Origin of the sequence: Nocardia sp. NPDC088792, from assembly GCF_044750615.1 — a bacterium.
Taxonomy (GTDB): Bacteria; Actinomycetota; Actinomycetes; order Mycobacteriales; family Mycobacteriaceae; genus Nocardia.
The window spans coordinates 1,881,946-1,927,676 of the sequence record NZ_JBIVKC010000001.1 but is presented as its reverse complement, the minus strand read 5'-3'; the positions used below and the strand labels follow the sequence as shown (position 1 = coordinate 1,927,676).

The following is a 45,731-nucleotide window of genomic DNA, read 5'->3' as shown; positions in this document are numbered from 1 at the left end:
GTCCGGTAACGGATGTAGGTGACTGGTACTAATAGGCCGAGGACTTACCAACAAAGAAGCTACGCGTCCACTGTGCAGTATCTGAAACAACACACGACATGTGTTGCGGAGGACCCCGGTCAGGGGTTCTTGTCGCACCGCGTGGATAGTTTCATAGAGTTACGGCGGCTATAGCGGTGGGGAAACGCCCGGTCCCATTCCGAACCCGGAAGCTAAGGCCACCTGCGCCGATGGTACTGCACTCGACAGGGTGTGGGAGAGTAGGACACCGCCGGAACATCCTTCCCGAAGGCCCCCAGCTCACGCTGGGGGCCTTCGCTGTATTCAGGGCAATTCATGGGTTGAATGCTCACAGAAAGCTCTCAGTCGAGAACCAGTTTCGACTGGGGCAGAAGGGTAATGATCGAAGGCATGGTCCTCGATACCCGTGCGCCGGCTGTGCCGGCGGTCGTCACCCGCCGCCATCGGCTGCGGGCGTTCTGGCTGCCCGCCACGTACAGCTATGTGGGCCTGGTGGTCACGGTGGGCATCGTCCTCACCGTGGTGAGCACGAGCCGTGCGACGCGAATCGTGTTGCATGCCAGCACGAACCTGCACAATCTGCTGCGCGGCCATTTCGGCACGCTGTTCGCGAGCGCCTTCGTCATCGGCAGCGGCGCCGCCACCGTCTGGATCATCGTCCCGCTGCTGGCGTGCCTGCTGGCCCTGGCCGAGCACCGGCTGGGTGCGATGCGGATGGTCCGTACCTTCGTGCTCGGGCATATCGGCGCGACCGCGCTGGTGGCCGCGGGGCTGTGGGTGGCGGTCGAATCGCAGCTGGTGCCGAACAGCATTACGACGGTGGAGGATACGGGCGTCAGCTACGGCGCGATGGCCGTGGTCGGTGCGTTGATCGCGGTGCTGCCCGCGCATCGCCGCCTGGTGTGGGCCGGCAGCTGGCTGGCGCTGGCGCTGGGTGGCGTGGTGTTGTGGCATACGTTCACGAATGTCGGTCATTTCCTGGCGCTGTGCCTCGGACTCGGTATCGGGCGGTTGATGATTCACCGGCACGCCGATCCGGTGCGGCCGCTGAGCCGGATCGAGGCGGGGTTGCTGGCTGCGGGTTCGCTTTTCGCGTGCCTGATGCTTCTGGGTTGATTCCCGGCCACTAGACTCGACCGGTGCGCCTTGTGATTGCTCGATGCCAGGTCGATTACGTTGGCCGTCTGACCGCCCATCTGCCTATGGCTCGTCGTCTGCTGATGATGAAAGCGGACGGTTCGATGCTGGTCCATTCCGATGGTGGTTCGTACAAACCACTCAATTGGATGAGTCCGCCGTGCTGGCTGGAAGAACGTGAATCCGATTCCGGGACCGGCAAATTGTGGGTTGTCACCAATAAGGCCGGTGAGGAACTGCGGATCACGGTCGAGGACATCGAGCTGGATTCGCATCACGAACTGGGTGTGGATCCAGGCTTGGTGAAAGATGGTGTCGAGGCGCATCTGCAGGAGTTGCTGGCCGAGCACATCGAAACTCTCGGCGCGGGTTATTCGCTCATCCGCCGCGAATACATGACCGCGATCGGCCCGGTCGACATCCTCTGCCGTGATGCCGACGGCTCGACGGTGGCGGTGGAGATCAAGCGCCGCGGTGAGATCGACGGCGTCGAACAGCTCACCCGCTACCTGGAACTGCTGAACCGTGACCCGCTGCTGGCCCCCGTGACCGGCGTCTTCGCCGCCCAGCAGATCAAGCCGCAGGCGAAGACCCTCGCGACCGACCGTGGAATCCGATGCCTGACATTGGATTACAACGCCCTCCGTGGCACCGAGAGCGACGAATTCCGCTTGTTCTAACCTCGATACCATGCCCCGCCGGAAACCCCGCCCCAACGCCCCCGGCGCGCGGTCCCAGCAGGACCCGCGCCCCCTCGGCGACGTCTTCGGCCGCACCGAGTCCGGACCGGGCGATGAGATGTTCATCGTGCGTACCGTCCCGGGTACCCGGGCCACCAAGACGTACCGCTGTCCCGGCTGTGATCACGAGATTCCGCCGGGGGTGGCGCACATAGTCGCGTGGGCGGCCTACGGCGGCGAGGACGACCGCCGGCATTGGCATACCGGCTGCTGGAAGGGCCGCAGTACCCGCACCATCACCCGCCGATGGTCTTGATATCGGTGCTGAAAGGGGCTGGGGCATAAGGAAGGCCGCTTCCGGCTGGAAGCGGCCTTCGGGTGGTGGGTTGTCGCCCGTCGGGGGGATTAGCCTGAGATGTCGGCGTTTTCGCGTTCGTCGACGATCTCGTCGTCATCACGGGCGTCGGAGATGGCCTTGCGGCCGCCTTTGCCGAGGGAGCGCTGCTCGGGGGCACCGTCGAGGAGTTCGCTTTCGCGATTGACGGCGGCGAGCATGGCCGGCACGGAGTCGAGCTGACCGCGGATACCGAGCAGCTGGGCCAGGACGCGGCCGCGGAGGACGCGCATTTCCTCGGCGAGTTCCTTGGCGTGCGCGATCTTTCGATCGGCGGTCTGGGTCGCCGAGGTGATGAGGCGGTTGGCCTCGTCGGTGGCGTCCTTGATGCGCTGGGCGGCCTCGGCGCGCGAGGTGGCCTCCAGCTCTTCCATGGCGCGGGTGAGCTTGGTGCGGCGCTCGGCCATGGTGACCTCGAAGTCCTGCTGCGTGGCCTTGCGCTTGGCCTCGGACTCCTTGGTGAGGCGGTCGGCCTCGGCGTTGGCGGCGTCGACGATCTTGGCCGACTCGGAACGCGCATTGGCGAGGGTCTGCTCGAATTCGATTTCGAGGGCCTCGCGCTTCTCCTTGGTTTCGGAGAGCAGCGATTCGTACTTGCCACGCATTTCGGTCGCCTGCTGCTCGGCGATCGAAATCATCTCCGCCGCTTCGGCCTGAGCCTGGGCACGCACTTCGGACGCCTCGTCGGAGGCCAGGCGCAGCATGCGGGAGATGCGATCGGACATGCCCTCGGCCGTGGTGGGCGGCACGGACAGCCGGTCGACCTCCTTGCGGAGCTCGTCGATCTCGTCTCGCGCGTCCTCGAGCTGGGCTGCCAGGTTGCGGGCCTGGGCAGCGGCGGCATCGCGATCGGTTGCGGTGACCCTTAGCTCGGCATCGAAACGGTCGAAGTAGTTACGCACCTCATCACGGTCATACCCCTTCCGCACGACGGTAAAGGGCAGAGCAACGAAGCGATTACGATCGGGCTCAGTGGACGACATGCCCCACAAACTACAGCCTGCCGACCACTGATGGTGACCCGACCGCGAATGTTGTTACAGCCTCTTTAGGTGCGCGGAAGCCGGTACTAGTGAGTAGATTTCGCCGCCGGTTCGACCAGTTCGACCAGCACACCGCCAGCATCCTTGGGGTGGATGAAATTGATGCGGGAACCAGCCGTTCCGGGGCGGGGCGCCTCGTACAGCAAACGCAAGCCCCGTTCACGCAGATGTGCGGAGACGGCTTCCACATCGGTGACCCGGTAGGCAAGCTGCTGCAGGCCAGGCCCGTTTCGGTCGATGAACTTGGCGATCGTGGACGCTTCGGTCAACGGAGCCAGCAACTGCAGGGCAACAGAGCCCTCCGGCGCGGCCGCATACGACAGCATGGCCTCGTGAACGCCCTGCGCGTCGTTGATCTCGCGATGCGTCTCGATCATCCCGAGATTGTCTCGGTACCAGGCCACCGCGGAATCGAGATCCGGCACGGCGATACCCACATGATCGATAGCCGTGACGTATTCCGCGGGGATGAATTCGGTGTTCTCGGTGGTGCTCACACCAACGAAGGTAGCGAACACCCACATAGTGGGCACGGGTACACGCGGGTTACCGTTGGGTAAGGGCTCCGAAGGTTGGCGGAGCAGCACATTACGACGTAAGCGAGGCCTCATCGTGACAACCACCGTCATCGTCTCCGGCGCGCGCACCCCGGTGGGCCGGCTGCTCGGATCGCTGAAGGATTTCAGCGGCTCCGATCTGGGCGGCGTCGCCATCAAGGCGGCCCTGGAGAAGGGCGGGGTCCGCCCCGATCAGGTCGACTACGTGATCATGGGTCAGGTGCTCACCGCGGGCGCGGGGCAGATCCCGGCCCGGCAGGCCGCGGCGGCCGCGGGGATTCCGATGGATGTCCCGGCGCTCACCCTGAACAAGGTGTGTTTGTCCGGTATCAATGCAATCGCGTTGGCGGATCAGCTGATTCGCGCCGGTGAGTACGAGATCGTGGTGGCCGGTGGTCAGGAGTCCATGACCCGCGCGCCGCACATGCTGGAGAAGTCCCGCGAGGGCTTCAAGTACGGCGATGTCACCCTGCGCGACCATATGGCTTACGACGGCCTGCACGACATCTTCACCGACCAGGCCATGGGCGCCCTCACCGAGCAGCGCAACGACACCGATCACATCAGCCGCGCGGATCAGGACGCCTTCGCGGCCGCCTCGCACCAGAAGGCCGCGGCCGCCTGGAAGAACGGCGTCTTCGAGGACGAGGTGACCCCCGTCGCCATCCCGCAGCGCAAGGGTGACCCGATTCTCTTCACGGCGGACGAGGGCATTCGCGCCGACACCACCGCGGAGTCGCTGGGCAAGCTACGCCCGGCCTTCCGCAAGGACGGCACCATCACCGCCGGTTCGGCCTCGCAGATCTCCGACGGCGCGGCCGCGGTCGTGGTCATGTCCAAGACCAAGGCCGAGGAACTGGGCCTCACCTGGATCGCCGAGATCGGCGCCGCGGGCGTCGTCGCCGGCCCCGACTCCACGCTGCAGGACCAGCCCGCCAACGCCATCCTGAAAGCCTGTGCGAAGGAAGGCATTTCGCCCGCAGACCTCGACCTGGTCGAAATCAACGAGGCCTTCGCGGCCGTGGGCATCGCCTCCACCCGCAAACTCGGCATCGACCCGGAGAAGGTCAATGTCAACGGCGGCGCCATCGCCATCGGCCACCCCCTCGGCATGTCCGGCGCCCGCATCCTCCTCCACCTCGCCCTCGAACTGAAGCGGCGCGGCGGCGGCATCGGCGCGGCCGCCCTCTGCGGTGGCGGCGGCCAGGGCGACGCCCTGATCATCCGCGTCAGCTGACCGAAAGGCGCGCGGCCGCATCGAGAGATGCGCCCGCGCGCCATTCGAACCTGGTCCGGTGTTGCCAGGGGAAGGGGCGCGGGCCCAATTGTGGGCGGAGGACTGCCTTCAGATAGGCCGGGGAGCTGCTTCCGGACGGGTTGGCGAGCTGTCTCCGGACCAGCCGGGGCTGCCTCCAGGCAAAGGGGTCCGGGGCTTGCCCCGGTAAGGGGGCTCGGGGGCTTAGCCCCCGCCCCACCATTCTTCGGGGTTCGGGGCTTGCCCCCGGGCCTGCTTCGCGCTGAGTCAAGCGCGTGTGACCAGGTCCACTACAAGGTGTCGTAGGTATTACGGCAGAATGGTCGCCATGGGTGACCTCTTCGACCTGTCCACGGTCGGCAAGCGCGTTCGATTCTTCGGCATTGCGGAAGTTCCCTCGTGGGTGCTGCTGTTCATCGGGTCGGCGCTGAAGCGTGCGGATGCGCTCGGCATCGCCGATCAGCCGATCAAATGGCCGGTCATGGTTTTCGGCATGCTGCACGGCCTGATCTTCCTGGCGTATGCGATCAGCTGCCTGCTGGCGTCGCGTGAGTACGAGTGGCCGGGCAGGACCACCGGGCTGGCGCTGCTGTCGTCGGTGGTTCCGTTCTCCTCGGTGTTCTTCGAGCGCTGGGCGATCCGCACCGGACAGCTCGGCGAGCTGAGCCAAGGCGCTACCCCGGCCGCCGCCGCTTCGTGACAGACTGGATGTCGTGACTCGACCTGCACGACGCCCTTCCGCCGCCGCAGCTGCCGCCATGTCCGGCGCGGTGGACCTGTCCGCCCTGAAGCAGCCGGCCGCCGCAGATGTGCCCGGTGGATATACCGTCACCGAGGCCGATTTCGAGACCAAGGTGCTGCGCCGTTCGACCCAGGTGCCCGTGGTGGTGGCGCTGTATTCGCAGCGCAGCCCGGGCAGTGTCGAACTGGTGCGGTTGCTGGAGAAGCTCGTCGGCGAATCCGGCGGTGACTGGGAGCTGGCCGCCATCGAGGCCGAGGCGAACATGCGCATCGCGCAGGCGTTCGGCGTCCAGGGCATTCCGACCGTGATCGCTGTCGCCGCGGGTCAGCCGCTGGCGGACTTCACCGGCAATCAGCCGGAGGAGCAGGTGCGGCAGTGGGTCGCCGCCGTGGTGGACGCGGTGCGCGGCAAGCTCCCCGGTGTGGGCGGCGCGGCGGAGGACGCCGAGCCGGAGACGCCGGAGGATCCGCGTTTCGTGGCTGCCGAAGAAGCTTTGGAGCGAGGCGATTTCGACACCGCCGAGGCCGCGTACAAGGCGATCCTGAATGCCGAGCCCGGCAATGTGGAGGCCAAGGCGGCGCTGCGGCAGGTGCAGTTCATCGGCCGCGTACAGGAGTTGGATCCGGCGTTGCAGGCCAAGGCCGATGCCGATCCGTCGGATCTGGATGCCGCGCTGGCGGCCGCCGATCTGGAGATGTTCAATCAGCAGCCGGAGGCCGCGTTCGATCGTCTCATCGCGCAGGTCAAGCGCACCGCGGGCGATGATCGCACCCGGGTCCGCACCCATCTGCTGGAACTGTTCGAGCTGTTCGATCCGGCCGAGCCGATCGTGGTGGCCGCCCGCCGCAAGCTGGCGGCGGCGCTCTACTGACGATTCTCGTTGTGCCGTAGCGGTTTCCGTAACCGCGAAAGGGTCCCACTTCCCCGCGAGTGGGACCCTCGGTTTTACTTCGGGTCTTACTTGGTGGTGGTGCCGCTACCGGAGGACAGCGACTTCACCAGGTTGGTGAGGATGTCCGAGGAGCCGGTGGACGGGCCCGCGGGGTTCGGTTCGCCGGGGGCGACGACCGGCTGCGCGCCGGTGACGACGTCAGCGGAGGCAGCACCGGCGCCCGCGCCGATGACAGCGGTCGCGGCGGCGGCGACGAGCGCGAAGGTACCCAGCTTCTTCATGCAGATTCAGTCCCATCAGTGATAGTTCCATTCGGTTGCGACGCCGCTGGTTTAGTTCCTATCACGGTGGGTATAGGGCCGGGTGACCATAGTTTCCCGGCCACCGATCCTGGGGGCAGGTCAGCCGAACCGGGGCAGGCCGGCCAGCGCGCTGTCGATACGCTCTTGCGGCAGTTCGAAATCGGGGATCTCACCGGCGAGATATCGCTCGTAGGCGGTCATGTCGAAGTGTCCGTGCCCGCAGAGTGCGGTCAGCAGTACTTTCTCCTCGCCGGATTCCCTGCAGCGCTTCGCTTCTTCGATGACGGCGGCGAGGGCATGCGAGGGTTCGGGGGCGGGCAGGATGCCTTCGGCGCGCGCGAAGGTGACCGCGGCGGCGAAGCATTCGCGTTGTTGTTTGGCCACGGCTTCGAACAGCCCGAGTTCGTAGATGTGCGAGAGCAGCGGTGACATGCCGTGATAGCGCAGTCCGCCGGCGTGCACCGGGTCGGGGATGAAATCGTGCCCGAGCGTGTGCATCTTGAGCAGCGGCGTGAAACCGGCGGTATCGCCGAAGTCGTAGGCGTAGATGCCGCGGGTGAACGACGGGCAGGCGGCGGGTTCGACGGCGCGGATGACGGGATTCGCCCGGCCCGCGAGCTTTTCGCGCAGGAACGGCAGGAACAGGCCCGCGAAGTTGGAGCCGCCGCCGGTACAGCCGACGATCAGATCGGGCATCCGTTCGCCCGCGGCCGCGAACTGGTTCAGCGCTTCCTCGCCGATGACGGTCTGGTGCAGCAGCACATGATTGAGCACGCTGCCCAGGGCGTAACGGGTATCCGCGTGCGCGGCGGCGATTTCCACGGCTTCACTGATGGCAATGCCCAGGCTGCCGGGTGAATCCGGGTGGTCGGCAAGGATTTTCGCGCCGGCGGCGGTCAGGGTCGAGGGGCTCGGGTGCACGCTGGCGCCCCAGGTCTGCATGAGGGTGCGCCGGTGTGGTTTCTGGTCGTAGGAGGCGCGCACCATCCACACTTCGCAGTCGATCCCGTATTGCGCGCAGGCGAAGGCGAGCGCGGAACCCCATTGCCCGGCCCCGGTTTCGGTGGTGAGCCGCCGGGTGCCCTCGGCGGCATTGTAGAAGGCTTGCGGCACAGCGGTATTCGGCTTGTGCGACCCGGCGGGTGAGCCGCCTTCGTACTTGTAATAGATGTGCGCGGGTGTGCCGAGCGCCTTTTCCAGCCGTCGCGCCCGGTACAGCGGCGTGGGCCGCCACAGCCGGTAGACGTCGATGATCTCGTCGGGGATGTCGAGGTACCGGTCCGCGCTGACTTCCTGCCGGATGAGCTCCATCGGGAACAGTGGGGCGAGATCCTCCGGCCCGACCGGCTGCCCGGTGCCGGGATGCAGTGGTGGTGGTGGCGGCTCCGGCAGGTCCGGCACCACGTTGTACCAGCGACGCGGTATGGCCGATTCGTCCAGTGTGATCTTGGTTTGCGCGCTCATCGCGCCTCCCCACCTAGCGGTCCGGTCTCCGCACCATACGCCCGCGACTACTCGTGGCGTGCCTGTTTCCGCAGTTGCTCCAGGGCCGCCGCAGCGGGGCTGCCGGGCTCGGGTGCGTAGGTGACGAGCAGGACGGCGTCGGGGCCGGCGAGATGGAAGGTCTCGTAGCGCAGTGCGATCTCACCGACGACCGGGTGGTGGAAGCGTTTCGGGCCGTGGCTCTTCTCGTGCACGTACCGGGTCGCCCAGAGCCGGCCGAATTCGCTGCTGCCGACCGTCAATTCGCCGATCAGGCGCAGCAGGCGAGGGTCGCCGGGCGTGCGGCCGACGGCCATGCGGAGCATGCCGACGGTACTGCGCGCCGCTTCGTCCCAGTCGGGGTGGATGGTGCGGGCCTCGGGGGCGAGGAAGATCCGGCGCGCCATATTCCGTTCGCGCGGTGGCAGATTCGGGAAGTCCGCGATGACTGCGGCGGCCAGCGGGTTCCAGGCCAGCACGTCATTGTGGTCGTTCATGATCATGGCCGGGATGTCCCGGATGTGGGAGAAGCTGTGCAGCAGGGCGGTTCGCAGGGGCTCCGGGCCGCCGGTCTGCTCGGGTCCGGGGCGTTCGCTGCGGGCCAGATCGCGCAGGTGGGTCCGCTCGGCCGGGCCCAGCAGGAATACCCGTGCGATGGCGTCCAGGACCTCGGCCGAGGGATTGCGGGCGCGGCCCTGTTCCAGCCGGACGTAGTAGTCGGTGCTGAGGCCGACGAGTTCGGCGACTTCCTCCCGCCGGAGGCCGCGGACCTTGCGCCGCTGGATCCGCGGGAGACCGACGTCCTCGGGCGCGACCTGCGCACGCCGGGCGCGCAGGTAGTCACCGAGCTCGTTGCGGGAACCGGCTCACGGTCTTCGCGATCGCCGTGGCCAGTGTCATGCTGCCGTTCTCCGTCACCGGTGGCGCGATCACCCTTCCGCAGCTGACCCAGAATCTGCACGCCTCGCCGGACAGCGGGCAGTGGATGCTGAACACCTTCAATATCGCCTTCGCCGCACTGCCGCTCGCGGCCGGCGCACCGGCCGATCGGGTCGGCCGCCGTCGGGTGCTGCTCATCGGCATCCTCGTGGTGGGCGCCGCGGCGGGCCTGGTGTGCGTCGCACCGTCGATGCTCGTGGTGAATGTGGCGCGTGCCGCGCAGGGCTGCGGTGCAGCCTTTCGCCGTCACACTCGGTTTCGTCGTTCTGCTGGTCTACCTGCCGGATTATCTGCAGGGCGCGGCCGGCCGGACGGTGACCGCGAGCGGTATTCTGCTGGCTCCCATGACGATTCCCGTCCTGGTGCTGCCCTTGCTGACCTCGGCGCTCGCCGCCCGCGTCTCCTTGCGGGTGGTGCTGACGGCGGCCTCGCTGCTGATTGCGCTGGGGTCGGTGCTGCTGGTGGCGCTCGCGCCGGGCGCTTCATGGCTGCTGCTGGGACTTCCGTTGCTGCCCTTCGGAATCGGCGTCGGCCTGGCGCTCGCCGTGCTGTCGCTGCTCGGCGCCGCCCTCACCTGGTGGGCGCTGGCTCCGGATCGACCCTAGTTAATAAGCTAGAGCTTATGATAAGCTCGAGCGTATGACATATACATCTTATGACGAATTGCTGGCATCGGGACAGGAACTCATCGTGCTGGACGCGCAGGCGGTCCGGACGAGCATCGAGATCGTCGAGCAGCTCACCCCGGCGGACCTCGACCGGCCGACCCCCTGTGAGGGCTGGACGCTGCGAGATCTGCTGGAGCACAACATCGCTCAGCATTACGGCTTCGCGGCCGCCTCGCGCGGCGAGGGCGATATCGCGGTGTGGAAGACGAAGCCCCTCGGCGCCGATCCGATCGCCGAGTACCGGGCCGCGGCCGTGCACGTGCTGACCGCGTTCGCCGAGTCCGGCGTGCTCGAGCGCAGCTTCCCGGTGCCGGAAATCATGCCCGACCTGGTGATTCCCGCGAATCTGGGCATCAGCTTCCACTTCGTCGACTACGTCGTGCACTCGTGGGATATGGCGGCGAGCCTGGGCGTGAAGCTCGGCTTCGATGAGGAACTGCTGTCGGCGGCGCTGCTGATCGCGCAGGCGGTGCCGGGTGGCGATATGCGCACGCAGCCCGGCGCGTCCTTCGCACCCATCATCGAGGTGACGGACGGATCGACCCTCGATCAGATCCTGGGGCTGCTGGGCCGTTCGCCCGACTGGAAGGCCTGAGCCAGCCAGACCGCGCCGTGCGGCGGAAGCGTCAGGCGCAGGGAGACCGGGCGGCCGTGCCATGGAACGGCTTCCACGGGAATCTCGCCCTGAGTGCCGATCCCATTGCCGCCGTACGTGATCGCGTCCGAGCTGAGCAGTTCCCGCCAGGCGGTGGCGCCGGATTCGGGGAGTCCGATGCGGTAGTCGTCGAGCCGACGGCCGGAGAAGTTGTACACGCACGCCAGCACGGAATCGCCTGCGCCGTAACGCAGGAACGACAGCACATTATTGTTCCGGTCGTCGGCGTCGATCCAGGAGTACCCGCCGGGCGAGGTGTCCTGACTCCACAGTGCGGGAGTGGCCCGGTAGAGCAGGTTCAGGTCGGTGACGAATCGCCCGATGCCGCGATGCAGCGGATTGTCCAGCTCGTGCCAGTCCAGCCCGAGATCGTGGTTCCACTCCCGGAATTGACCGAATTCCTGCCCCATGAACAGCAATTGCTTACCGGGATGCGCCCACATGTAGGCGAGCAGTGCGCGTACCCCGCTCGCCTTGGCGAAATCGTCGCCGGGCATGCGGGTCCACAGTGTGCCTTTGCCGTACACCACTTCGTCGTGACTGATGGGCAGTACGTAGTTCTCGCTCCACGCGTAGGTGAGGGAGAAGGTGACCTCGTTGTGGTGCCAGGCGCGGTGTACCGGATCGTGGCTCAGATACCCGAGGGTGTCGTGCATCCAGCCCATATTCCATTTCATGGTGAAGCCGAGCCCGCCGACCTCGGTGGATCGGGTGACGCCCGGCCAGGTGGTGGATTCCTCGGCGACGGTCACCACGCCCGGGTGATGCTTGTGCACGGTGGCGTTCATCTCCTGGAGGAAGGCCACCGCCTCGAGATTCTCGCGGCCGCCGTGGATATTCGGCTCCCAATCGGGTCGTGAATAGTCGAGGTAGAGCATGGAGGCGACGGCGTCCACGCGCAGGCCGTCGATATGGAATTCCTCGATCCAGAACAGGGCATTGGCGACCAGGAAGTTCCGTACCTCGGGCCGGCCGAAGTCGAAAACGTAGGTGCCCCAGTCGAGTTGCTCACCGCGACGCGGGTCCGGATGCTCGTAGAGGGGTGTGCCGTCGAAGCGTGCGAGAGCCCATTCGTCGCGCGGGAAATGCGCGGGCACCCAGTCCAGGAGTACGCCGATCCCCGCCCGGTGCAGCCGGTCCACGAAGGCCCGGAAATCGTCGGGGGAGCCGAAGCGGGCGGTGGGCGCGAAGTACGAGGTGACCTGATATCCCCATGATCCGCCGAAGGGATGCTCGGCCACCGGCAGCAGTTCGATATGTGTGAATCCCTGGGCGCCAACGTATTCCGCGAGCTGATCGGCGAGCTCGCGGTAGCCGAGGCCCGGCCGCCACGACCCCAGATGCACCTCGTAGATGCTCATGGGCGAACGGGTCGGATCCCGGCGCTCGCGTTCCCGGACCCACTCCCCGTCACCCCACTCGAAACCGCTCTCCGCCACGACAGATGCGGTGGCGGGCGGGATTTCGGTCGCGAAGGCGAGCGGATCCGCATGGTCGACGATGCGGCCGTCGGCCCCGTGCACCCGGTACTTGTACTTCGCGCCCGGCCCGAGCCCCGGCAGGAACAGCTCCCACACCCCGGACCCGCCGAGCCGCCGCATGGGCGCGGTATTGCCGGTCCACCCGTCGAAATCGCCGATCACCGCCACACCGCGCGCATTCGGGGCCCACACCGCGAACGAGGTGCCCGCCACCTCCCCGTCGAGGGTGCGATACCGCCGCGGATGCGCGCCGAGCACATCCCACAATCGTTCGTGCCGTCCCTCGCCGAGCAGGTGCAGATCGAATTCGCCGAGTGTGGGCAGGAAACGGTAGCCGTCGGCGTCCACCGTGGTGCGCCCGCCCGGATACGAGGTGACGATGCGGTAGTCCCACAGTTCCGGGAACGGCAGCACGCCCTCGAACACGCCGTGATCGAGATGGGTGAGCGGATGATCCGTCTCGCCGATGCGCGCGTGCACCGTCTCCGCGTGCGGGCGCAGCACCCGGATCACCGTCCCGCCGCGATGCGGATGCGAGCCCAGCACGGTGTGCGGGTCCGGATGGGTGCCGGCCGCGAGCAGCATGAGGTCGCGTCTGTCCATCAGTGGAACGACCGGCGGAAGGCGAGCTCGGTGCGGGCGGTGGCCGGCACCGGGGGCAGTACGAGAATGTGGGCGGCCGCGTGCGCCGGGTCGAGGCGCACGTAATTGCTTCGGCCCCAGTGGTATTCCTCGCCGGAGATCTCGTCGTACACCACCGGCCGGTCGTGCCATTCCCGGCCGATGGCGGGCAGATCCAGTGCCACCATGCCCTGTTCCGCGCCGAAGGGGTTGAGGTTCACCACGACCAGGACGGCGTCGCCGGTGGTCGGGTCCATTCTCGAGAATGCCAGCAGGGCGTCGTTGTCGACGTGGTGGAAGTGGATGCAGCGCAACTGCTGCAGCGCCGGATGCGCGCGGCGGATCTCGTTGAGCCGGGTCAGCCACGGCTCCAGCGATTCACCGCGGGCGGCGGCCTCCGCGAAGCGGCGGGGGCGCAGCTCGTATTTCTCCGAGTCCAGGTATTCCTCGCTGCCCGGTTGCGCGGCCTGATGTTCGTACAGCTCGAATCCGGAGTACACGCCCCAGGTGGGGCCCAGGGTGGCGGCGAGTACCGCGCGGATGGCGAACATGCCCGGGCCGCCGTGTTGCAGGCTCTCGTGCAGGATGTCCGGGGTGTTCACGAACAGGTTGGGCCGCGCTTCATCGGCCTTGGCCGCCAATTCCATTCCGAACTCGGCGATTTCGTGTTTGTGGACGCGCCAGGTGAAGTACGTGTAGGACTGGCTGAACCCGCGCCGCGCCAGTCCGTACAGTCGCGCGGGCCGGGTGAACGCCTCGGACAGGAAGATGATGTCCGGATGGTCGCGGCGCACCCGTGCGATCAGCCACTCCCAGAAGTCGGCCGGTTTGGTGTGCGGATTGTCGACGCGGAAGATGGTGACGCCCAGCCGGATCCAGTGCCGGACCACCCGCAGTACCTCGGCGTACAAGCCGTCCGGATCGTTGTCGAAGTTGAGCGGGTAGATGTCCTGGTACTTCTTCGGCGGATTCTCCGCGTAGGCGATGGTGCCGTCCGGCAGGGTGTTGAACCATTCCGGGTGCGCGGTCACCCAGGGATGGTCGGGCGCGCACTGCAGGGCCAGGTCGAGTGCCACCTCCATGCCCAAGTCCCGTGCGGCGGAGACGAAATCGGCGAAATCGGCCTCCGTGCCGAGCGCGGGCAGGATGGCGTCGTGCCCGCCCTCCTCGGCGCCGATGGCCCACGGCGAGCCCACATCGTCGGGTCCGGCGGTCAGGGAGTTGTTGCGCCCCTTGCGATTCACCCGTCCGATGGGATGCACGGGCGGCAGGTACACCACGTCGAAGCCCATGGCGGCAATGCGCGGCAGATCCGCGGCGGCGGTGGCGAAGGTGCCGTGCACCGGCTTCCCGTCCGCATCCCAGCCGCCGGTCGAGCGCGGGAAGAATTCGTACCAGGAGCCGTAGAGGGCACGCTGCCGCTCCACCAGCACCGAGTGCTGCGGCCCGTGGGTCACCAACTCGCGCAAGGGATTCGCGCGCAGGATCTCGCTCACCTCGGCGCTGAACGCGGCCGCGACGCGCGCCGGGAGCTGAGTATCGCCGCGCAGGGCGGTCGCGGCGGCGTGCAGTATTTCCCACTGCTTCTTCGGCACCGCTTGCGCGGCCCGATCCAGCAGTCGCGCGCCGAGTTCCAGATCATTGGCGAGGTCGGCGGCGCTCTGCCCGACCCCGAGTTTGGCCTCGACGGCGCTGCGCCAGGTGGTGAAGGGGTCGCTCCAGCCTTCGATACGGTAGGTCCACAGGCCCGGCTTGCCCGGCGTGAACACGGCATTGAACACGTCCGGCTGATACTCCGGGCTCATGCGGATGCGCTGGGTGCGCGAGGAACCGGGCGCCTTCACCGCCAGCGTGGCCGCGACGGCATCGTGTCCCTCCCGCCAGACCACCGCCCGCACCGGGAAGACCTCCCCGGCCACGGCTTTGGCGGGCCGACCGCCGGGTATCGCGGGGGCGGTGTCATCGATGGCGATGCGGCCGGTCACGAAGTAGAACTTACCGGGTCGGCTACTGCTGGCCGTGCTTCAGCAGCAGGAACAGCCCGTGCGCCTCGGCGCACAGCCGGTCGCCGTCGTGCAGGGTGGCGCGCACGAACACCTTGCGGCCCTCCCACTTCTCCACCCAGCCGTGCACGGTCAGTTCCGTGTTCAGCGGGGTGATGGACCGGTAGTCGACGTGCAGGAAGGCCGTACGGGTGACGGCCCGGGTGTGCACGGCCGCGGTCATGCCCAGCAGGTCGTCGAAGCCGAGCGCGATGTGCCCGCCGTGCGCCGCGCCATTACCGCCCAGGTGGAAGGTGCGGAAGGTGATGCGCGCGTGCACGCCCTCCCGCGACACCTTGTCCACCAGGAACGGCGGCAGCGTGATGTTCCCGCGTGCGGGCAGATCGGTGCGATGCCAGGCGGGCGCATCCCATTCCGCGCCCACCGCCGCGCCGAGCTTGGCGTTCAGCGCCTTCAGCGTGTCGATGGCCTCGAGCGCGAGCTCATCGCTCGGATTCGCGAGCCGCACATGGTCCATGAGCGTGCGCACCTGCTCGATGAACTCCCCGTAGTGCGGTCCACCGACGGAATTGTCGCGGGCGAGGGTTTCGATAGGCCGAAATCCGCCCTCGTGATGCTCCTGGGCCGGATCTGCCTCGACCTGCTGCTCGCTCATATGAAACACGTTATCGGTTGCTTGCCGGATGCTCGCGCGGGGAGTCTCACTGGCAAGGCAGAATGAGCAGAGTGAAAGCCCTGCGTCGTTTCACCGTGCGCGCCCATCTGCCCGAGCGGTTGTCCGCGCTGACCGAGCTGGCGACCAATCTGCGCTGGTCCTGGGACGGTCCGACGCAGGACGTCTTCAGTGAATTGGATCCGGCGTTGTGGGCCGAGGTCGAGCATGATCCGGTGCGGATGCTGGGCGAGGTGCCCGCGGAACGCTTGGACGAGCTGGCCGCGGACGAGGCGTACACGCGGCGGGTGGATGCGGCGGCGGCCGATCTGAAGGATTATCTGACGCGGCCGCGCTGGTTCCAGAAGCAGCAGACCGGGCCGCGGGGGATCGCCTACTTCTCCATGGAGTTCGGCGTCACCGAGGTGCTGCCCAATTACTCCGGTGGGCTCGGCATTCTGGCCGGTGACCATCTGAAGTCCGCGTCCGACTTGGGCCTGCCGCTGATCGGCGTCGGATTGCTGTACCGCTCAGGCTATTTCCGGCAGTCGCTGACCGCCGACGGCTGGCAGGCCGAGCACTATCCGGCGCTGGACCCGCAGGGGCAGCCGCTGCGGCTGCTCACGGAGGGCGGGTCGCCGGTGCTCATCCATGTGGCCATGCCCGAGGGGCGGGTGCTGCGGGCCCGGGTGTGGATCGCCCAGGTGGGGCGAATCCCCTTGCTGCTCTTGGACTCCGATATCGCCGACAATGATCCGGAACTGCGCGCGGTCACCGACCGTCTGTACGGCGGCGACCAGGACCACCGCATCAAGCAGGAGATCCTCGCCGGTATCGGCGGTGTGCGCGCGGTCCGCGCCTATACCCGCGCCAACGGCCTGCCCGATCCGGACGTCTTCCACATGAACGAAGGCCACGCCGGTTTCCTCGGCATCGAGCGCATCCGCGAATTCATGACCGCGGGAATGGATTTCGACGCCGCCCTGACCGCGGTGCGCGCGGGCACCGTGTTCACCACGCACACCCCGGTCCCCGCCGGCATCGACCGTTTCGCGAGCGCGCTGGTGCGCCGCTACTTCGGCGGCGCGCACGGCGAGCGGGAATCGCTGCTGCTGCCGGGTGTTTCGGTGGATCGCATCCTGGCGCTGGGCCGGGAGGCCGATCCGTCGGTGTTCAATATGGCGCACCTGGGTCTGCGACTCGCCCAGCGCGCCAATGGTGTGTCGAAACTGCACGGTGAGGTCAGCCGCGGCATGTTCGCACCGCTGTGGCCCGGCTTCGATACCGGCGAGGTGCCGATCGGCTCGGTCACCAATGGCGTGCACGCGCCCACCTGGGCGGCACGCGAATGGATCGACAAGGCCCGCGAACTCGTCGGCGCCGAGTTGGTGGAGGAGGCGCGCGGCTGGGAGCGGCTGTGCGATGCCGATCTGGGTGAACTGTGGTCGACCCGGAATGCGTTGCGCGGCATCCTCGTCGGCGAGGTGCGCCGCCGCCTGCGGAAGTCGTGGCTGCAGCGCGGCGCCGCGCCCGCCGAACTCGGCTGGATCGACGAGGTCTTCGATCCGCGGGTGCTGACCGTCGGCTTCGCCCGCCGCGTCCCCACCTACAAGCGCCTCACCCTCATGCTGCGCGATCCGGAACGCCTGCGCGCCCTGCTGCTGGATCCGGAGCGACCGGTGCAGCTGGTGGTGGCGGGCAAGTCGCATCCGGCCGACGACGGCGGTAAGGCGCTCATCCAGCAGGTGGTGCGGTTCGCCGACGATCCGGCCGTGCGGCACCGCATCGTCTTCCTGCCCGATTACGACATGTCCATGGCCCGCTACCTGTACTGGGGTTGCGATGTCTGGCTCAACAATCCGCTGCGCCCGCTGGAGGCGTGCGGCACCTCGGGCATGAAGTCCGCGCTCAACGGCGGCCTCAATCTCTCCATCCGCGACGGCTGGTGGGACGAGATGTACGACGGCGAGAACGGCTGGGCCATCCCGACGGCCGACGGCGTCCGCGACGACCACCGCCGCGACGACCTCGAGGCCTCGGCCCTCTACGAACTGCTGGAACGCGCCGTGCTGCCGCGCTTCTACGACCGCGACCACGACGACCTGCCCATCCGCTGGATGGAAATGGTGCGCCACACCCTGCGCACCCTCGGCCCGAAGGTGCTGGCGTCCAGGATGGTTCGCGATTACGCCGTCGACTACTACGCTCCGGCCGCCGCGGGCTATGCGGCCGTCTCCGCGGACGATTTCAAGGGCGCCCGCGAGCTCTCCGAATACCGCCGCCGCATCGAATCCGCCTGGCCCGCGGTGAAAGTCCTGCACGTGGACAGCTCCGGCCTGCCGGACACCCCGGTCATCGGCGCGACCCTGGCGCTGCGCGCCCGCATCGATCTCGGCGGCCTGGCCCCGTCCGACGTCTCGGTGCAGGCCGCTCTGGGCCGCGTATCACCCGGCGACGACCTCTCCGACGTGCACACCATCCCCATGACGCATGCCGGGACCGATTCGGGCACACACCTTTTCACCGTCGAAACCCCCGTGCCGCTGTCCGGCGCGGTCGGCTACACCATCCGCATCCTGCCCCATCACCCGCTGCTCGCCTCGGATGCGGAGCTCGGCCTGATCGCCACCCCGAGCCCGTAACTCCCGCCGCAGGTCAGGTGGGCACGACCAGGGTGCGTTTGAGGATCTTGCCGGTCGCGTTGCGGGGCAGCGCGTCCAGGAAGGTGACATCGCGGGGGACGGAGAAACGACTCACCCGATGCCGGATGTAATTGCGGATCATCTCCGAGTCCAATCCGGAACCGGGGCGCTTCACGACGAAAGCGGCCAGGCGCTGACCGAATTCATGGTCCGGAACGCCGACCACGGCGACCTCACTGACCTGCGGGAGATGCGACAGCGCCTCCTCGACCGCGCGCGGGAAGACGTTCTCGCCGCCGGAGATGATCATTTCGTCGTCGCGGCCGGCCACGAACAGTTTCCCGGAGGCGTCCAGATAGCCGATATCGCCGGTGTCCAGCATGCCGTCGGCCTCGTCGGGCGGGGTCGCGTCGGTGTAGCCGTCGAAGAGCATGTGATTGCCGACGAAGATGCGGCCCGTCAGGCCCACCGGCAGCGGCCGCCGATCCGGGCCCAGCACACCGAGTCTGGTGCCCAGCGGCGGGCGGCCCGCGGTGGTGGGTGACATGCGCAGGTCCGCGGGATCGGCGATGGACGCCCAGGACACCTCGGTCGAACCGTAGATGTTGTAGAGCACGTCGCCGAAGGCCTCCAGGAAGCCCAGCACCGTCGCCCCGGCGATCGGCGCCCCGCAGCTGGCCACCACGCGCAGGCTGGACAGGTCGTAGCGGTCGCGGACGTGCTTGGGCAGGTCCAGGATCCGGTTCACCATGACCGGCACCACGATCAGCGCGGTCACCCGGTGCTCGGCGATGCGCCGCAGGCAGTCCTCGGCGTCGAAGCGATCGCCCAGCACCACGGTCGCCCGGATGGCCGTGGAGATCTGCAATGCCGCCAGTCCCCAGGTGTGGAACAGCGGCGACGGCACGTACATGATCTCGCCGGTGGTGAACGGGATCCGCGACAGCAGCGCCGCCACCGTCCCGAAACCCTTGGGGTGCGGGCGTTTCGCGCCCTTGGGCGTCCCACTGGTGCCGGAGGTGAGCACGATCAGCCGCCCGGCCCGCGGCGGCTTCTTCTCCGGCGGCCGGCGCATGGCGATGAGATCCTCGAGCGTGCTGCGCCCGGGTATCGGATACGGGGGTTCGTCGGTGGTGAAGCGCGGCAGGGCCGCCGGCAGATACCGCACCAGCTGCTCGAATTCGCTGTCCACGAACAACGCCGAGAGCGAATGCCGTTGCACGATCTCCTCGATCTGCCGCGCGGGCAGCCCGGTGTTCAAGAGCACCGCGTCGGCGCCGGCCTTGCCCGCCGCCACCATGCACTCGACCATGCCGGTGTGGTTGCGGCACAACAGCCCGATCGTCGTCCCGCCGAATCCGAGCGCCGTCAGCGCGCCCGCCAGCGCGTTGCTGCGGGAGTGCAATTGTTCGAAGCTGCTGGTGAACCGGTCGTCGATGATGGCGGCCTGTTGCGGTGAGTGCGCGGCCGCCGCCGCATAGCCGCCGGCCATGCTGAAGCCCCACTTCGCCAGGCTGCCCAGCTGTTTGAGGCCCACGTCCGGCCGGAAGGTGCGTACCACGCCGGACATGACCATGCGCTTGGCGACCCCGGCCTGAAGTTTCATCGGCGAATCCTCGCCGTTCACGAGGACCGAGGTGGGCGCGCCGTGGATCAGGTCCTCGACGCGTTTCAGACCCGCCATCGTCCACGCCACGACCGACTGATTGGGCAGTTGCTCGAGTAGCGGATGCACCCGCGCCGCTTTGAAGTAGGTGACGTAAACCCGTGTCATTCCACCGGTTTCGCGCAGCTTGACGGTGGCGAAACTGCCGTGCGCCGGGCAGTGCAGTTCGAAGCTGTCGCCCTCGCGGCCGATGCGGAGCTGGACCTGCAGCATCCGGATCTCGAGGCCCTCGCCGCCGACGCGCAGGTTCAGGGTCGGATGTTCGTCGTTGGCGTCCAGTTGGTCGCAGGCGCCGATACCGGCGAAGAGCCGGGGGTAGGTCTGTGGCTCGACGAGCACATCCCAGATTGCTTTGCGGGCGATCGCGAATTCCACGACCACATCGATGATGTCGGTAACCACAGGCGTGCAACTTCTCGCTCGCCGGTACCCCACAAGCCCCGGCTGATTACGTATTTGTAACGTCTCAGACAGTTCCGGTCAAGACTCTGTAATTACCGGCCGGTAGCTATTTTAATTGCCGGTTGATTGCGCAGGTCGCACCGCGAAATCGAAGATCAGGCAGGTGCGATTGCTCACGATTCGCCACACCGGGTTTCGGTTCGACGGATCCGACCAGCTACGGTTCCGACGGCATCTTCTACCCTCCCGCCGACTGGAGACAGCACAACAATGACCAGCGACGTCCTCACGCGCACCAAGGGGCGCGTCGACGCGTACTTCGGCATCAGCGCGCACGGATCCACCGTCAAGCGCGAGCTCATGGCCGGCACCGTGACCTTCCTGGCCATGTCCTACGTGCTCGCCGTGAACCCGGCGATCCTCGGCGATCACGCCGGTGGCGCACTGGGCGCCAAGGGCATGCCGATGCAGGCGGTCTTCACCGCGACCGCCGTCGCCGCCGTGGTCGGCACGCTGGTCATGGGCCTGTGGGCCAAGTACCCGGTCGCGCTCGCGCCCGGCATGGGCCTCAATGCCTTCTTCGCCTATACGGTCATCCTGACCATGGGAATCCCTTGGCAGGAAGCACTTTCGGGCACCTTGCTCTCCGGCATCATCTTCTTCGTGCTCGCGATCACCAAGGTCCGCGAGAAGATCATCGACGCCATCCCCATGCAGATGAAGCTGGCCGTCGGCGCCGGCATCGGCCTGTTCGTGGCCTTCCTCGGCCTCAAGAACGCCGGCATCGTGGTCGCCAACGACGCCACCTTCGTGCATCTGGGCAACTTCCACCACGGCACCACCCTGCTCGCGGTGTTCGGCCTGCTGGTCACCGTCGTCTTCCTGGTGCTGGGCTGGCACGGCGCGGTGCTGTACGGCATTCTCTCCACCACCGTCGTCGGCATCGTCTGTGGACTGGTGAAGCTGCCCGACACCGTCGCCGCCCTGCCGCACGGCCTCGACAAGACCTTCGGACAGGCCATCATCCATCTGCCGGACGCCTTCTACGGTCAGATGGCCATCGTGGTGCTGACCATGCTGTTCGTCGACTTCTTCGATGCCTCCGGCACTTTGATCGGCGTCGCCAACCAGGCCGGGCTGCTCGGCAAGGACGGCAAGCTGGAACGTGCCGGGCAGGCCCTCGCGGCCGACTCCATCGGCACCGCCGCGGGCGCCATCATCGGCACCTCGACCACCACCGCGTACGTCGAATCCACCGCGGGCGTGTCCGCCGGCGGGCGCACCGGTCTCACCGCGGTGTCCACCGCGTTCTGGTTCCTGATCGCCATGTTCTTCTTCCCGCTGTTCGCGGTGGTCGCGGGCGTGCCCGCGGTGACCGCGCCGGCGCTCATCGTGGTGGGCGTGCTGATGGCCCGCGCGCTCGGTGAGATCGAGTGGAACCGTTTGGAATACGCGATTCCGGCGTTCATCACCGTGGTGATGATGCCGCTGACCTATTCCATCGCCAATGGCATCGCCATGGGCCTGCTGTTCTATCCGGTGGTCATGGTGGCGAAGGGCCGGGCGCGCGAGGTGCATCCGGTCATGTGGGTGCTGATGGCGGTATTCGTGTCGTACTTCTGGTTCCTGGCGAAGTAGCGGGGGCGGTCCGGATATCGGCGGGTTCTAATCGGACTGGGGTCCGTTTGGTCTCGCAATTCGGACCGTGGTCCGTTTATACTCGACGCTGCCCACCGCAGACCGATAGTCGAGGAGAACGCCGATGACCGCACCCGCCGTTACCGATCGATCCACCGCCCGCATTGCCGCCGATATCAGCGCCTCGGACATCGGCCTCCTCGTCCTCCGCGTCGGCTTCGGCGGCCTGCTCGCCGTGCACGGCAGCCAGAAACTGTTCGGGTGGTTCAACGGTTACGGCCTGAATGCCACCGCGGGCGCCTTCGAGGGCATGGGCTACCACCCCGGCAAGTTCTTCGCCGCCCTCGCGGGCCTGAGCGAGGTCACCGGCGGCCTGCTGCTGGCGCTGGGCCTGCTCACGCCGCTGGCCGCCGCGATCGCGCTGGGCACCATGGTGAACGCCTTCAACAGCTCCTGGCAGGGCGGCTTCGCGATGTGGGAACTGCCCACGGTCTACGGCATCGCGGTGATCGCGATCGCCTTCACCGGGCCGGGCCGGTTCTCGCTGGATGCCGGCCGGCCGTGGCAGCGGCAGGGCCTCGTGTGGGGAGCGGGCGCCGTGGCGCTGGCCGTCGTGGCGGGTCTGCTCACCCTCGCCGTGAAATAGGCGGTCTCCCAAAAGTTCTGGGTCCCCGCGCCGCGTGCAGGGCTTGGCGCGGGGACGACGGACACATCCGATGTGGGAATTGGGGGGTCACCGGAGTATCGAGTGCCAATTTACTTCTGATTGGAAGTTAGGCACCAGGCCTGTGACTGTTCTCACAAGCTCGATTTCATTTGCGGGACACTCTTTGTCAGTCTCTCCAAAGCCTTTGTCACGACCTGCGGATCGGACGTTTCCCAATAAGGCGGCAGCGATGCCCGGAGATATCCGCCATAGCGCGCCGTGGCCAGCCGGGAATCGAGAATTGCTATTACTCCGCGGTCATCGACGCTGCGTAGCAGGCGTCCCGTGCCCTGCGCCAACAGCAATGCCGCATGATTCGCGGCGATCGAGAGAAAACCATTGCCGCCCCGCGATTCCACCGCGCGCTGGCGTGCCACCAACAGCGGATCATCCGGTCGCGGGAACGGAATACGGTCCAGGATAACCAGGCTCAGCGAAGGCCCCGGAACGTCCACGCCCTGCCACAGCGAAAGCGTGCCGAACAGTGAGGTTTCCGAATCCTCCGCGAATTTCCGCACCAGCGCGCCGGTGGCATCGTCACCCTGGCAAAGGATCGGCGTATCCAATCGCTCGCGCAGCAGCTCGGTGGCCGCCTTCGCCGCCCGCATGGAGGAGAACAGGCCCAGGGTGCGGCCGCCGGCGGCGATCATGAGCCGCTCTATCTCGTCCAGGTAGGCGGGCGGCAGACCGTCGCGGCCCGGCGCGGGCAGATGCTTTGCCACATACAGGATTCCGGACTTGGCGTGGTCGAATGGCGAGCCCACGTCCACCGAATTCCAGTTCAGCTTCTTGTCGTCCGAGGGCGCCTCCGCGCCATTGGCCAGCGCCGGGTCCACCTTGCTCGCCGACTGCGGCGGCAGGCCCCACGTCACGGCCAGATTGTCGAAGGAACCGCCGATCTGCAGCGTCGCCGAGGTCAAAACGACTGTGGCGGTACCGAACAGGCGGCTGCGCAGCAGCCCGCCCACCGACAGCGGGGCCATGTGCAGGGTGCGGCGGGCGACCCCGCGCACCTCGTCCGAGGCCAGCCAGATGACATCGCGGTGCGCGGCCGGATCCGGTTCGTCGAAGGTCTCGAGCACGCGCACGGCGGCATCGTGAATCTCCTCGATGGCGGCGAGGGCCTGATTGCGGGCCGCCGCACCCTCCGGATCTCCTTGCGGCGCCGAGGAACCCTGCGGATTCAGCGCCGTGCGGGCATTCCAGGCGGCATCGCGAATGAGCGCCAGCACGGGGGCCGCGCCGTCGGGCATCCGGTCCCAGCGGCCCGGGTTCAGCTCGTCGAGCAGGCCGTGCCAGGCCTCGGCCGCTCCTTCCAGCCGATCCACTTCCTGCTCGTCGATCAGCTTCGCGCAGCGCTTGGCGGCGGCGCTGATGCCGCCGGTGGAGAGTTCCGCGGTGGCCACGCCGGTGACCCGGTCGACCAGTTCGTGCGCCTCGTCGATGACCACCACATCGTGCTCGGGCAGCACCTGGATGCCGCTGATGGCGTCGATGGCCAGCAAGGCGTGATTGGTGACCACCACATCGGCCTGCCCGGCCTCCGCGCGCGCCTTCTCGGCGAAACAGTCCTGCCCGAACGGGCAGCGCGACTTGCCCATGCACTCACGGGAACTCACGCTCACCTGCCGCCAGGCGCGGTCGCTCACGCCGGGAGTGAGCTCGTCGCGGTCGCCGTTCTCGGTGTCGGACACCCACTCGTGCAGGCGCTGCACCTCGCGGCCGAGCCGGGAGATGGCGAACGCGTCGAAGAGCTCCGCCTCGGCGGGCTCGTCGGTGAGCGCGCTATTGATCTTGTTCAGGCACAGATAGTTGTTGCGCCCCTTGAGGATCGCGAACTGCGGCACCCGGCCCAGCGCGCCCGCGAGGGCCTCGGAGAGCCGGGGTAGGTCCCGGTCCACCAGCTGCCGCTGCAGCGCGATGGTGGCCGTCGACACCACGACGGTGCGCCCGGTCCGCACCGCATGCCGCAGACTCGGCACCAGATACGCGAGTGACTTACCGGTACCGGTCCCCGCCTGCACGGCCAGATGCTCGCCGGTATCGATGGCATGAGCCACCGCCGCGGACATGGTCTGCTGGCCTTTTCGCTCCTTACCCCCGAGTGCCTGCACCGCGGTGGCCAACAGCTTGGGAACGGGAGGGAGTTCAGGCACGGCCGCCAGATTACTGCTCTTGTCCGACAAGCTCTGTATCTTCTGCCCTCCGCTTCGCTGCGGGCGGGTTCGCGGCCCTGAAGTCTCGATTCTTCCCTCCCTCCGCTCCTCCGCTTCGCTCCTCCGCTTCGCTCCCCCGCTCCACTCAGTCCAGAATCGAGACGGCCGCGAACTTGGGGGTAGGACTACCTACCTGTGGGGGTAGCTCCGCGCATCCGCAGCACGCTTCTGTTCGGAAAGGTCGGTCGGGACAAGTGACCGACTCGGAAAGGTGGAGGGTGATGCGCGGTCTGCTGTGGGGGATTCAGATGTTCGTGGTGTTCGTGGCTCTGGCGGTGCGATTCCTGGCGGGCGGGTGGTGGCTCGTCATTCTGTTCCTCACTCCCATCGGATGGGCCTTCATGGCGGTGGTCGGTACGCCGCTACTGGTGGCGACGATTCTCCTGTCGGCGACCGAACCTTCCCGGTGGCGGACCCGCACCTTGTCCGCGCTCGCGGTGGCCGATCTGGCGCTGTTCGTGTTCTCCGGTTCGATCGCCGATTTCACCGACAATGCCGACGACCGCTGGGTTCCGCTGGCCCGCCTGGTGACCGGTAATGCCCAGGTGTCGGAGGCCGCGGCCGGCGCCCTCGGCACGCTCGCCGAGGCGGCTCTCGGCCTCTACCTGGTGGCCACGGTTCTCGTCATGGTGCTGGCCGTGCGCGACCGCCGGGTGGCCGTCGCCGCGTGATCAGTTCTGCCGCGTGATCAGTTCTCCAGCGTCCCGGCCAGTTCCACGCCCGCGGCGCGCAGCTTGCCCAGCGCGGTGTCCAGGGTGGCGGGGGAGACCGCGGCGGTGAGGCCCAGCAGGACGCGGGTGTCGAAGCCCTCGGCCTTGGCGTCCAGGGCGGTGGCGCGGACGCAGTGGTCGGTGGCGATGCCGCACACGTCCACCGCATCGATCTCGCGGTCGCGCAACCAGTCCGCCAGGGTGGTGCTGCCGTCGGAGGCGGTGCCCTCGAAGCCCGAATAGGCCGCGGTGTAGGCGCCTTTGGAGAAGACCTCCTCGATGGGCGCCACCGTCAGGTTCGGATGGAATTCCGCGCCCGGCGTGCCGACCCGGCAGTGCGGCGGCCAGGAGTCCACGTAGTCGGGCGTCGCGGAGAAGTGCGCGCCCGGGTCGATGTGGAAGTCGCGGGTCGCCACCACGGCGGAATAGTCCGAGACGCCCAGGTATTCGCTGATGCGCTCGGCCACCGCCGCGCCGCCCGCGACGGCGAGGGATCCGCCCTCGCAGAAATCGTTCTGTACGTCGACGACGATCAGGGCGCGGCTCATGCGTTTCCTCCCGGAGCCGATGGGTGAACCAGGACGGTTCGATTCTCGTATCGCATGGTGCCGCGCCGCCACTCAGCCCAGGAATGTGGTGGGGATGGCGGGCTCGCCCGCGGAGAGCTTCAGGCCCTCCCACGGCAGCCGGATCAGGCCCTGCGCGACCAGTTCCCGGCCCTCCTGCAAAGTGGGCTGCCCGGCGAGCGTCTCGCCCTTGCGCACCAGCGGAATCTGCAGGTCCTGAATGTCGTAGCCATTGGGGGCGGGCCGTTCCGCGCCCGCCGGGTAGACGATCTCCTCGACCAGGGTGCCGGTGCGGCGGGACAGCCGCACGGCACGCTTGGTGCCGCCGCGGGACTCCTTGTGGGAGCTGCGTTTCGAGACCGGCACGCCCTCCACCTCGACCAGCTTGTAGACCATGCCCGCGGTCGGCGCGCCCGAACCGGTGACCAGCGAGGTGCCGACGCCGTAGACGTCCACGGGTTCGGCGCGCAGCGAGGCGATGGCGTACTCGTCCAGGTCCCCGGACACCACGATGCGGGTGCGCACCGCGCCCAGCGCGTCGAGCTGTTCCCGCACCTGCCGGGCCAGCACGCCCAGATCGCCGGAATCGATGCGCACGCCGCCCAATTCGGGTCCGGCCACCTCGATGGCGGTCGCCACGCCCCGAGTGATGTCGAAGGTGTCCACCAGCAGGGTGGTGCCGACGCCGAGGGCCGCCACCTGACTGCGGAAGGCGTCCGCCTCGTGCGAGCCGTCCGCGCCGGAGTGCAGCAGTGTGAAGGCGTGTGCGCTGGTGCCCGCGCTCGGCACGCCGAAACTGCGGGCGGCCTCCAGGTTCGAGGTGGCGTCGAAACCGGCCAGGTAGGCGGCGCGGGCGCTGGCCGGCGCGGCCAGTTCGTGGGTGCGGCGGGAACCCATCTCGATCATGCGGCGGCCGCCGGCGGCGCTGACCATGCGGGTGGCCGCGGCGGCAATCGCGCTGTCGTGGTTGTAGATCGACAGGATGAGGGTTTCCAGCAGCACGCATTCGGCGAAGGTGCCGCGCACGGTGAGGATGGGGGAGCCGGGGAAGTAGAGGTCGCCCTCGCGGTAGCCGTCGATCTCACCGGTGAACCGGTAATCGCGCAGCCACTCCACGGTGCGGGCATCCAGGAACCGCGCGACGATCGCGAGTTCCGGCTCCCCGAAACGGAATTCGGGCAGCGCGGCCAGCAACCGGCCGGTGCCGGCAACCACGCCGTAGCGCCGGCCGTTCGGCAACCTGCGGGCGAATACCTCGAAAGTGCAGCGCCGGTTCGCGGATCCGTCGGCCAGCGCCGCCGCGAGCATGGTCAGCTCGTACTGATCCGTCAGCAGAGCCGTACTGGTCACCCCGTCACTGATCTTCACGAGACCCACTGTAGGCATACGCGCGGAGACCGGCGCGCCTTGTATGCCGCCCACGTCGTACGGCGCGTCCCTGCGCTTTCCTCGGCGTGTCGTACAGACTGTTGTTTCTGCGGAGCCTCGTCGTACCCTGATTGTCATGGGTCTGTGCAAGGAAGACGTGGTCCGGGTCGTCGGCGGTCCGGCCGTCGTGAACGGGACGATGTCGGCTTCACAGGCGGCACCCGAGGCGATCGAATACACCGAGATCCTGGAGGCCGAGGACCGGCCGTGGGTGACCGTGGTCTGGGACGATCCGGTCAATCTCATGCACTACGTCACCTACATTTTCCAGAAGCTCTTCGGCTACAGCAAAGCCAAGGCAACCGAGTTGATGCTCAAGGTGCACAACGAGGGCAAGGCCGTGGTGTCGTCCGGCTCCCGCGACAAGATGGAACACGACGTGCAACGCCTGCACGCCGCCGGGCTATGGGCGACCATGCAGCGTGACCAATGAGCGGACGGTTACGGTAGCTCCGTGCGGAAGTGGAGCAGAAAGAACTCCCTGGGCGGGCTGAAGCTCCGTTCGGAAATGGACGCCCACGAGGCGGAGATACTGCGCTCCCTCGTCGGCGCCGTCACCGGTCTCCTGACCGATCGGGCCAGCTCGGCACCCGAGGACGACCTCGCCGCCCTCACCGGGCTACAACCGGGCAACACGACGCCGCCCGACGATCCCCGATTACACCGGTTGCTACCCGATTTCCATCGCTCCGAACCCGGATCCCCCGACGCCGACCGCGCCGACCTCAACAGCGCCCTGCGCAGCCTGCACGAACCCGAGATCATCGACACCAAAGTGGCCGCCGGCCTGGTGATCCTGGAAACCCTGCCGCCACAGGGCGGCAAGATCGTGCTCAATCAGGAACAGGCCGACGCCTGGCTCAATGCCCTCAACGATGTCCGCCTCGCCCTCGGCACCGCTCTCGGCGTGAATGCCGATTCACCCGACCAGCTGGACCCCGACGACCCGCGCGCCCCCAGCCTCGAGGTCTACCACTGGCTCACCTGGATGCAGGACTCCCTGCTGCAGGCGCTCGCACCGTAGAAGGGCCTCTTCGTGAACAACGTTGCCGGACCACGGAATTCGATCACCGACGTCACCGGCGTACTGGTCGGACACCATCACGTACTCGATGAGGACGCGACCCTGGGATCCGGCGCGGCCACCGGCTGCACCGTGATCCGGGTACCCGGTGGCGCCACCGCCGCCGTGGACGTGCGCGGCGGCGGGCCCGGGACCCGGGAAACCGACCTGCTCGATCCGAAAAACACTGTGCGACAGGTCGATGCCGTACTACTCACCGGCGGCAGCGCCTACGGTCTGGCCGCCGCGGACGGCGTCATGCGCTGGCTCGAGGAGCACAAGGAAGGGATCCCCATGGATCCTGCCGATCCTTCGCGCGTCGTACCTATCGTGCCGGGCGCGGTGATCTTCGATCTTCCGGTGGGGGCGTGGGACATTCGGCCCACCGCCGACTTCGGCTTCCTCGCCGCGGACGACGCGGGGCAGGACTTCGAGCGAGGTTGCGCGGGTGCGGGAGTCGGTGCGCGCGCCGGTTCCCTCAAGGGTGGAATCGGCACGGCGAGTGTGCGTTTCAGCGACGGCCCGGCAGCGGGACTCACCATCGGTGCGCTGGTCGTCGCCAATCCGGTCGGCTCGGTCTTCGACCCGCGCACCGGATTGCCGTGGGGCACCGGCACGGACGGCCCCGATCACTTCGGGCTTCGCCCCGCCACCGAGGCACAACTCGCCGCGGCCAATGCGCTACCCGTGAAGGGCACGGTCCTCAACACCACCATCGGCGTCATCGCCACCGATGCCGCGCTCGACCCGTCGGCGTGCCGCCGCATCGCCACCACCGCCCACGACGGCCTGGCCCGCGCCATCCGGCCGGCCCATTCCCCGCTGGACGGCGACACCCTCTTCGTCCTCGCCACCGGCACCGCCGAACAGCCGCCCGGCTTTCCGCTGCCACCCGCCTTCCCGGCGGATCTGCTGGTGCTGGATCAGCTGTGCACGGCCGCCGCGGTCTGTGTCGAACGCGCCATCGTGGACGCGATCCTGTCCGCTCGCTCGGTGGCCGGGATTCCGGCATACCGCGATCTCCTCGGCGCGTAGCCCCTTTCGCGGCGCCCGCCCGGGGTGTGATCGGCTGCACGGGGAATAGCCGCATATTCTCACCTGTTGACGACAGCGTTTCGGCCGTACGGCCGGGCCGCGTCGGAGGCGGAAGGATGCGACTGTGCTGGTGATCAGGGCCGACCTGGTGGAGGCGATGGTCGCGCACGCGCGCGCCGACCACCCCGACGAGGCCTGCGGCGTCATCGCCGGTCCCGAGGGTTCCGATCGGCCGGAACGCTTCGTGCCCATGGTCAATGCGGAGCGTTCGCCCACCTTCTACCGTTTCGACTCCGGTGAGCAGCTGAAGGTGTGGCGCGCCATGGACGATGCCGACGAGGAACCGGTGGTGGTCTACCACTCGCACACCGCGACCGAGGCGTACCCGAGCCGCACCGATATCTCCTATGCCTCCGAACCCGATGCCCACTACGTGCTGATCTCCACCCGCGATCCCGAACAGCACGAAGTGCGCAGTTACCGCATCATCGACGGGCAGGTCCAGGAAGAGCCCGTCGAGATCGTCACCGCCTACGGCGCCCCGTAATCCGGGCGCCGAGTAGACAAGGAGTTCCCATCATGCCGGTCACCGTGTCCATCCCGACCATCATGCGTCCGATCACCAAGGGCGAGAAGCGTGTTCAGGCCGAGGGCGCCACCCTGGCGGCGGTCATCGACGATCTCGAGGCCAACTTCACGGGCCTCAAGGAGCGGCTGCTCACCGACGGCAAGCTCAACCGCTACGTCAATATCTACATCGACGACGAGGACGTGCGTTTCACCGGCGGACTCGAGGCCGAGGTGCCGCAGAACGGCACCGTCACCATCCTTCCGGCGGTCGCCGGCGGCGCGCGCTGACCGTGGCACGCTACGAGTCGCTGATCGCGACGCTGGGTAATACGCCGCTGGTCGGGCTGCAGCGCCTGTCGCCGCACTGGGACGGCGAAGATCATGTGCGGTTGTGGGCCAAGCTCGAGGACCGCAACCCGACCGGGTCCATCAAGGACCGCCCGGCGCTGCGCATGATCGAGCAGGCCGAGGCCGACGGGCGGCTCACCCCCGGCTGCACGATTCTGGAACCGACCAGCGGCAATACCGGGATCTCGCTGGCCATGGCCGCGAAGCTCAAGGGCTATCGGCTGGTCTGCGTGATGCCGGAGAACACCTCGATCGAACGGCGTCAGCTGCTGACCATGTTCGGTGCGCGGATCATCGACTCACCCGCGGCGGGCGGCTCCAATCAGGCCGTCGCACTGGCCAAGCGGATCGCGGCCGAGCATCCGGACTGGGTGATGCTCTACCAGTACGGGAATCCGGCGAACGCGCTCGCGCACTACGAGACCACCGGTCCGGAGATCCTGGCCGACCTGCCCGAGATCACGCACTTCGTGGCGGGCCTGGGGACCACCGGAACCCTCATGGGCACCGGGCGTTTCCTGCGGGAGAAGGTGCCCGGCATCGAGATCGTGGCCGCCGAACCCCGCTACGGCGAATTGGTCTACGGCCTGCGGAACCTCGACGAGGGTTTCGTGCCCGAGCTGTACGACGAGTCGGTGCTGACCTCCCGTTTCTCGGTCGGGCCCTACGACGCCGTGCGCCGCACGCGTGAGTTGGTCTCGGAAGAGGGCATTTTCGCGGGCATCTCCACCGGTGCGATCCTGCACGCGGCCCTGGGCGTGGCGAAGAAGGCCCAGCAGGCGGGCCGGCGCGCCGATATCGCGTTCGTGGTCGCCGATGCCGGCTGGAAGTACCTGTCCACCGGGGCATACAGCGGCACGCTCGAAGAAGCCGAAGACAAACTGGACGGCCAACTCTGGGCCTGACAGCTGTGGCCGCCTCCTGCTCCCGATCCCCGGTACGCTCGACAGCGGGGCGGGACTAGGAGGTTTTGCCATGAGCGGCGGCAGCGGAATGGGAGCGTCGTTCGATCCGGATCGGATCACGCGCTTACGCGGGCAGTTGAGCCCTACGGCGAAATCCACCAGCGGTACGGCGCTGAAGCTGCTGTGGCAGCGCGCCATTGCGATCACGCTCGGCGCGACCGCACTGCTGTACAGCGTGGAGGGCGTCGACACCGTCTCGAATCATGATCTGGACAGCGCCGGTGTGAAACCGCGCACCATGGACGGGCTCAGCGGCATCATCTTTGCCCCTGTGCTGCACGCGAATTGGGAACATCTGATCGGAAACACGCTGCCGTTCGTGGTGCTGGGACTGCTCACGCTACTGACCGGCATCGGCCGCGGCCTCGCCGCGACGGCCATTATCTGGGTGATCGGCGGTCTGGGCGTGTGGCTCACCGCGCCGTCGAACTCCGTGACCATCGGCGCATCCATCCTGATCTTCGGTTTCTTCACCTATCTGGTGTCGTACGGGTGGTTCGCCCGCAACGTGCTGCAGATCGTGATCGGGGTGGTCGTGGGTTTGCTGTACGGCTCGATTCTGCTCGGCATATTGCCCGGCAACCCCGGAATCTCTTGGCAAGGACATCTTTTCGGGGCGGTGGGTGGCTTGATTGCCGGATGGGTACTCTCTGGGGATGAACGTCGTCATCGCCGTGGGGCCACAGCCGGCCGTCTCGCGTCATCGGGGTGACGCGAGACCCGGTCGGCGATTTGGGGGATCCCTCCTTGAGTGAGACAGCAGCGTGGCAGCATGGGGGAATGCGCCTCACCGTCCTCGGGTGCTCGGGCAGCGTGTCCGGCCCGGATTCCCCGGCGTCGGGTTACCTGCTCACCGGCCCCGATATGACACCGACCGTCATCGATTTCGGCCCGGGCGTGCTGGGCGCGCTGCAGCGCCACCTCGACCCCGGTGAAGTGGACATCTTCCTCACCCACCTGCATGCCGACCATTGCCTGGACCTGCCCGGTCTGCTGGTCTGGCGGCGGTATCACCCCAATCCGCCGGAGGGTAAGGCCATCGTGCACGGCCCCTCCGACACCGCGCTGCGCATCGGCAATGCCTCCGCCGAGATCGGCGGCGAGACCGACGACTGGTCCGATGTCATCGACATGCGGCACTGGCAGCCGGGCAATCAGGTGGCATTCGGTCCGGGGCACACCGTCGAGGCGCGGCGCATGTTCCACCCGCCGGAGTCCTACGGTCTGCGCATCACCACCGCCACCGGTCGCACCCTGGTCTACACCGGCGACACCGCGGTCTGCGACGAGGTCTTCGAACTGGCCCGCGGCGCAGACGTTCTGCTCTCCGAGGCCTCCTGGACCCATGACCCGGCCAACCGCCCGCCGGGCATCCACCTCTCCGGCCACGAGGCGGGCCTGATCGCCGCCGAAGCCGGCGTAGGCGAACTGCTGCTCACCCACATCCCGCCCTGGACCTCGCGAGAAGACGTAATCGCCGAGGCCAAGGCCGCTTTCCCCGGCCCGGTCCACGCTGTCTCCCCGGGAGAAGTCTTCGAGATCTGACCTGCTCCGGATGTGATCTCCCACAAGCCCCGTGCCTCAGGTACGGGGCTTGTGCTTTTCCGTCCTGCCTCGCGATTACTCTGTGTCGCGTGTCGAAACGAGCCGATGGCAGGGCGGATGACGAACTCCGCGAGGTAAGGATCACCCGAGGGTTCACCACGCATCCGGCGGGGTCGGTGCTGGTGGAGTTCGGGGGAACCCGGGTGATGTGCACCGCCAGCGTCACCGATGGCGTGCCGCCGTGGCGGCGTGACTCCGGATTGGGCTGGCTGACCGCGGAATACGCGATGCTGCCCGCCGCCACCCACACCCGGTCCGGCCGGGAATCGGTGAAGGGCAAGGTCGGTGGCCGCACCCAGGAGATCTCCCGCCTGATCGGCCGCTCGCTGCGCGCCTGCATCGACCTGTCCACCATCGGCGAGAACACCGTCGCCATCGACTGCGATGTGCTGCAGGCCGACGGCGGCACCCGCACCGCCGCCATCACCGGCGCGTATGTCGCGCTCTCCGATGCCGTCACCTATCTGGCCGCCGCCGGGCAGCTCACCGATCCGCAGCCCATCTCCTGCGCCATCGCCGCCGTGAGCGTCGGCGTGGTGGACGGCCGCGTGCGCCTGGACCTGCCCTACGAGGAGGATTCGCGCGCCGAGGTCGATATGAACGTGGTCGCCACCGATACCGGCACCCTGGTCGAGATCCAGGGCACCGGTGAGGGCGCCACCTTCCCGCGCTCCACCCTCGACAAGCTGCTGGACTCCGCCCTCGCCGGCTGCGAGCAGCTGTTCGTGGTGCAGAAGGAAGCCCTCGCGTTGCCGTACCCGGGCACCCTGCCCGAGCCGTCCGAATCGAAGCGGAAGTAATGCGCAAGGTTCTGGTCGCCAGCCGGAATGTCAAGAAGCTCAACGAGTTGCGCCGCATTCTGGACGAGGCCGGTATCGCGGGCATCGAGATCGTCGGCCTGAACGACGTCCCGCCCTACGACGAGGCCCCCGAAACCGGCGCCACCTTCGAGGAGAACGCCCTCGCCAAGGCCCGCGACGGCTTCGCGGCCACCGGAATGCCCTGCGTCGCAGACGATTCCGGCATCGCGGTGGATGCGCTGAACGGCATGCCCGGCGTGCTCTCGGCCCGCTGGTCCGGCACCCACGGCAATGACGAGGCCAACAACACCCTGTTGCTCGCCCAGCTCGGCGACGTCCCCGACGACCGCCGCGGCGCCCAGTTCGTCTCGGCCTGCGCGCTGGTCGGCCCGGACCTCGAGGTAGTGGTCCGCGGCGAATGGCCCGGCGCCATCAACCGGAAACCGGTGGGCGACGGCGGTTTCGGCTACGACCCGCTCTTCGTCCCGGAGGGCGGCGACATCAGCTCCGCCCAGCTCACCCCCGCCGAAAAGGACGCCGCCTCCCACCGAGGCCGCGCCCTCCGCCAACTCCTCCCGACCCTGGCGGCCTTGGCAGACAACTGAATTACCAGTGGGAGACCGGGCCGCCGCAAGCCGGTGGCCCACCCGCGCCCCCCCAAATACATTCGTGCCCCCGCCGATTCTTCGGCGGGGGCACGTTCTGCTTTTGCGAGTGTTCGCTACAGCGAGAACGCCGCGCGCACCTCGCGGGTGCGCCAGTGCTCGAAGACGAAGGACAGGAAGGGGATCGTGCCCGCGAGGCAGGTCAGGAAGGTGGTGACCGGCTTCCAGCGCGCCTTGATGCCCAGGTCGATGGTGAAGACCAGGTAGATCATGTAGAAGATGCCGTGGACCTGGCCGATGTAGAACAGCCAGTGCGGGGCGGAGTGACTGTCGGAGATGAGCAGGTACTTGTAGACCATCTCGCCGCAGAGCACGAGCAGCCAGACACCGGTGATGTAGGCGAGCGCGCGGTAGCGGGCGAGCGCGCCGCGGATCTTCTCGGGTGTGGCCGCGCCGAGGGGCCGGGGCGCCAGGGTGGCGGTCTCACCGGCGACGGGGGTTTCTGCGGAGTTGTCGCGGGTGGTCAACCGGCGCTCCTTTCGATGTTGTGCAGTCCGGCGTCACGGACCTGTTCGGCCATGTCGAGGGCGTGCAGTTCGGCCAGGTACCTGTTGTATTCGGCGAGTTCGGGATCGTCGTCCCGGGCCGCGGTGGGGCGTTCGGGCAGGATGCCCGCCGGAATCTCGCGCGGCGCGACCGGTTTCGGCCGCCGGGGCCGCGATTCCGCCGCCTGCTCCGGTTGCGGGTTGCTCTCCAGTTCGGCGTCCTGCTCGAGGCGCACGAACCGGAAGTAGGCCCATACGAAGAATCCGGCGAACAGCGGCCACTGCAGTGCGTAGCCGAGGTTCTGATAAGTCCCGCCGCCCGATTCGAAGCGTGTCCACTGCCAATACCCCAGGCCCAGGCAGGCCACGGAAGCCACGACCACGAAGACGATCAGGGCCGGACGGCGATTGGGAGCGGGCACGCCCTCCACGGTACCTCCCTACTACAGGCTGCGTAGTAGGAGGTCGCAGATCAGAACTTGTATGTGACGCCGGTCAAACGCTCGGACTCTTCCCAGAGTCGCCGCTGCAAATCGCGGTTCTGCGAGAGCTTGGTGGAGGGCGATGGTTCGACGGGGCCCTGGCTGCCGAACCAGCGGGTCGGACCCCAGTAGGTGTTCGGGTCGGCGTCGGGGTCGGTGGCCGCGAACAGTGAGGAGTAGGCGGCGTGCGCGGGGGAGTGGCCGATGAGCCGGACGAACGGCTTGGAGATCTTGTCAATGGGGGTTTCGGTCTGCGTGAACAGATCGGTCGCGGAGACGCCCGGGTGCACCCCGTACGAGCGCTTACCGGAACCCGCCGCCTCCAGCCGGTGTTCGAGCTCGCGCGCGAACATCAGGTTCGACAGTTTGGCCTGCGCGTACGCGAGATTGCGCTGGTAGCGCCGGTTCTCGTAGTTGAGGTCGTCGATCCACAGCTTGGGTGTCTGCTTGTGCGCGACGGAGGCGAGCGTGACCACGCGGTCGCGAATCTTGTCCAGCAGCAACCCGGTCAGCGCGTAATGCCCGAGATGGTTGACGCCCCACTGGGTTTCGAACCCGTCCTCGGTGCGCGAGAACGGCACGTTCATGATGCCCGCATTATTGATCAGCACATCGAATTCGCCCGTGCTGTCGGCGAATTTCCGTACCGAGGCCAGCGAGGCCAGGTCGAGCGCCGCGACCCGTACGTCACCGTCGATGGCGTCGGCGATCGGCTGCGCCTTGGCGGTATTGCGGCAGGCCATGATGACGGTGGCGCCCTTGCTCGCGAGCACCTTGGTGGTCTGCTCGCCGATTCCGCCATTGGCTCCGGTGATGACGAAGGTGCGCCCGGACTGGTCCGAGATTTCGCTGGGCTTCCATGCCATGACTGTTCGACCTCACAATTCGAGTGGTTTGTTCGACCTTACTCCAGAGTAAGTTCCAGCGGAAGGCGCAAAACTTGTGATAGTCATAAAAAAGTGATGATAATGAGTTTATGACATCCTCGGGCACCGCAGCGCCCCTGGGTCTGCGTGAACGCAAGAAGCTCCGGACCCGGCAGCACATTTCCGACATCGCCACCCGGCTCTTCCTGGCCCGCGGCTACGACAATGTGACCATCGCGGAGATCGCGGTCGCCGCCGAGGTGGCGAAGATGACAGTCACCAACTACTTCCCGCGCAAAGAGGACCTCATCCTCGACGTGCACGACGAGTTCGTCGAAAGCCTCGCCCGCACCGTCCGCGCCCGCCGGCCCGGCGAATCCGCGCTCGCCGCACTGCGTCGCGACCGGCTCGCCGCGACCGCCGCGCGGGACGCGCTGGCCGGCTTCTCCGGCCCCGAATTCGCCCGCCTGATCTCCGGCAGCGCGGCGCTGGCCGGCCGCCTGCGTGAATTCCACGAAGAGCGCGAACAGTTGCTCGCCGCCGCCTTGGCGGAGGAAACCGGCGCTGCCACAGGCGATTTCATGCCGCGCATCGCGGCCGCCCTGCTCGGCGGGATTCATCGTGCGCTGTTCGAGGAGACCGTGCGCCGGACCGCGCAGGGGGAGAGTAACGATGCCATCGCCGCCGCGCTCACCGGTCTCGTGACCGAGGCCTTCGACACGCTCGAGCCCGCGCTGGGCGGGTACGCGGTGGCGGTCTAGCGCCGCTGCCCCGCCGGTGCGGCAGCGATTCGTTCGGTTTGCCGTGTCGTTGCTGAATAAGGGCTGGTGAGCGCCACATACTGGGCCGATGACCGGTGCCAGCGCTACCGTCGACGCCCCGCCCCCACCCTTGAGCCGAGCCCGCATCGACATCATCTTCGGCACGGTGGTGCTGGGCATGCTCATGGCGGCACTCGACCAGACCATCGTCTCCACCGCCCTGCCCACCATCGTCGCCGACCTCGGCGGCGCCGGGCACATGGCCTGGGTGGTGACCTCGTATCTGGTGGCCGAGGCCATTGCCACCGCCCTCGCGGGCAAGTTCGGCGACCTCTTCGGGCGCAAGCTCATCTTCCAGCTCAGCGGCCTGATCTTCATCCTCGGCTCGGTCGTCGCCGGTATGGCGCACGGCATGACGCTGCTCATCTTCGCCCGCGCGGTGCAGGGCGTCGGCGCGGGCGGGCTCATGGTCACCGCCATGGCCCTCATCGCCGATGTGATCCCGCTGCGCGAACGCGGCAAGTACCAGGGCGCGCTGGGCGCGGTCTTCGGCGTCACCACCGTGATCGGCCCGACGCTGGGCGGCCTGTTCACCGACCATCTGAGCTGGCGCTGGTGCTTCTACGTGAACGTGCCGATCGCCATCGTGATGATCGCCGTGGCGGCGCGCACCATCCCGTCGGTGCGGTCCGCGCTGAAGCCGGTCGTCGACTACCTCGGCATCGCGCTCATCGCCGTCGCGGTGACCTGCCTGATTCTCGGATTGGAATGGGGCGGACAGGAATACGCGTGGGGTTCGGGGACGATCATCGGACTGTTCGCCGTCTCGGCGGTGGCGTTCGCGGCATTCGTGGCGGTGGAGTTCCGGGTCGAGGAACCCATGCTGCCCATGCATCTGTTCCGCAGCAACGTCTTCACCGTCTGCTCCATCCTGAGCTTCATCGTCGGCTTCGCCATGCTCGGCGCGATGACCTACCTGCCGGCCTTCCTGCAATACGTCCGCGGCGTCTCGGCGACCGCGTCCGGATTGTGGACGCTGCCACTGGTGGTGGGCCTGTTCTTCACCTCCATCCTGTCCGGCACGATCGTCGGAAAGACCGGCCGGTACAAGATGTTTCCCATCATGGGCACCGCGGTGATGGCCGTGGGCCTGTTCCTCATGTCGACCATGGACGCGAGCACCAGCTTCTGGATCCAGTCGTTGTTCATGCTGGTGCTGGGTCTGGGCATCGGTCTGTCCATGCAGGTGCTGACCATCGCGGTGCAGAACAGCGTGCCCTACTCCGACCTCGGCACCGCCACCTCGGGCGTGACCTTCTTCCGCACCATCGGCAGCGCCTTCGGCACCACGATCTTCGGCACGCTGTACTCCAATCAGATCAAGCCGAATCTGACTGCGGCACTGATGGAAGCACGGGTGCCACCGGAGGTCGCGCAGGATCCGCAGAAGTTGCACCGGCTGCCGGACGCGCAGGCCGCGCCGATCATCAACGCCTACGCCGACTCCATCCAGTACGTCTTCCGCTGGGTGGTGCCGGTCGCGGTGCTCGGATTCGTGGTGGCGTGGTTCCTCAAGGAGGTGCCGCTGCGCGACAGCGCCCGCGCGGAGGCCACGGATGTGGGGGAGCAGTTCGCCATGCCGGGTTCCCCGGATCGTGAGGTGCGGCTGGAGCGGTCGGTGGCACGGGTGCTGCGCAAGCTGCGGGACAAGGCCATTCCGGAGACCGGAGTGCTTGCCGCCGTGGGCAGTTCGCTGGGCCGGGACGAGGCGTGGGCGCTGGCGCAGGTGCGCGTCTACTCCAAGCTGCGCGGTCATGCGACGGTCGCCGATGTGGCGCGGACCAATTTCGTACCGCCGGAATTGATCGATCCGGTGTTCGCGAAGGCCGAACGCGACGGGCTGGTGCTTCGCACCGGCGATGAGTTGACGCTCACCGATCGTGGCATCGCCGAGGTCGACCGGGTGCGGATCGCGTGGAAGCGCTGGCTCGAAACCCAGCTGGACGATTGGGATCTCACCGATCCGGCCGACCGCGCACTGCTGGATCAGGCCATCGATCACATCGCCACCAAGCTCCTCGACGAGTCCGACTACCTCGACGAGGCTGCCGCGCGCGCCTGAACCCTGCCGTTCGGGAACGACCGGTGCACAGCTGCCCCGCTGCGTAATACGCAGCGGGGCAGCGTCTTTCAGTGGGGTAGTGATCCGCGTACCCGCGGCCGGATACCGCTCGAGTGGTGTCAGCCGACGGGCGCGACCGCGGGCCGGACCGTGGCCTCCCAGTCGATCCGGAAGCGCTGCTCGTGCCCCATCATCTTCTCCACGTTCATGTGCTTGAACGCCAGCGGCATCACCAATTGCATGGCCTTGCGGGCGACGGGCCCGGCGGCCTTGGTGTTGTTGATCTTGGCGACCCGGGCCGCGATCGCCTCCACCCGGGGCCGCCGCAGCGCCTCGTAGGTGGCGAAAGCCATTGCCGGATCATCGATATCGCGGAGGCAGCGAGCCAGCTCGATGGCGCTCTCGATGGCCATGGACGCACCCTGCCCGGAGGTATTGCTGGGCGCGTGGACGGCGTCACCGGTGAGCGCGATCCGGCCCCGATACCAGTGCGGCACCGGCGGCATGATGTGCAGTGCCCCCACCACCTGCAGTTGTCCGGCCGTGGTGGCGCGGGCGATCTCGGCGCCGGGCGTGTCGTCGGCGTAGACGTCGCGCAGCGTGCGCAGCCACTGCTCGTTCGGTATCGATCGTGCCGCGGTGAGCGAAAGATACTGCTCGTGCGGCAGATTCGCGCCCCAGCACATGCGCCCGTCCGGCATGGCCCAGTACAGGTAGTAGGCCCGCTTGCCGAAGGCGAAGGTCATGGCCTCCGGCGGCAGGTCGATCACCTGGTCGAGGTAGGCGCCGAAGCTGAGCATGCGCAGATAGGTCGGTCCGGGCGCCTTCGGGTCGACGAGGGCGCGCACGGTGGAGTGGATGCCGTCCGCGCCGATGAGCACCTCCGCGGTGGCGGTGCTCCCGTCGGCGAAGACGGCGGTGACGCTGTCCGCGTGCTCCTCGATATCGACGAGCCGCCGGTTGTATTCGAAGTTCACGCCGGCGGCGACGGCATTGTCGTGCAGGACCTGGTGCAGCACCGGCCGGTCGATCACCCGCAGTGGTTCGACATTCTGCAGGGTCGGCATCTCGATGCGTTTGCCGCCGACCGACATTCCCGAACTGGTGATGTTCGCGTTCGCGGCGGCGCGCACCGCGTCGGCGGCGCCGATGATCTCGAGTGCGGCGGTGCCGTTGGGTGCGAGCGCGAGATTGGCGCCGATGCCGTAGGCGGGGCCCGGATAGGCCTCGAAGACGGTGACGTCGATGCCGGCGCGGTGGAGTGCGGTGGCGGTCACGGGACCGGAGATGCCACCGCCGATGACGATGGCGGATCGGGTGGACATGGGTTCTCTCCCTGAGTATTCGAGCGAGTGCCGATACCCCGAACCCGCGCGCGTGCGGAGAACCCAGTTATCCTGTAGTTGCCAAACTCGGTGCCGAGTTCGCCTGTACGGACGCGGTTCGAGACGGTGTGTTCCGGGCTTCGGCGGCTGTGTTGCAGCACTTCCGCCGGGGCCCGGTCCGTTTGTCGTGGTCAGTCGGGCCGCTGCTGCGACCGGTCCGTCCCCCCTTCCGTCGACGCGGTGATCTGCTCGGGCGGGACGATGCCTTGGTGCCAGTCCCGCCAGGCCTGCAGGTCGGGGAAGGTGCCGTCGAGCAAGGACGTGTGGAGGGTGCGTGCCCAGGCCGCCTCGGCCTCCAGCATGGCCAGCTCGTAGTCCTGTTCGACCAGGAACAGGTGCGACAGGGTGCCTTCGAACGTGGCCAGTTCGGCCCGGGTGCGCTCGATGGTGTTGTCCAGCCGCGTGATTCGCTGCGCGAGCAGGTCCGCGACCTCATCGGGCGGCAGCACCATGAGGATCGAGAGGCCCGCCATGAAGCGGCGCTGCTCGGGTTCCGGGCTGGACAGCAATTCCCTTGTCCAGTCGTTCATTTCGGCCTGCCCGGACTCGGTGATCCGGTAGATGGTGCGTTCCGGGCGCGCGCCGTCGCGTTCGCTGCCGGCGACCTCCACGTATCCGTGCTTGGCCAGGTTGTCCACCACCGTGTACAGCGAGCCCCATTTGACGCCCATATCGTGCTCCTTGCCCCAGGAGCGCATCCGGGCAGCAATCTCGTAGCGATGTGCGGGCCCCGCGGCCAGGGTGGACAGGACGGCCAGGCCCATCAGATTCGAGACCTTGCGCTTGCGCGGCATGAGCACCTCCTACTCGTAGACGAATATACGTCTGCGAGTAATCGGGCACAAGGGCGCCGAGCGGGCGAGAAACGGCCGTCAGGCCCGCGGGAACCGCCGGCGCAGGTAGTCGGCGGTGGCCTCGTCCGCGGGCAGGAACGCCTCCAGATGCAGTTCCGACAGCGTGATGTCGGTGGCCGTGGCGAACGAGGTGAGGGTGGTGATGAGCTGCAGCTCGCACGGATCGGCCCGCAGCCGGAGCGGGACCGCGAAACCCAGATGATGCGGGCCGGGATCCACCGGCGGCAGATAGCCTTCCAGCTCGGCGATGAGGGCGTCCAGCTCCGGATCGGGGCTGCGGCCCGCGCGATTACGCAGGCTGCCGGTGATGTGCCGGCCCCACTCGGGCAGGTTCGCGACCCGCCGCGCCATCCCCTCCGGATGCAGGGCCAGGCGCAGCACGTTCACGGGCGGTTCCAGCAGCTCGGGCGCGCAACCCTCGATGATCAGCTCGAACGCGGCATTGGCCGCCACCATGATGCCGTACTTACGGGTCACGACCGCCGGATACGGGAGATGTCCCTGCAATACGACCTCGAGGGCCTGCCGCACCGGACCGAGTTCCGGTGCGTCCAAGGCGGATTCGGGAAAGACGGGGGCGTAGCCGGCGGACAACAGCAGGCCGTTGCGTTCGCGCAGCGACAATCCCAGCGATTCCGCCAGTCGCACCACCATGGTCCGGCCCGGATGTGAGCGCCCCTGCTCCAGGAAGCTCAGGTACCGCTGACTGGTCTCCGTCGCGATGGCCAGATCCAGCTGGCTGATCCGGCGCAGCGTGCGCCACTGCCGCAATTGCCGCCCGAAGGGGCTCGCGTCGGTCACCGCCGTCATGGTCGTCATCCTCCCACTGTGCGAGGGCCGGTGCGGTCCGGCCATTCCCTGCGGGGAATCGCCGACCCGCCGCCCGCGGACCAGACTCGGTCCCATGAGTGCTGGACAGGAGCGGAACATGAACGGGCAGAACGAGAACGGTATCGCCTACCACTTGGAGCCGCTGCGCGGATTCGACGGGTTGACCACCCGTGAGCAGGAGTTTCCGCAGGCCGGGCCGCATCAGGTGGTGGTGCGGGTGCGAGCGGTGTCGATCGAACGGCGCGACCTCATGCTGATGGCGGGCACCTATCCGGTACCGGCGCGGCCGGATGTGGTGCCGTTGGTCGCGGGGGTCGGCGAGATCGTCGCGGTCGGCGCGGACGTGGTCCGGGCCCGGCTCGGCGAGCGGGTCATGAGCACCTACTTCGTCGACTGGATCGACGGGCAGCAGACCCAGGCCCTGTCCGGGCAGCAATACGGCGCGACCCACGATGGCTGGCTGGCCACCTACGTGGTGCTGGAGGAGGATTCGGTGATGCAGGTGCCCGCGCATCTCACCGATGCGGAGGCCGCCACGCTCACCTGCGCGGGCCTGGTGGCCTGGGCCGGGCTGACCAAGCCGGTGCCGGTGGGCGCCGGCGATACCGTGCTGACCGTCGGCACCGGACCGGTGGGCCTGTTCGCGGTGCAGTTCGCGAAAATGCTGGGCGCACGGGTCATTTCGATCACCTCCTCGGCGGAGAAGGGGGAGCGGCTGCGCAAGCTGGGCGCGGACGAGGTGATCGATCGCACCGAGGTCCCGGACTGGGAGCACACCGTGCTGGAGCTGACGGGCGGTGACGGGGTGCAGCTGGTGGTCGATGCCGTGGGCCCGCTGACGTTGCCGAAATCCCTTGCCGCCGTGGCCTACAACGGTCAGGTGTCGCTGATCGGCGCGATGCGCGCACCGGCCGGGCAGCCGGCGGGCGATCCGCTGGGCGGCAAGTACGCGGCGCTGCGCCGCGTCGCGGTGGGCAGCCGCACGGATTTCGAGGCCATGAACCGCGCGATTGCCGAGCATCGCCTGTGGCCGGTGATCGATCGGGTGTTCCCGTTCGCGGAGGCGGTGGAAGCGTTCCGTCACTTCGAGGAGCGCGACCCGTTCGGCAAGGTCGTGATAGCGATCTCGTAGCAATCGTCACAAATAGATACTCACCTGGAACCTTTCCCTTATCGAACCTCCGTTCTGGTTTGCAGCAAATCTGTGTAGCGTGCCTTGAAGGATGAGCTTTTCGGATCGTCAGGATGCGTTGCCGCGAATCGAAGGAGTTCCCCCGGTGGTGCCCGGTGCAGTACGGGAAGACACGGCGGTGCTGGAGCACCCCGCGGTGACGGCCGATGAGGGCACACCCGGGCTGGTCACGCCGGGCGAGATGTCGCCGCGGGTGCTGGTGCTGCTGCTCGTACTGTCCTTCGGAGTGGTGTTCTCGCTGACCGCGGGACAGCTGCGCGATGGCTTCAGCTGGGGGACCGATCCCTCGAAGGCCCCGGTCCCCAGTACGCAGCAGCCGGTGAGCGCCGCGTCCCCGGCGCCCGCGCCGCCGCCCCCGCCCGCCCCCGCGGTGCAGCCACCACCGCCCGCACCCGCGCCGCAGACCCAGGACTATGTGCCGGCGCCGGTCGACGTGCCGTCCGACACCCAGGCGCCCGCGGCGCCGGTCGCGCCGCCCGCGCCCCCGCCCGCGCCGCCGATTCCGGACATTCTCGCGCCGATCCTGCCGTGGCTGATGCCACCCCCACCACCGCCTCCGCCGCCTGCCCCGTAGTGGGCCGCCGGCTCGGAATCCGAAGGAGGACAGCGATGCTCGGCAATATCGACCAGATGAACCTGCACGATGACGGAGACCCCGACGGCGATATCGGCCCGCGCAGTCTCGGGGTGGTGGCCGTCGTCGCGGCCGGGCTGGCGCTGGCCGTCGCGGGCGGCATGCTCCTCACGGGTACCGGAACGCACTGTGTCGCGGACAAATCCATCGTGAACGTCGTCCATCCCCGCTCCGACAAACCGGCCGTGCCCGATGTCGCTCCCGCACACCAGGTTCCGCCGCCCTCCGCGCCGGCCGCGATCGTGCCCGCGCCCCCGCATCCCGTGGACGTGCAGGTGCTCATCGACCCGAATCCGGTTGCCCCGCAGGTCTATCCGACCGCGGTCGCGCCGCCGCCCGCACCGGTGTCGGAGGCGCAGGATCAGCCCGGCCCGCCGGGTGATCAACCGCCCGCCGACGGCTGACGGCGCACTTCGGGATCGGAGCCACCGCTCGCCTTCGGGGAGTGCGCGACTACAGCCGACTCGGCCCAGGGAGTATGTGGCTGTAGCCCCCTCGGGATTGCGCGGCTGTCGTCGGCTCGCCTCGGTGGATCAAGCGGCTACAGGCCGGAAACGCCTGCGAGCTGGCCTATTCCGTAAGTGATGGCCATGGCGAGTGCACCGCCGATGACCACGCGCAGCACCGCGCGCCCCGCCCGGCTGCCGCCCAGGCGTGCGCTGATGGTGCCGGTGATGGCCAGCGCCACCAGGACCGCGGCGAAGGTGACGGGGATCCGCCAGCTGACCGGGGGCAGCAGAATGGCGATCAGGGGGAGCAGCGCGCCCAGTGTGAAGGACACCGCCGAGGAGATCGCCGCCTCCCACGGATTGGTGAGATCCTTGGGGTTCAAACCCAATTCGGCCTCGGCATGCGCCGCGAAGGCGTCGTGGGCGGTGAGTTCCTCGGCCACCTGGCGGGCGGTGGTGTCGGAAAGGCCCTTGCCGCGGTAGATCTGGGTGAGTTCCTCGAGCTCGTACTCGGGTTCCTCGGCCAGTTCCCGTTTCTCCTTGTGCAGCAGCGCCCGCTCGCTGTCGCGCTGGGTGCTCACCGAGACGTATTCGCCGACCGCCATGGAGATGGCGCCGGCGGCGAGCCCGGCGATGCCCGCGGTGAGGATCGGGTTGGTGTCGGTGGTGGCCGCGGCCACACCGACCACCAGTCCCGCGGTGGACACGATGCCGTCATTGGCGCCGAGCACGCCGGCGCGCAGCCAGTTCAGCCGGGAGGCGAGGCTCGCGTCGTGTGGTTCGTGCGGATGCGGTTGCCCCTCGTCGCCCGCGCCGACTTCGGTCGTCTCGTCCACGTGCGCAGCCTATGTCAGGGCGGGACGGCGCCCGGGACGCCTCGCCCGGTACTCATGTGCGCGCCTCGCCGGACGAGGCTTGGCTCTCGTTATGCGGTGGATGCGGACGGTTTGCTGGAAATATGAGGGTCATGGTCCGCTTCTGCACTCGCTATTGGTCGGTCATCGTTCCCTTGCTCGCAGCCCTGGTCCTGGCCGCCTCCTGGGGCCGTCATCTGGGCCCGATCCTGGTGACGATCGTGACCTTGGCGCTGGTGGGGGCGGTCTTGGCCGCGGTGCATCACG

At 67.8% G+C, this 45,731-nt stretch carries 47 protein-coding genes, 1 rRNA gene and 2 pseudogenes (1 of these 50 running past the window's edge); 30 read left to right on the top strand and 20 right to left on the bottom strand.

Features of this window, described 5'->3' with window-relative positions; all coding sequences use genetic code 11:
- The first annotated feature begins 160 nt into the window (after positions 1–160).
- The 4 genes from rrf (at position 161) to ACIP5Y_RS09320 (ending at position 2,154) form a co-directional block, all read left to right on the top strand.
- Positions 161–277: ribosomal RNA gene (gene rrf, locus ACIP5Y_RS09335) — 5S ribosomal RNA — on the top strand.
- A 134-nt stretch (positions 278–411) separates the two neighbouring features.
- On the top strand, positions 412–1,137 hold the full coding sequence (locus tag ACIP5Y_RS09330) for a rhomboid-like protein (protein WP_400349012.1): 726 nt from the start codon (positions 412–414) through the stop codon (positions 1,135–1,137).
- 23 nt (positions 1,138–1,160) lie between these two features.
- Positions 1,161–1,838 (top strand): endonuclease NucS, encoded by a 678-nt coding sequence (gene nucS / locus ACIP5Y_RS09325; protein WP_400349010.1) that lies wholly within the window; start codon positions 1,161–1,163, stop codon positions 1,836–1,838.
- Positions 1,839–1,848: 10 nt separating this feature from the next.
- Positions 1,849–2,154, top strand: coding sequence for an ATP/GTP-binding protein (locus tag ACIP5Y_RS09320; RefSeq protein ID WP_400349009.1), 306 nt, complete (start codon positions 1,849–1,851; stop codon positions 2,152–2,154).
- Positions 2,155–2,243: 89 nt separating this feature from the next.
- On the opposite strand, the gene ACIP5Y_RS09315 is transcribed toward ACIP5Y_RS09320, so the two are convergent.
- The gene (locus tag ACIP5Y_RS09315) at positions 2,244–3,215 is read right to left on the bottom strand and encodes a hypothetical protein (protein WP_400349007.1); all 972 of its coding nucleotides are present in this window, start codon (positions 3,213–3,215) and stop codon (positions 2,244–2,246) included.
- Positions 3,216–3,301: 86 nt separating this feature from the next.
- Entirely contained in the window at positions 3,302–3,799 is a 498-nt protein-coding gene (gene mce, locus ACIP5Y_RS09310; protein WP_397011527.1) for a methylmalonyl-CoA epimerase, read from the bottom strand.
- Between the two features lie 88 nt (positions 3,800–3,887).
- Between mce and ACIP5Y_RS09305 the strand changes: the two genes are divergently transcribed.
- The 3 genes from ACIP5Y_RS09305 (at position 3,888) to ACIP5Y_RS09295 (ending at position 6,700) form a co-directional block, all read left to right on the top strand.
- The gene (locus ACIP5Y_RS09305) at positions 3,888–5,069 is read left to right on the top strand and encodes an acetyl-CoA C-acetyltransferase (protein WP_400349006.1); all 1,182 of its coding nucleotides are present in this window, start codon (positions 3,888–3,890) and stop codon (positions 5,067–5,069) included.
- A gap of 346 nt (positions 5,070–5,415) precedes the next feature.
- Positions 5,416–5,787, top strand: coding sequence for a DUF3817 domain-containing protein (locus ACIP5Y_RS09300; RefSeq protein WP_400349004.1), 372 nt, complete (start codon positions 5,416–5,418; stop codon positions 5,785–5,787).
- A 58-nt stretch (positions 5,788–5,845) separates the two neighbouring features.
- Complete coding sequence (locus tag ACIP5Y_RS09295; protein ID WP_400349200.1) at positions 5,846–6,700, top strand: tetratricopeptide repeat protein; 855 nt, start codon at positions 5,846–5,848, stop codon at positions 6,698–6,700.
- Positions 6,701–6,786: 86 nt separating this feature from the next.
- Here the strand turns inward: ACIP5Y_RS09295 and ACIP5Y_RS09290 are convergent, their stop codons facing one another.
- The 4 genes and pseudogenes from ACIP5Y_RS09290 to ACIP5Y_RS09275 all read right to left on the bottom strand — a co-directional run.
- Positions 6,787–7,002, bottom strand: a complete 216-nt coding sequence (locus ACIP5Y_RS09290; protein ID WP_400349002.1) for a hypothetical protein — start codon at positions 7,000–7,002, stop codon at positions 6,787–6,789.
- Between the two features lie 120 nt (positions 7,003–7,122).
- Entirely contained in the window at positions 7,123–8,487 is a 1,365-nt protein-coding gene (locus ACIP5Y_RS09285) for a TrpB-like pyridoxal phosphate-dependent enzyme (protein ID WP_400349000.1), read from the bottom strand.
- Between the two features lie 47 nt (positions 8,488–8,534).
- Positions 8,535–9,008 carry a hypothetical protein gene (locus ACIP5Y_RS09280; RefSeq protein WP_400348999.1) on the bottom strand — a complete coding sequence of 158 codons (474 nt, stop codon included), beginning with the start codon at positions 9,006–9,008 and terminating at the stop codon, positions 8,535–8,537.
- Between the two features lie 168 nt (positions 9,009–9,176).
- Positions 9,177–9,341 (bottom strand): annotated as a pseudogene (locus ACIP5Y_RS09275) (helix-turn-helix domain-containing protein); the annotation flags it as partial.
- Between the two features lie 62 nt (positions 9,342–9,403).
- Between ACIP5Y_RS09275 and ACIP5Y_RS09270 the strand changes: the two are divergent.
- From ACIP5Y_RS09270 to ACIP5Y_RS09260, 3 genes and pseudogenes are all read left to right on the top strand, one after another.
- Positions 9,404–9,625, top strand: a pseudogene (locus tag ACIP5Y_RS09270) (MFS transporter); the annotation flags it as partial.
- A gap of 31 nt (positions 9,626–9,656) precedes the next feature.
- Positions 9,657–10,049 (top strand): hypothetical protein, encoded by a 393-nt coding sequence (locus ACIP5Y_RS09265; protein ID WP_400349207.1) that lies wholly within the window; start codon positions 9,657–9,659, stop codon positions 10,047–10,049.
- Between the two features lie 34 nt (positions 10,050–10,083).
- Positions 10,084–10,707: a TIGR03086 family metal-binding protein gene (locus tag ACIP5Y_RS09260; RefSeq protein WP_400348997.1), complete on the top strand. Its 624-nt coding sequence runs from the start codon at positions 10,084–10,086 to the stop codon at positions 10,705–10,707.
- On the opposite strand, the gene glgB is transcribed toward ACIP5Y_RS09260, so the two are convergent.
- From glgB to ACIP5Y_RS09245, 3 genes are read right to left on the bottom strand one after another with little or no spacing between them, the layout of a single operon-like run.
- On the bottom strand, positions 10,662–12,851 hold the full coding sequence (gene glgB, locus ACIP5Y_RS09255) for a 1,4-alpha-glucan branching protein GlgB (RefSeq protein ID WP_400348996.1): 2,190 nt from the start codon (positions 12,849–12,851) through the stop codon (positions 10,662–10,664). The two genes, ACIP5Y_RS09260 and glgB, sit on opposite strands and share 46 nt — an antisense overlap.
- Positions 12,851–14,854, bottom strand: a complete 2,004-nt coding sequence (locus ACIP5Y_RS09250) for a maltotransferase domain-containing protein (protein WP_400348994.1) — start codon at positions 14,852–14,854, stop codon at positions 12,851–12,853. The genes glgB and ACIP5Y_RS09250 overlap by 1 nt, the downstream gene beginning before the upstream one ends.
- A gap of 22 nt (positions 14,855–14,876) precedes the next feature.
- Positions 14,877–15,527 carry a PaaI family thioesterase gene (locus tag ACIP5Y_RS09245; RefSeq protein WP_400348993.1) on the bottom strand — a complete coding sequence of 217 codons (651 nt, stop codon included), beginning with the start codon at positions 15,525–15,527 and terminating at the stop codon, positions 14,877–14,879.
- Positions 15,528–15,598: 71 nt separating this feature from the next.
- Between ACIP5Y_RS09245 and glgP the strand changes: the two genes are divergently transcribed.
- Positions 15,599–18,166, top strand: a complete 2,568-nt coding sequence (gene glgP, locus ACIP5Y_RS09240) for an alpha-glucan family phosphorylase (RefSeq protein ID WP_400348991.1) — start codon at positions 15,599–15,601, stop codon at positions 18,164–18,166.
- A 13-nt stretch (positions 18,167–18,179) separates the two neighbouring features.
- Here the strand turns inward: glgP and ACIP5Y_RS09235 are convergent, their stop codons facing one another.
- Complete coding sequence (locus tag ACIP5Y_RS09235; RefSeq protein ID WP_400348989.1) at positions 18,180–20,234, bottom strand: AMP-binding protein; 2,055 nt, start codon at positions 20,232–20,234, stop codon at positions 18,180–18,182.
- 270 nt (positions 20,235–20,504) lie between these two features.
- Between ACIP5Y_RS09235 and ACIP5Y_RS09230 the strand changes: the two genes are divergently transcribed.
- Complete coding sequence (locus tag ACIP5Y_RS09230; RefSeq protein ID WP_400348988.1) at positions 20,505–21,872, top strand: NCS2 family permease; 1,368 nt, start codon at positions 20,505–20,507, stop codon at positions 21,870–21,872.
- 124 nt (positions 21,873–21,996) lie between these two features.
- Entirely contained in the window at positions 21,997–22,518 is a 522-nt protein-coding gene (locus ACIP5Y_RS09225; RefSeq protein ID WP_400348987.1) for a DoxX family protein, read from the top strand.
- 152 nt (positions 22,519–22,670) lie between these two features.
- On the opposite strand, the gene ACIP5Y_RS09220 is transcribed toward ACIP5Y_RS09225, so the two are convergent.
- Positions 22,671–24,734: an ATP-dependent DNA helicase gene (locus ACIP5Y_RS09220; RefSeq protein WP_400348985.1), complete on the bottom strand. Its 2,064-nt coding sequence runs from the start codon at positions 24,732–24,734 to the stop codon at positions 22,671–22,673.
- 281 nt (positions 24,735–25,015) lie between these two features.
- On the opposite strand from ACIP5Y_RS09220, the gene ACIP5Y_RS09215 reads away from it, so the two are divergent.
- The gene (locus ACIP5Y_RS09215) at positions 25,016–25,465 is read left to right on the top strand and encodes a hypothetical protein (protein WP_400348983.1); all 450 of its coding nucleotides are present in this window, start codon (positions 25,016–25,018) and stop codon (positions 25,463–25,465) included.
- A gap of 17 nt (positions 25,466–25,482) precedes the next feature.
- Here the strand turns inward: ACIP5Y_RS09215 and ACIP5Y_RS09210 are convergent, their stop codons facing one another.
- On the bottom strand, positions 25,483–26,052 hold the full coding sequence (locus ACIP5Y_RS09210) for a nicotinamidase (RefSeq protein ID WP_400348982.1): 570 nt from the start codon (positions 26,050–26,052) through the stop codon (positions 25,483–25,485).
- Positions 26,053–26,124: 72 nt separating this feature from the next.
- Positions 26,125–27,456: a nicotinate phosphoribosyltransferase gene (locus ACIP5Y_RS09205; protein ID WP_400348980.1), complete on the bottom strand. Its 1,332-nt coding sequence runs from the start codon at positions 27,454–27,456 to the stop codon at positions 26,125–26,127.
- A gap of 181 nt (positions 27,457–27,637) precedes the next feature.
- Here ACIP5Y_RS09205 and clpS point away from each other — a divergent pair, with 181 nt between their 5' ends.
- The 10 genes from clpS to ACIP5Y_RS09155 all read left to right on the top strand — a co-directional run bounded on the left by clpS (position 27,638) and on the right by ACIP5Y_RS09155 (position 34,489).
- Positions 27,638–27,931 carry an ATP-dependent Clp protease adapter ClpS gene (gene clpS, locus ACIP5Y_RS09200; protein WP_400349198.1) on the top strand — a complete coding sequence of 98 codons (294 nt, stop codon included), beginning with the start codon at positions 27,638–27,640 and terminating at the stop codon, positions 27,929–27,931.
- 21 nt (positions 27,932–27,952) lie between these two features.
- The gene (locus ACIP5Y_RS09195; protein WP_400348979.1) at positions 27,953–28,522 is read left to right on the top strand and encodes a DUF2017 domain-containing protein; all 570 of its coding nucleotides are present in this window, start codon (positions 27,953–27,955) and stop codon (positions 28,520–28,522) included.
- A gap of 12 nt (positions 28,523–28,534) precedes the next feature.
- The gene (locus ACIP5Y_RS09190; protein WP_400348978.1) at positions 28,535–29,596 is read left to right on the top strand and encodes a P1 family peptidase; all 1,062 of its coding nucleotides are present in this window, start codon (positions 28,535–28,537) and stop codon (positions 29,594–29,596) included.
- 124 nt (positions 29,597–29,720) lie between these two features.
- Complete coding sequence (locus tag ACIP5Y_RS09185; RefSeq protein ID WP_400348976.1) at positions 29,721–30,143, top strand: Mov34/MPN/PAD-1 family protein; 423 nt, start codon at positions 29,721–29,723, stop codon at positions 30,141–30,143.
- Positions 30,144–30,175: 32 nt separating this feature from the next.
- Positions 30,176–30,454: a MoaD/ThiS family protein gene (locus ACIP5Y_RS09180; RefSeq protein WP_400348974.1), complete on the top strand. Its 279-nt coding sequence runs from the start codon at positions 30,176–30,178 to the stop codon at positions 30,452–30,454.
- Between the two features lie 2 nt (positions 30,455–30,456).
- A complete protein-coding gene (locus ACIP5Y_RS09175) occupies positions 30,457–31,419 on the top strand; it encodes a PLP-dependent cysteine synthase family protein (RefSeq protein WP_400348972.1) in 963 nt (320 codons plus the stop codon).
- Positions 31,420–31,489: 70 nt separating this feature from the next.
- Positions 31,490–32,191: a rhomboid family intramembrane serine protease gene (locus ACIP5Y_RS09170; protein WP_400348971.1), complete on the top strand. Its 702-nt coding sequence runs from the start codon at positions 31,490–31,492 to the stop codon at positions 32,189–32,191.
- Between the two features lie 68 nt (positions 32,192–32,259).
- Complete coding sequence (locus ACIP5Y_RS09165) at positions 32,260–33,024, top strand: cyclic nucleotide-degrading phosphodiesterase (RefSeq protein ID WP_400349196.1); 765 nt, start codon at positions 32,260–32,262, stop codon at positions 33,022–33,024.
- An 89-nt stretch (positions 33,025–33,113) separates the two neighbouring features.
- Positions 33,114–33,884 (top strand): ribonuclease PH, encoded by a 771-nt coding sequence (rph, locus tag ACIP5Y_RS09160; protein WP_400348969.1) that lies wholly within the window; start codon positions 33,114–33,116, stop codon positions 33,882–33,884.
- Positions 33,884–34,489, top strand: coding sequence for a non-canonical purine NTP pyrophosphatase (locus ACIP5Y_RS09155; protein ID WP_400348967.1), 606 nt, complete (start codon positions 33,884–33,886; stop codon positions 34,487–34,489). Before rph ends, ACIP5Y_RS09155 begins: the two co-directional genes overlap by 1 nt.
- Positions 34,490–34,605: 116 nt before the next feature.
- Here the strand turns inward: ACIP5Y_RS09155 and ACIP5Y_RS09150 are convergent, their stop codons facing one another.
- Genes ACIP5Y_RS09150 through ACIP5Y_RS09140 form a run of 3 tightly spaced genes read right to left on the bottom strand, consistent with a single transcriptional unit; the run spans position 34,606 to position 36,382 of the window.
- Positions 34,606–35,016, bottom strand: coding sequence for a DUF3817 domain-containing protein (locus ACIP5Y_RS09150; RefSeq protein WP_400348965.1), 411 nt, complete (start codon positions 35,014–35,016; stop codon positions 34,606–34,608).
- Positions 35,013–35,456: a transcriptional regulator gene (locus ACIP5Y_RS09145; RefSeq protein WP_400348964.1), complete on the bottom strand. Its 444-nt coding sequence runs from the start codon at positions 35,454–35,456 to the stop codon at positions 35,013–35,015. The genes ACIP5Y_RS09150 and ACIP5Y_RS09145 overlap by 4 nt, the downstream gene beginning before the upstream one ends.
- A gap of 50 nt (positions 35,457–35,506) precedes the next feature.
- Positions 35,507–36,382: an oxidoreductase gene (locus ACIP5Y_RS09140; RefSeq protein WP_400348963.1), complete on the bottom strand. Its 876-nt coding sequence runs from the start codon at positions 36,380–36,382 to the stop codon at positions 35,507–35,509.
- 110 nt (positions 36,383–36,492) lie between these two features.
- Between ACIP5Y_RS09140 and ACIP5Y_RS09135 the strand changes: the two genes are divergently transcribed.
- Together ACIP5Y_RS09135 and ACIP5Y_RS09130 are read left to right on the top strand one after the other, a co-directional pair.
- Positions 36,493–37,143, top strand: coding sequence for a TetR/AcrR family transcriptional regulator (locus ACIP5Y_RS09135; RefSeq protein WP_400348961.1), 651 nt, complete (start codon positions 36,493–36,495; stop codon positions 37,141–37,143).
- Positions 37,144–37,231: 88 nt separating this feature from the next.
- Complete coding sequence (locus ACIP5Y_RS09130) at positions 37,232–39,265, top strand: DHA2 family efflux MFS transporter permease subunit (RefSeq protein ID WP_400348960.1); 2,034 nt, start codon at positions 37,232–37,234, stop codon at positions 39,263–39,265.
- Positions 39,266–39,384: 119 nt separating this feature from the next.
- Here the strand turns inward: ACIP5Y_RS09130 and ACIP5Y_RS09125 are convergent, their stop codons facing one another.
- From ACIP5Y_RS09125 to ACIP5Y_RS09115, 3 genes are all read right to left on the bottom strand, one after another.
- Positions 39,385–40,590 carry an FAD-dependent monooxygenase gene (locus ACIP5Y_RS09125; RefSeq protein ID WP_400348959.1) on the bottom strand — a complete coding sequence of 402 codons (1,206 nt, stop codon included), beginning with the start codon at positions 40,588–40,590 and terminating at the stop codon, positions 39,385–39,387.
- A gap of 191 nt (positions 40,591–40,781) precedes the next feature.
- Complete coding sequence (locus ACIP5Y_RS09120; protein ID WP_400348958.1) at positions 40,782–41,444, bottom strand: PadR family transcriptional regulator; 663 nt, start codon at positions 41,442–41,444, stop codon at positions 40,782–40,784.
- Positions 41,445–41,522: 78 nt separating this feature from the next.
- Entirely contained in the window at positions 41,523–42,323 is an 801-nt protein-coding gene (locus tag ACIP5Y_RS09115) for a helix-turn-helix domain-containing protein (protein WP_400348956.1), read from the bottom strand.
- A gap of 85 nt (positions 42,324–42,408) precedes the next feature.
- Here ACIP5Y_RS09115 and ACIP5Y_RS09110 point away from each other — a divergent pair, with 85 nt between their 5' ends.
- The 3 genes from ACIP5Y_RS09110 (at position 42,409) to ACIP5Y_RS09100 (ending at position 44,565) form a co-directional block, all read left to right on the top strand.
- Positions 42,409–43,467 (top strand): NAD(P)-dependent alcohol dehydrogenase, encoded by a 1,059-nt coding sequence (locus ACIP5Y_RS09110; RefSeq protein ID WP_400348955.1) that lies wholly within the window; start codon positions 42,409–42,411, stop codon positions 43,465–43,467.
- Between the two features lie 145 nt (positions 43,468–43,612).
- Complete coding sequence (locus tag ACIP5Y_RS09105; RefSeq protein WP_400348953.1) at positions 43,613–44,101, top strand: hypothetical protein; 489 nt, start codon at positions 43,613–43,615, stop codon at positions 44,099–44,101.
- 35 nt (positions 44,102–44,136) lie between these two features.
- Positions 44,137–44,565, top strand: a complete 429-nt coding sequence (locus ACIP5Y_RS09100; RefSeq protein ID WP_400348952.1) for a hypothetical protein — start codon at positions 44,137–44,139, stop codon at positions 44,563–44,565.
- 137 nt (positions 44,566–44,702) lie between these two features.
- Here the strand turns inward: ACIP5Y_RS09100 and ACIP5Y_RS09095 are convergent, their stop codons facing one another.
- On the bottom strand, positions 44,703–45,446 hold the full coding sequence (locus tag ACIP5Y_RS09095) for a VIT family protein (protein WP_400348950.1): 744 nt from the start codon (positions 45,444–45,446) through the stop codon (positions 44,703–44,705).
- A 122-nt stretch (positions 45,447–45,568) separates the two neighbouring features.
- Here ACIP5Y_RS09095 and ACIP5Y_RS09090 point away from each other — a divergent pair, with 122 nt between their 5' ends.
- Positions 45,569–45,731 carry the start of a calcium:proton antiporter gene (locus ACIP5Y_RS09090; RefSeq protein ID WP_400348948.1) on the top strand. Its footprint extends 977 nt past the window's final position, so the window shows 163 of its 1,140 coding nt (coding positions 1–163); it begins with the start codon at positions 45,569–45,571; its stop codon lies beyond the right edge, outside the window.

Coding starts and splice junctions, on each gene's coding strand:
- ACIP5Y_RS09140 (WP_400348963.1), bottom strand. CDS start 36,382: ATGGCATGGAAGCCCAGCGAAATCTCGGACCAGTCCGGGCGCACCTTC.
- mce (WP_397011527.1), bottom strand. CDS start 3,799: ATGTGGGTGTTCGCTACCTTCGTTGGTGTGAGCACCACCGAGAACACC.
- ACIP5Y_RS09125 (WP_400348959.1), bottom strand. CDS start 40,590: ATGTCCACCCGATCCGCCATCGTCATCGGCGGTGGCATCTCCGGTCCC.
- ACIP5Y_RS09330 (WP_400349012.1), top strand. CDS start 412: ATGGTCCTCGATACCCGTGCGCCGGCTGTGCCGGCGGTCGTCACCCGC.
- ACIP5Y_RS09280 (WP_400348999.1), bottom strand. CDS start 9,008: ATGATCATGAACGACCACAATGACGTGCTGGCCTGGAACCCGCTGGCC.
- ACIP5Y_RS09165 (WP_400349196.1), top strand. CDS start 32,260: ATGCGCCTCACCGTCCTCGGGTGCTCGGGCAGCGTGTCCGGCCCGGAT.
- ACIP5Y_RS09120 (WP_400348958.1), bottom strand. CDS start 41,444: ATGCCGCGCAAGCGCAAGGTCTCGAATCTGATGGGCCTGGCCGTCCTG.
- ACIP5Y_RS09205 (WP_400348980.1), bottom strand. CDS start 27,456: ATGCCTACAGTGGGTCTCGTGAAGATCAGTGACGGGGTGACCAGTACG.
- ACIP5Y_RS09215 (WP_400348983.1), top strand. CDS start 25,016: ATGCGCGGTCTGCTGTGGGGGATTCAGATGTTCGTGGTGTTCGTGGCT.
- ACIP5Y_RS09170 (WP_400348971.1), top strand. CDS start 31,490: ATGAGCGGCGGCAGCGGAATGGGAGCGTCGTTCGATCCGGATCGGATC.
- ACIP5Y_RS09285 (WP_400349000.1), bottom strand. CDS start 8,487: ATGAGCGCGCAAACCAAGATCACACTGGACGAATCGGCCATACCGCGT.
- ACIP5Y_RS09230 (WP_400348988.1), top strand. CDS start 20,505: ATGACCAGCGACGTCCTCACGCGCACCAAGGGGCGCGTCGACGCGTAC.
- ACIP5Y_RS09315 (WP_400349007.1), bottom strand. CDS start 3,215: ATGTCGTCCACTGAGCCCGATCGTAATCGCTTCGTTGCTCTGCCCTTT.
- ACIP5Y_RS09290 (WP_400349002.1), bottom strand. CDS start 7,002: ATGAAGAAGCTGGGTACCTTCGCGCTCGTCGCCGCCGCCGCGACCGCT.
- ACIP5Y_RS09155 (WP_400348967.1), top strand. CDS start 33,884: ATGCGCAAGGTTCTGGTCGCCAGCCGGAATGTCAAGAAGCTCAACGAG.
- ACIP5Y_RS09320 (WP_400349009.1), top strand. CDS start 1,849: ATGCCCCGCCGGAAACCCCGCCCCAACGCCCCCGGCGCGCGGTCCCAG.
- clpS (WP_400349198.1), top strand. CDS start 27,638: ATGTCGGCTTCACAGGCGGCACCCGAGGCGATCGAATACACCGAGATC.
- ACIP5Y_RS09100 (WP_400348952.1), top strand. CDS start 44,137: ATGCTCGGCAATATCGACCAGATGAACCTGCACGATGACGGAGACCCC.
- ACIP5Y_RS09210 (WP_400348982.1), bottom strand. CDS start 26,052: ATGAGCCGCGCCCTGATCGTCGTCGACGTACAGAACGATTTCTGCGAG.
- ACIP5Y_RS09295 (WP_400349200.1), top strand. CDS start 5,846: ATGTCCGGCGCGGTGGACCTGTCCGCCCTGAAGCAGCCGGCCGCCGCA.
- ACIP5Y_RS09130 (WP_400348960.1), top strand. CDS start 37,232: ATGACCGGTGCCAGCGCTACCGTCGACGCCCCGCCCCCACCCTTGAGC.
- ACIP5Y_RS09260 (WP_400348997.1), top strand. CDS start 10,084: ATGACATATACATCTTATGACGAATTGCTGGCATCGGGACAGGAACTC.
- ACIP5Y_RS09110 (WP_400348955.1), top strand. CDS start 42,409: ATGAGTGCTGGACAGGAGCGGAACATGAACGGGCAGAACGAGAACGGT.
- ACIP5Y_RS09245 (WP_400348993.1), bottom strand. CDS start 15,527: ATGAGCGAGCAGCAGGTCGAGGCAGATCCGGCCCAGGAGCATCACGAG.
- ACIP5Y_RS09135 (WP_400348961.1), top strand. CDS start 36,493: ATGACATCCTCGGGCACCGCAGCGCCCCTGGGTCTGCGTGAACGCAAG.
- ACIP5Y_RS09225 (WP_400348987.1), top strand. CDS start 21,997: ATGACCGCACCCGCCGTTACCGATCGATCCACCGCCCGCATTGCCGCC.
- ACIP5Y_RS09300 (WP_400349004.1), top strand. CDS start 5,416: ATGGGTGACCTCTTCGACCTGTCCACGGTCGGCAAGCGCGTTCGATTC.
- ACIP5Y_RS09180 (WP_400348974.1), top strand. CDS start 30,176: ATGCCGGTCACCGTGTCCATCCCGACCATCATGCGTCCGATCACCAAG.
- glgB (WP_400348996.1), bottom strand. CDS start 12,851: ATGGACAGACGCGACCTCATGCTGCTCGCGGCCGGCACCCATCCGGAC.
- ACIP5Y_RS09115 (WP_400348956.1), bottom strand. CDS start 42,323: ATGACGACCATGACGGCGGTGACCGACGCGAGCCCCTTCGGGCGGCAA.